Origin of the sequence: Duganella sp. CF517 (genome assembly GCF_900110275.1) — a bacterium.
Taxonomy (GTDB): domain Bacteria; phylum Pseudomonadota; class Gammaproteobacteria; order Burkholderiales; family Burkholderiaceae_D; genus Rugamonas.
In genome coordinates this window covers 517,700-573,821 of record NZ_FODC01000003.1, presented here as the reverse complement: position 1 = coordinate 573,821, position 56,122 = coordinate 517,700, and the positions used below count along the sequence as shown (strand labels likewise).

Annotated in this window: 52 protein-coding genes (1 of these 52 only partly in view); 28 read left to right on the top strand and 24 right to left on the bottom strand. The window is 67.2% G+C overall.

The window, feature by feature from the left end; translation table 11 throughout:
• Positions 1–113: 113 nt before the first annotated feature.
• Positions 114–353 carry a hypothetical protein gene (locus BMX85_RS14175; protein WP_090320057.1) on the top strand — a complete coding sequence of 80 codons (240 nt, stop codon included), beginning with the start codon at positions 114–116 and terminating at the stop codon, positions 351–353.
• A 44-nt stretch (positions 354–397) separates the two neighbouring features.
• Here the strand turns inward: BMX85_RS14175 and BMX85_RS14170 are convergent, their stop codons facing one another.
• Together BMX85_RS14170 and BMX85_RS30495 are read right to left on the bottom strand one after the other, a co-directional pair.
• Positions 398–1,492 carry a S41 family peptidase gene (locus BMX85_RS14170; protein WP_090319011.1) on the bottom strand — a complete coding sequence of 365 codons (1,095 nt, stop codon included), beginning with the start codon at positions 1,490–1,492 and terminating at the stop codon, positions 398–400.
• On the bottom strand, positions 1,486–1,899 hold the full coding sequence (locus BMX85_RS30495) for a LytTR family DNA-binding domain-containing protein (protein WP_177196724.1): 414 nt from the start codon (positions 1,897–1,899) through the stop codon (positions 1,486–1,488). The genes BMX85_RS14170 and BMX85_RS30495 overlap by 7 nt, the downstream gene beginning before the upstream one ends.
• Positions 1,900–2,187: 288 nt before the next feature.
• On the opposite strand from BMX85_RS30495, the gene BMX85_RS14160 reads away from it, so the two are divergent.
• The gene (locus tag BMX85_RS14160; RefSeq protein WP_143067979.1) at positions 2,188–2,688 is read left to right on the top strand and encodes a hypothetical protein; all 501 of its coding nucleotides are present in this window, start codon (positions 2,188–2,190) and stop codon (positions 2,686–2,688) included.
• 93 nt (positions 2,689–2,781) lie between these two features.
• Here the strand turns inward: BMX85_RS14160 and BMX85_RS14155 are convergent, their stop codons facing one another.
• The 5 genes from BMX85_RS14155 to BMX85_RS14135 all read right to left on the bottom strand — a co-directional run bounded on the left by BMX85_RS14155 (position 2,782) and on the right by BMX85_RS14135 (position 8,190).
• Positions 2,782–3,477, bottom strand: coding sequence for a DUF4197 domain-containing protein (locus tag BMX85_RS14155; protein WP_090319004.1), 696 nt, complete (start codon positions 3,475–3,477; stop codon positions 2,782–2,784).
• A gap of 65 nt (positions 3,478–3,542) precedes the next feature.
• Entirely contained in the window at positions 3,543–5,087 is a 1,545-nt protein-coding gene (locus BMX85_RS14150; protein WP_229210450.1) for a chemotaxis protein CheW, read from the bottom strand.
• On the bottom strand, positions 5,074–5,649 hold the full coding sequence (locus tag BMX85_RS14145; protein ID WP_090318998.1) for a chemotaxis protein CheD: 576 nt from the start codon (positions 5,647–5,649) through the stop codon (positions 5,074–5,076). The genes BMX85_RS14150 and BMX85_RS14145 overlap by 14 nt, the downstream gene beginning before the upstream one ends.
• Positions 5,646–6,473, bottom strand: a complete 828-nt coding sequence (locus tag BMX85_RS14140; protein WP_090320054.1) for a CheR family methyltransferase — start codon at positions 6,471–6,473, stop codon at positions 5,646–5,648. Before BMX85_RS14140 ends, BMX85_RS14145 begins: the two co-directional genes overlap by 4 nt.
• Before the next feature lie 19 nt (positions 6,474–6,492).
• Positions 6,493–8,190, bottom strand: a complete 1,698-nt coding sequence (locus tag BMX85_RS14135) for a methyl-accepting chemotaxis protein (protein ID WP_090318995.1) — start codon at positions 8,188–8,190, stop codon at positions 6,493–6,495.
• Between the two features lie 291 nt (positions 8,191–8,481).
• Between BMX85_RS14135 and BMX85_RS14130 the strand changes: the two genes are divergently transcribed.
• Together BMX85_RS14130 and BMX85_RS14125 are read left to right on the top strand one after the other, a co-directional pair.
• Positions 8,482–10,569, top strand: coding sequence for a 3-hydroxyacyl-CoA dehydrogenase NAD-binding domain-containing protein (locus BMX85_RS14130; RefSeq protein WP_090318992.1), 2,088 nt, complete (start codon positions 8,482–8,484; stop codon positions 10,567–10,569).
• A 195-nt stretch (positions 10,570–10,764) separates the two neighbouring features.
• Complete coding sequence (locus BMX85_RS14125) at positions 10,765–11,400, top strand: PEPxxWA-CTERM sorting domain-containing protein (protein WP_090318989.1); 636 nt, start codon at positions 10,765–10,767, stop codon at positions 11,398–11,400.
• A 67-nt stretch (positions 11,401–11,467) separates the two neighbouring features.
• On the opposite strand, the gene BMX85_RS14120 is transcribed toward BMX85_RS14125, so the two are convergent.
• A complete protein-coding gene (locus BMX85_RS14120; protein WP_090318986.1) occupies positions 11,468–12,700 on the bottom strand; it encodes a lipase family protein in 1,233 nt (410 codons plus the stop codon).
• A 124-nt stretch (positions 12,701–12,824) separates the two neighbouring features.
• Between BMX85_RS14120 and BMX85_RS14115 the strand changes: the two genes are divergently transcribed.
• A complete protein-coding gene (locus BMX85_RS14115) occupies positions 12,825–13,853 on the top strand; it encodes a helix-turn-helix transcriptional regulator (protein WP_229210449.1) in 1,029 nt (342 codons plus the stop codon).
• Positions 13,854–13,954: 101 nt separating this feature from the next.
• On the opposite strand, the gene BMX85_RS14110 is transcribed toward BMX85_RS14115, so the two are convergent.
• Positions 13,955–15,652, bottom strand: a complete 1,698-nt coding sequence (locus BMX85_RS14110; protein WP_090318980.1) for an MFS transporter — start codon at positions 15,650–15,652, stop codon at positions 13,955–13,957.
• Positions 15,653–15,843: 191 nt separating this feature from the next.
• Between BMX85_RS14110 and BMX85_RS14105 the strand changes: the two genes are divergently transcribed.
• The 5 genes from BMX85_RS14105 (at position 15,844) to BMX85_RS14085 (ending at position 20,926) form a co-directional block, all read left to right on the top strand.
• On the top strand, positions 15,844–17,022 hold the full coding sequence (locus BMX85_RS14105) for an acetyl-CoA C-acyltransferase (RefSeq protein ID WP_090318977.1): 1,179 nt from the start codon (positions 15,844–15,846) through the stop codon (positions 17,020–17,022).
• 4 nt (positions 17,023–17,026) lie between these two features.
• Positions 17,027–18,952 carry an acyl-CoA dehydrogenase gene (locus tag BMX85_RS14100; RefSeq protein ID WP_090318974.1) on the top strand — a complete coding sequence of 642 codons (1,926 nt, stop codon included), beginning with the start codon at positions 17,027–17,029 and terminating at the stop codon, positions 18,950–18,952.
• Between the two features lie 12 nt (positions 18,953–18,964).
• Positions 18,965–19,267, top strand: coding sequence for a Dabb family protein (locus tag BMX85_RS14095; protein ID WP_090318971.1), 303 nt, complete (start codon positions 18,965–18,967; stop codon positions 19,265–19,267).
• Positions 19,268–20,272 (top strand): NADP-dependent oxidoreductase, encoded by a 1,005-nt coding sequence (locus BMX85_RS14090; protein ID WP_373923642.1) that lies wholly within the window; start codon positions 19,268–19,270, stop codon positions 20,270–20,272.
• A 126-nt stretch (positions 20,273–20,398) separates the two neighbouring features.
• On the top strand, positions 20,399–20,926 hold the full coding sequence (locus BMX85_RS14085; protein WP_090318969.1) for a superoxide dismutase family protein: 528 nt from the start codon (positions 20,399–20,401) through the stop codon (positions 20,924–20,926).
• A gap of 59 nt (positions 20,927–20,985) precedes the next feature.
• Here the strand turns inward: BMX85_RS14085 and BMX85_RS14080 are convergent, their stop codons facing one another.
• Positions 20,986–22,065: a tartrate dehydrogenase gene (locus tag BMX85_RS14080; protein ID WP_090318966.1), complete on the bottom strand. Its 1,080-nt coding sequence runs from the start codon at positions 22,063–22,065 to the stop codon at positions 20,986–20,988.
• Between the two features lie 102 nt (positions 22,066–22,167).
• On the opposite strand from BMX85_RS14080, the gene BMX85_RS14075 reads away from it, so the two are divergent.
• A complete protein-coding gene (locus tag BMX85_RS14075) occupies positions 22,168–23,097 on the top strand; it encodes a LysR substrate-binding domain-containing protein (RefSeq protein ID WP_373923639.1) in 930 nt (309 codons plus the stop codon).
• Positions 23,094–23,531, top strand: a complete 438-nt coding sequence (locus tag BMX85_RS14070) for a GNAT family N-acetyltransferase (protein ID WP_090318960.1) — start codon at positions 23,094–23,096, stop codon at positions 23,529–23,531. Before BMX85_RS14075 ends, BMX85_RS14070 begins: the two co-directional genes overlap by 4 nt.
• Before the next feature lie 16 nt (positions 23,532–23,547).
• Here BMX85_RS14070 and BMX85_RS14065 read toward each other — a convergent pair whose 3' ends face one another.
• Genes BMX85_RS14065 through BMX85_RS14030 form a run of 8 tightly spaced genes read right to left on the bottom strand, consistent with a single transcriptional unit; the run spans position 23,548 to position 32,357 of the window.
• On the bottom strand, positions 23,548–26,082 hold the full coding sequence (locus tag BMX85_RS14065; RefSeq protein WP_090318957.1) for a hypothetical protein: 2,535 nt from the start codon (positions 26,080–26,082) through the stop codon (positions 23,548–23,550).
• On the bottom strand, positions 26,079–26,732 hold the full coding sequence (locus BMX85_RS14060) for a tetratricopeptide repeat protein (RefSeq protein ID WP_090318954.1): 654 nt from the start codon (positions 26,730–26,732) through the stop codon (positions 26,079–26,081). Before BMX85_RS14060 ends, BMX85_RS14065 begins: the two co-directional genes overlap by 4 nt.
• Positions 26,729–28,036, bottom strand: a complete 1,308-nt coding sequence (locus BMX85_RS14055; RefSeq protein WP_229210448.1) for a glycosyltransferase — start codon at positions 28,034–28,036, stop codon at positions 26,729–26,731. Before BMX85_RS14055 ends, BMX85_RS14060 begins: the two co-directional genes overlap by 4 nt.
• Positions 28,030–28,875, bottom strand: coding sequence for a hydrolase 1, exosortase A system-associated (locus tag BMX85_RS14050; protein ID WP_090318947.1), 846 nt, complete (start codon positions 28,873–28,875; stop codon positions 28,030–28,032). The genes BMX85_RS14055 and BMX85_RS14050 overlap by 7 nt, the downstream gene beginning before the upstream one ends.
• Positions 28,865–29,728: a hydrolase 2, exosortase A system-associated gene (locus BMX85_RS14045; protein WP_090318943.1), complete on the bottom strand. Its 864-nt coding sequence runs from the start codon at positions 29,726–29,728 to the stop codon at positions 28,865–28,867. The genes BMX85_RS14050 and BMX85_RS14045 overlap by 11 nt, the downstream gene beginning before the upstream one ends.
• A complete protein-coding gene (locus BMX85_RS14040) occupies positions 29,725–29,973 on the bottom strand; it encodes an acyl carrier protein (protein ID WP_090318940.1) in 249 nt (82 codons plus the stop codon). Before BMX85_RS14040 ends, BMX85_RS14045 begins: the two co-directional genes overlap by 4 nt.
• 6 nt (positions 29,974–29,979) lie before the next feature.
• Positions 29,980–31,110, bottom strand: coding sequence for a GNAT family N-acetyltransferase (locus tag BMX85_RS14035; RefSeq protein ID WP_090318936.1), 1,131 nt, complete (start codon positions 31,108–31,110; stop codon positions 29,980–29,982).
• Positions 31,107–32,357: an aminotransferase class I/II-fold pyridoxal phosphate-dependent enzyme gene (locus tag BMX85_RS14030; RefSeq protein WP_090318934.1), complete on the bottom strand. Its 1,251-nt coding sequence runs from the start codon at positions 32,355–32,357 to the stop codon at positions 31,107–31,109. The genes BMX85_RS14035 and BMX85_RS14030 overlap by 4 nt, the downstream gene beginning before the upstream one ends.
• 257 nt (positions 32,358–32,614) lie before the next feature.
• Between BMX85_RS14030 and BMX85_RS14025 the strand changes: the two genes are divergently transcribed.
• The 9 genes from BMX85_RS14025 (at position 32,615) to BMX85_RS13985 (ending at position 43,382) form a co-directional block, all read left to right on the top strand.
• Positions 32,615–34,261, top strand: coding sequence for an acyl-CoA ligase (AMP-forming), exosortase A system-associated (locus BMX85_RS14025; RefSeq protein ID WP_090318931.1), 1,647 nt, complete (start codon positions 32,615–32,617; stop codon positions 34,259–34,261).
• Entirely contained in the window at positions 34,258–35,544 is a 1,287-nt protein-coding gene (locus tag BMX85_RS14020) for a pyridoxal-dependent decarboxylase, exosortase A system-associated (RefSeq protein ID WP_090318928.1), read from the top strand. The genes BMX85_RS14025 and BMX85_RS14020 overlap by 4 nt, the downstream gene beginning before the upstream one ends.
• Positions 35,541–37,367 (top strand): asparagine synthetase B family protein, encoded by a 1,827-nt coding sequence (locus BMX85_RS14015; protein ID WP_090318926.1) that lies wholly within the window; start codon positions 35,541–35,543, stop codon positions 37,365–37,367. Before BMX85_RS14020 ends, BMX85_RS14015 begins: the two co-directional genes overlap by 4 nt.
• Positions 37,368–37,371: 4 nt before the next feature.
• A complete protein-coding gene (locus tag BMX85_RS14010; protein ID WP_090318923.1) occupies positions 37,372–38,397 on the top strand; it encodes a polysaccharide deacetylase family protein in 1,026 nt (341 codons plus the stop codon).
• Positions 38,394–39,035 carry an arsenate reductase/protein-tyrosine-phosphatase family protein gene (locus BMX85_RS14005; RefSeq protein WP_090318919.1) on the top strand — a complete coding sequence of 214 codons (642 nt, stop codon included), beginning with the start codon at positions 38,394–38,396 and terminating at the stop codon, positions 39,033–39,035. Before BMX85_RS14010 ends, BMX85_RS14005 begins: the two co-directional genes overlap by 4 nt.
• On the top strand, positions 39,032–40,156 hold the full coding sequence (locus tag BMX85_RS14000; RefSeq protein WP_090318916.1) for an acyltransferase family protein: 1,125 nt from the start codon (positions 39,032–39,034) through the stop codon (positions 40,154–40,156). The genes BMX85_RS14005 and BMX85_RS14000 overlap by 4 nt, the downstream gene beginning before the upstream one ends.
• Positions 40,149–41,390: a carboxylate--amine ligase gene (locus BMX85_RS13995; protein WP_177196759.1), complete on the top strand. Its 1,242-nt coding sequence runs from the start codon at positions 40,149–40,151 to the stop codon at positions 41,388–41,390. Before BMX85_RS14000 ends, BMX85_RS13995 begins: the two co-directional genes overlap by 8 nt.
• On the top strand, positions 41,387–42,385 hold the full coding sequence (locus BMX85_RS13990) for a glycosyltransferase family 2 protein (protein WP_090318910.1): 999 nt from the start codon (positions 41,387–41,389) through the stop codon (positions 42,383–42,385). Before BMX85_RS13995 ends, BMX85_RS13990 begins: the two co-directional genes overlap by 4 nt.
• 112 nt (positions 42,386–42,497) lie before the next feature.
• Positions 42,498–43,382, top strand: a complete 885-nt coding sequence (locus BMX85_RS13985) for a ThiF family adenylyltransferase (protein ID WP_090318907.1) — start codon at positions 42,498–42,500, stop codon at positions 43,380–43,382.
• A gap of 19 nt (positions 43,383–43,401) precedes the next feature.
• Here the strand turns inward: BMX85_RS13985 and BMX85_RS13980 are convergent, their stop codons facing one another.
• From BMX85_RS13980 to BMX85_RS13955, 6 genes are all read right to left on the bottom strand, one after another.
• Entirely contained in the window at positions 43,402–44,508 is a 1,107-nt protein-coding gene (locus BMX85_RS13980; RefSeq protein WP_177196758.1) for a nucleotidyltransferase domain-containing protein, read from the bottom strand.
• Positions 44,505–45,419, bottom strand: coding sequence for an HprK-related kinase A (locus tag BMX85_RS13975; protein ID WP_090318904.1), 915 nt, complete (start codon positions 45,417–45,419; stop codon positions 44,505–44,507). The genes BMX85_RS13980 and BMX85_RS13975 overlap by 4 nt, the downstream gene beginning before the upstream one ends.
• Positions 45,413–45,739, bottom strand: coding sequence for an HPr-rel-A system PqqD family peptide chaperone (locus BMX85_RS13970; protein WP_177196757.1), 327 nt, complete (start codon positions 45,737–45,739; stop codon positions 45,413–45,415). The genes BMX85_RS13975 and BMX85_RS13970 overlap by 7 nt, the downstream gene beginning before the upstream one ends.
• A gap of 2 nt (positions 45,740–45,741) precedes the next feature.
• Complete coding sequence (locus tag BMX85_RS13965) at positions 45,742–46,338, bottom strand: hypothetical protein (protein ID WP_143067977.1); 597 nt, start codon at positions 46,336–46,338, stop codon at positions 45,742–45,744.
• 172 nt (positions 46,339–46,510) lie between these two features.
• Positions 46,511–47,116 carry an XrtA/PEP-CTERM system exopolysaccharide export protein gene (locus tag BMX85_RS13960; protein WP_177196780.1) on the bottom strand — a complete coding sequence of 202 codons (606 nt, stop codon included), beginning with the start codon at positions 47,114–47,116 and terminating at the stop codon, positions 46,511–46,513.
• Positions 47,117–47,263: 147 nt separating this feature from the next.
• Complete coding sequence (locus BMX85_RS13955; protein WP_229210447.1) at positions 47,264–48,061, bottom strand: S1C family serine protease; 798 nt, start codon at positions 48,059–48,061, stop codon at positions 47,264–47,266.
• A 212-nt stretch (positions 48,062–48,273) separates the two neighbouring features.
• Here BMX85_RS13955 and BMX85_RS13950 point away from each other — a divergent pair, with 212 nt between their 5' ends.
• The 7 genes from BMX85_RS13950 to BMX85_RS13920 form a co-directional block, all read left to right on the top strand.
• Positions 48,274–49,800: an XrtA system polysaccharide chain length determinant gene (locus tag BMX85_RS13950; RefSeq protein ID WP_090318892.1), complete on the top strand. Its 1,527-nt coding sequence runs from the start codon at positions 48,274–48,276 to the stop codon at positions 49,798–49,800.
• Between the two features lie 87 nt (positions 49,801–49,887).
• Positions 49,888–50,838, top strand: coding sequence for an XrtA-associated tyrosine autokinase (locus BMX85_RS13945; RefSeq protein ID WP_229210446.1), 951 nt, complete (start codon positions 49,888–49,890; stop codon positions 50,836–50,838).
• Positions 50,825–52,414: a TIGR03016 family PEP-CTERM system-associated outer membrane protein gene (locus BMX85_RS13940; protein WP_177196756.1), complete on the top strand. Its 1,590-nt coding sequence runs from the start codon at positions 50,825–50,827 to the stop codon at positions 52,412–52,414. The genes BMX85_RS13945 and BMX85_RS13940 overlap by 14 nt, the downstream gene beginning before the upstream one ends.
• Positions 52,415–52,429: 15 nt before the next feature.
• Positions 52,430–53,437 (top strand): XrtA/PEP-CTERM system-associated ATPase, encoded by a 1,008-nt coding sequence (locus BMX85_RS13935; RefSeq protein ID WP_090318883.1) that lies wholly within the window; start codon positions 52,430–52,432, stop codon positions 53,435–53,437.
• Positions 53,434–54,615, top strand: coding sequence for a non-hydrolyzing UDP-N-acetylglucosamine 2-epimerase (gene wecB / locus BMX85_RS13930; protein WP_090318880.1), 1,182 nt, complete (start codon positions 53,434–53,436; stop codon positions 54,613–54,615). Before BMX85_RS13935 ends, wecB begins: the two co-directional genes overlap by 4 nt.
• A complete protein-coding gene (locus tag BMX85_RS13925) occupies positions 54,612–55,475 on the top strand; it encodes an XrtA system polysaccharide deacetylase (protein WP_090318877.1) in 864 nt (287 codons plus the stop codon). The genes wecB and BMX85_RS13925 overlap by 4 nt, the downstream gene beginning before the upstream one ends.
• Positions 55,472–56,122, top strand: the 5' portion of a protein-coding gene (locus BMX85_RS13920) for a FemAB family XrtA/PEP-CTERM system-associated protein (RefSeq protein WP_090318874.1). Its footprint extends 441 nt past the window's final position; the window shows 651 of its 1,092 coding nt (coding positions 1–651); it begins with the start codon at positions 55,472–55,474; the stop codon falls past the right edge of the window. The genes BMX85_RS13925 and BMX85_RS13920 overlap by 4 nt, the downstream gene beginning before the upstream one ends.

Below are 56,122 nucleotides of genomic sequence, written 5' to 3'. Positions count from 1 at the left end.
AACTGGGACACTTTGTCTCGATGTATGGAAATTGTTTTAAAGTAGTATGCATCATAACGTGCGGCAACGCGCACTTCCACTTAGTGTCAAGTAACAGCCAGGAAATACTCAAAATGACGGATTGGATCCCGATAGTCTTCGTTATCTTCAAGGTTTTCGTGCTCGGCACGGGAATGTTCTACGCCATCAAATGGCATTACGATCAGGGCAAGAAGGGAAGGAAGAAAGAGACGCGCGCGGTGCTGCGCGCCGGCGGCACGGTGGCCGCAGTGTTCGTGGCGTCGCTGCTCGGGCTGGGACTGGTCACGTTCATCGTCGTCAGGATGCTCGGCATGGATTTGACCTTCCCTTAGAAGCCGTCGGTCTTGACGGCTTCGAGGATGTCAAGGCCGGTCAATCAACGCTCGCGTTTGCGGGTATAGTCGGGCTTTTCCGTTTCTCCCTTCTCCGCCATGGTGAGAAGGCGTCGCAGTTCCGTGCGCTCGTTATCGGTCTTAACGGCGGACACCAAATCGCGCAGGATCGCGACATGTGCCCACTGCAGCGCCTGCGCCGCGGGCACGGCGACGTCCGGTTTCACGCCGACATTTTCCCAGTTGGTTTTAGTGATGAAATTGGTCACGCGCGCCGTCGGGATCGAGACCGCGATGTCGTGTCCCACGCTGAACCAATTATTGGGATTGGAAGCGCCGAGGGTGGTTTCGCCAACCAGGGTGCCACGCTTCAGCGCCTGAAAATTATAGGCGCAGTCCTCCGCGGCGGAACCTGTTCGAGCCGAGATCAGCACATATACCGGCTTCTCGTAACGCTGCGCAAACGTCGGCACGGTCCAGATCTGGCGCGTCGTGTCGGTCTGGCGATCATAAATATCGTTCAGGTGCCGCAGGTCGCCCGCCGGGAGGAAATGACTCATCAGGTAAGCCACGCTGGCCGGATCGCCGCCGCCGTTGCGGCGCAGGTCGAGGATCAGCGCATCCGTTCCCGACAGCAGCGATAGCGCCGCCGCATACGCCGCGCCGACGTATTCCACGCCGGCGAAGCGGCGCAACTCGATGTAGCCGATATTGCCGGGAAGGCGTTCGATTTTCTCGATCTCGTAGCCGCGCCGCGCGGCCGCGTTACGCCGTTCGTCTATCACGGCGCGGCTTGGCGCCTCCTCGGGACCGCTGGACTCGTTGAAGCCCTCATAACGCCCGGCGCCAAAATGCATGTCGCCGCTGAATTCGCGTAAGTCCTGCTTCAACGCGGCACTGAATGCCGTCGCGCCGACGGCGGACGTATAGCCTCCCTCCGAATTTTTCCGGATGATCGCAGTGCCGATGGAACCGGCCTTCGTCGGATCGATGTAATTCGCGTTGATTTTCGCGGCCAATGTCTGCACGATCGCAGCGCGATCAGCCGCGTTCAACGGGGTGTCTTCCGCCGCGAAGACGGGAAAAGATAACAGCGCACCCAGCACACCAGACACAACCAGCTTCTTGCTACTTAACATACATGCCTCCAGGTCGGACTACGAATCGATTTTTTTGCGTTGAGGTGCCGCAGCGCTTCCGTCAGCGCCGGCATGTAGCAGCGGCTGGCACGCAGTTCGCTGCCATCGCGCAAGCGCAGCATGGCGTCGCGGTTGGTCAGCGTACGCAGTTCGGCAATCATGTCATCCATGGCGTAAGTGGTTGCCAGCAGTATCGAGCCCATGCGCAGCCAGGACCAATCGCGGCGCCACATGGCCCGCTGAAGCAAGGTCAGCGGAACCAGCCATAGCAGGCAAGCGACCAGAAACAGCGTACGAAAGGCGACGATATAGTGATCGCTGGCGGCCGGCAGGCCCAGAATGACCATGCAGGCCGAGACCGGCAATGCGGCCAGCACGGGAACGAGAAGAGGGGTTTCGACTTTCACGCTGGGTTTCCAGAAATGCAATTCTGCAATTGTAGCGTATCAGTCATCCAGCGGATGGAAAGCAATACGGTCATGGAAGGTCCAGAAGCAGGAAAGCGTTCACTCTAGATGATGGCATGGCGGCGGTCGAGTCGTTTGCGGCGACCCGTGCATGAATTGCGGCAAGCGGGTTTAGGGGTAGGGAACGAGTGGGAAGATGAGCGGAATAACAACAAAATGGCAATGCTTGATTGTCATTTTTATAATGAAGTCTTATGATTGGGAATTCCCCCTCCCGAAAGATTCCCGATGAATACATTGCTCCTGCGCGCCGCTGCCGGCGCCCTTTGGCTCGCTATTTCCAACGCGTCGATGGCTGATTCCTTCGTTACTATGCCAATGGAAATCAGCGGCGTACTGACGGAGACCCCTGGCCCGTCGCTGCGCTGTCCGTCCAAGTTCGGCGGCGTGATCATCGGGCGTGGCGAAGGCGCCCTGACCGGTCCGGTGGCCTTCATCTCCAGCGATTGCATCACTCAAAACGGTCCGTTGTTTACGTTCAGCGCCGGCAAGCTGATTGTCCTCACAGTCGCCGGCGACCAGATCTTCGCCGACTACAGCGGCCAGTTCGTGCCGACCGGCGTAGGGTCGAATTTCGTATTTAGCGGCGCTACGTTCCAAGTGACTGGCGGCACGGGAAAATTCAGCAGGGCCAGCGGCGGCGGCAACATGACCGGCTCGGAAGACATCAGCACCGGCCAAGGCACGATGAAACTAAGCGGCCGCATCAACTTTAAAAACAGAAACTGATGTCATCAAGCGCGCCCGCGGATGATCCGCCGGGCGGAACTCAGGCGCGATGTACGCTGCACGATGTACGAGAGCGGGGCGGCGCATGCCGCCCTACTTGATCGCGCCAAACACCTTGCCAATCAGCTTGCTGCCGGCCCCCAGCGGATCGGCACGGATGGCTTTCTCTTCCTCGCCGATCATCGTGTACAGCCCGTCGAGCGCGCGCTTGGTCACATAACCTTCGACCGTTCGCTGATCTTCCGACACCAGGCCCATGGTCGGCGCCATCGCCATCGTGGAATTGTATTGGGTCGACAGTTTGGAGCGGTCCGTGACCTTTTTCACGATCGGCAGGAATTGCACCGCCAACCTGGCCGATGTCTTCTCGCGGAAGAAATCGGTGACCGACGTCTGGCCGCCCGTCAGGATGTTCTTGGCGTCGGTCACGCTCATCGACTTGACCGCATCGATCAACAACGGCTTGGCCATCGGCACGGCCGCTTCGGCGGCATGGTTCATCTGTACCACCAGTTCGTCGAGTTTCCGGCCCTTGCCGGTCATTTGCAGCAGCGGACGCGCCTGCTCGAGGATTTTCGGCAGCTGGATGCGGACCTTTTCATTGTTCAGGAAGCCGTTCTCGGCGCCCAGCTTGGCGACGGCCAGGCTCGAGCCTTGCTCCAGCGCCGCCTTCAGGCCGCCGGTGGCGTCCTTGTTGCTGAGATCGGACAGGGAGATGGCGAAGGCGCTGGCGGCGATCAGTCCCAGCGGGAGCAGGGCGATGGCGCGAAGGGACGTGGCGGCGGACATGAAGAACCTCGATAAAAGACGGAACCGGCGGTCGCCGGCACCCCGCCACTTTACCCGACGCCGTATCAAGCCGCCAGTGCCGGCATCTCGCGCGCCAGACGCTGCAGCAGGCGGTCGCATTCGAACACGCTGAGCGTCTTGTGGCTGTCGCCTTCGCCTTCGATGTCGATCACTTCTTCCATCTCGCCGCGCGGGCCGTCGTTGACGCTGGTGTTGCGCATCATCTTGGGCGCGGTGAAGCGGCGGTTGTCGTGGACGGTCATGATGTTCTCGACGGCGTCGACCAGCAAGCCGTAGCGGTCCTGGCCGCGCTCGATGACGAGGATCTTGGCCTGGCCGGTCGGCGCCGCCGGCGCCATCTGGTACAGCTGGCGCAGGTCGATCACGCTGATCATCTGCTGGCGCAGGTTGAGCATGCCGCGCATGAACGGCGGCATGCCCGGCGCGTGGGTGACGGCGTCGGAATAGTCGATGATCTCGCGCACCTGCTTGATCTCGACCGCGTACGTGTTCTCCAGCGCGAAGGTGATGTAGACCTGGCGCTGGTTGCGGCGCGCGTGGCCGCCGTCCGGGCCGGCGGCGCCCGCCTCGTCCTTCGGATACAGGTTGGCGTGGCCGACGCGCATCGCCACGATCTCGGCGCTCGACAGGATCTGGCGCGGCTCCAGCAGGATGATGTCGCCCAGGTCCGGCTTGGAGATGCAGCCGCCGAACATGCCGGCGCGCGTTTTGCCCAGCATCGGGATCGGCATGATTTCTTCGTTGAAGAAGTTGACGATGTTGTCGACCGAATCGACCAGGAAACCGATGGTGGCGTCGTCGATGCGGGCGATCACCACGCGCTGGTCGGGCAGGACGGCGCGCGCGCCCGGCGGCGCGGCGCTGGCGGCGCCCGGCGTGAGCAAGGTGTGGAAGCACACCACCGCCACCGGGCTGCCACGGAAGTTGATGCGGCCCAGGCACAATGCGCTGTTGAGCACCGAGGCCTGGATCTCCGGCACGCGGATGATTTCCTGGATCGCGCCCATCTCCAGCGCGAACGACGAGCTGCCGACGCGGAAGCTGACGCACTGGCGCCGCTCGCCCTGGTGCCGGCGGGCCGCCTGGCGGCCCGCGCCTTGCAGCGCCAGCACCTGCGGCACGTTTTCGATGCGCGCCAGCGCGGCCGGATCGAGGACCTGCAACAGCCGCGCGCCGTCCTCGAGCAAAATGGTGCCGGCCACCACGCCGTGGCTTGCGCCGGACGCGTAGCTCAGGGTGCTGCGCTGCTCGGCGCGCACGCGCAGGATCTCGCCGGTGGCGTGGAACAGGATGCCGACCAGCACGCCGTCGTAATCGAGGATGGCGATCTTGTGCGTCGGCTCGGCGGGCGGCGCGTCCGGGTTGAACACGCGCCCCAGGTTGACCACCGGGATCACGCTGCCGCGCAAGGTGAACATGCCTTCCAAAAACGGCGGCGACAGCGGCAGCGCGGTCATCTTCTCGGGAAAATTGACCACTTCGCGGATGCACAGCGCGGGCAGCGCGAATTCGTCGGGGCCCAGCACGAAGGAGCCGAACAGTTCGGTCGGGCCGGCGGCGGCCGGCGTTTGTTGTTCAAGCATGTGCATGGTGGCGTTCCCGGGGCTGGGCGGTGATGTCTTCGATCTGGTAGCTGCAGGTGGCGCAATCGACGGCCAGGGTGCGGCCGGTCTTGCCGCCGACGCGGCAGTCCAGCACGTTCAGGCCGTACAGCTTGAGGTATTTGCGGGCGGCGTCGGCGTTTTGCTGGCCGATCTGGAAGCGCGACGAACAGGCGTCGAGCATCATGCCGCCGCCGGCCAGCACCACCACGATGTCGGCGTAGTCGGCGGTGGTCGCGCCCATCAGGCGCAGCAGCGATGGCACGGCATGGCTGACGTAGCGGGCGCCCGGTTCGGCTTGCGGCACGGCCGCCTCGGGCAGCAGGCAATGGGCCAGGCCGCAGCGCCCGCGCTTTTTCCACAGCAGCGCGATGCCGACGCAGGAGCCCAACAGGACTTTCAATTGTTCGGTGCGGCCGCCGATTTTCAGTTCGCCGATGCCGACGTGGCGGAACGGGCCGGCCAGGCGGCCGGCCATGTCCTCGGGGCCGTCCCAGTCCAGGGTGGGCAGGACGACGGTGTCGCCGATGGCGGGATGCAGTGCGATCATGATGGTGGCTTATCGAGCGTGTAGATCAACGGCCGCTCGAACTGCCAGGCGGTATCGAGGCCTGTGATCGATTCGGATTCTCCCAGGATCAACCTGGCTTGGGGCGCCATACTGTGGCGGACTTGCTGGAGCACGGCCTGTTGGTGTTCCTGGTCGAAATAGAACAGGACGTTACGCAGGAACACGAGGTCGAATTGTTGATGCGTGAACGGCGACGGCGGCCGCAGCGGCTTGAGCAGGTTATGCTGGGCCAGCGTGACATGCCGTTTGAGCGCGTCGACCACCCGCAGGCTGTCGCCGCGCGCCGTGAAATATTTCGCCACCCAATCCGGGTGCGAGGCCAGCAGGCGCTCCACCGAGCGCCCGGCGTAGTCGCCGGCGCCGGCCTGCGCCAGGATCTGGCGCGAGATGTCGGTGCCCAGTATCCGGTAGCGGAACCCGGGCGCATGCGCCGCGAACTGGTCGCACAGCATGGCCAGCGAGTACAGCTCCTCGCCGCTGGAGGCCGCCGCCGACCACACCGTCAGCGTGCGGTCCGGATGTGCGCGCCACCAGCGCGGCAGGAACTCGCGCTCCACGTAGTCCCACACGTGCTGGGTGCGGAAAAACAGCGTGTCGTTGGTGGTGACCAGGTCGATGAAATGCGCCACCTCGGCGTCGTCGTCGCGCACCCGCTGCACATAGCCCTGGTAGCTGGCGATGTCGAGCGCCAGCATCCGCGGCCGCAGGCGCCGCTCGAGCAACACGCTTTTGCGGTCGCTCATGGCGATGCCGGTGTGCTCGCGCACCAGCGCGATCAGCGCCGACAGCGTCGCCGGTTGCATGCGCGCGCAGTTGTCCACGTTAGACCACGAAGCCGGCGACGGTTTTGTTCAGGTCGCCGGCACGGTCGTTCAGCCCCTCGGTCGAGCGGGCGATGCTGTCGCAGGCGGCGGCGGTTTTTTCCGCCTCCTCGGCGATGTATTGCACCGCCGTGCTCACTTCGCGCGCCGTCAGCAGCTGCTCGTTGGTGGCCTTGGAGATGTCGGAGATCGCCATCGTGGTCTTGGCCACGCCGGCGACGATCTTGTCGAAGGCGTCGCTGGCCTGGCGCGAGATTTCGCTGCCGGCCGAGACGCGCTTGACCGATTCGTTGATCAGCTTGGAGATTTCCTTGGTCGCCTGCGAGGAGCGCTCGGCCAGCTTGCGCACCTCGTCGGCCACCACCGAGAAGCCCAGGCCGTGCTCGCCGGCGCGCGCGGCCTCGATGGCGGCGTTGAAGGCCAGCATATTGGTCTGGTTGGCGATCTCGCTGATGACCTTGACGATCTCGCCGATGTCCTCCGACGAGCGGTTGATCAGGTCCATCGCCTCGATCGACTTGGCCACCGCCTTGGCGCCGGCCTCGGCCTCGCGCTGGGTGTCCTTGGCCAGGGTGTCGGCGTTGGAGGTGTTGCCGGCGATGATGTCGATCGAGTTGGTCAGGCCGTCGATCGAGGCGTTCATCTCCTCGACCGTGGCGCCCAGCGCCTGGGTGCCCATCGCCACGCTGCCGGAACGGTCGGCGATGGTGGTGGAGGCGTCGGCGAAGCCGTTGGCCGAGGCCACCACGTCGCCGATGACCTTGCGCAGGTCGGCGATCATCTTGCTGATGCCCTCGGCCAGGTGGTCGAGCGGTTCGTCGCCGTCGATGGCGATGGTGCTGGTCAGGTCGCCGGAGGCGGCGCGCTCGACCGAGTCGAGCAGGCGCTTGATCTTGACGCCGTCCGAGGCGGCCTGGGCGGCGACCGACGCTTCCAGATTGACCTGCGCGGTAATATCGCTGGCGAATTTCACCACCTTATACGGTTTGCCATTTAAATCGAGGATGGGATTATAAGTGGCCTGTATCCATATTGTTTTGCCATTATTACCGATGCGTTTATATCGGCCGGAATCGAATTCGCCGCGATTGAGTTTTTGCCAGAAACGTTTATAGTCGGAGCCGGTCGCGTATTCCGGTTCGCAGAACATCCGGTGGTGCTCGCCGCGAATGTCGTCGATGGTGTAGCCCATGACGTCGAGGAAGTTGTCGTTGGCGCACAGCACGTGGCCGGTCATGTCGAACTCGATCACCGCCTGCGCCTTGGACATGGCCGCGACCTTGCTCTCGTACTCGGCGTTCTTGATCTTGGTATCGGTGATGACGGTGGCGAACTTGATGATCTTGTAGGCGTTGCCGGCGGCGTCGATGATCGGGTTGTAGGACGCATTGATCCACACTTCGCGGCCGCCTTTGCCCACGCGCTTGTAGTCGCCGCGGTCGTATTCGCCGCGGCCGAGGCGCGCCCAGAATTCCTTGTACTCGGCCGTTTTGACGTACTCGGGGTCGCAGAACATGGCGTGGTGGCGGCCCTGCACTTCGGCCAGGGTGTAGCCGACGGTGGCCAGGAAATTCTCGTTCGCATGCAGGATGATGCCTTCGAGATCGAATTCGATCAGCGCCTGCACGCGGTTCAGCGCCGCATTGATCGCTTGTAAGTCCTGCTCGCCTGATTGAATCGCCTGGGTATGCGCGTCCATAGAAATCCTATATATAAGATAATAATAATGGGTAGATAATGTTGTGCGCTGGATGCATCGGCGGCGCGGCTTTTATATTATTTCCCTTTATTAAGCTGGAAGACAAGCTGAGCGATTCAATTTAGTTTCGTCGTGTCACTTATTTTCCACTGGCGGCCGGCGTTTCTCCGCATTTAAAAGCGCTGCCGCCGCATTCAAAAGCCGGCGCGCGCGGCCGCGATTTTCCGGTACGATCGTTCTTTTTTACGGTATAGTTGCTTCGTTCCGTTCACACAACAATAAGGAAGAGACATGACCGCTGAATATCAAGTCCACGGCGTCGTCGCCGTTGTCACCCTCAACAATCCGCCGGTCAACGGCCTGGGCCTGGCGACCCGCACCGCCGCCGTCAAGGCCATCCAGCAGGCGCTGGCCGACGACGCGGTCAAGGCGATCGTCATCACCGGCGCCGGCAAGGCGTTCTCGGGCGGCGCCGACATCAAGGAATTCAATTCGCCCAAGGCGCTCGCCGAACCCAGCCTGCACACCTTGATCGCCACCGCCGAAGGCTCGACCAAGCCGGTGGTGGCGGCGATCCACACGGTCTGCATGGGCGGCGGCCTGGAGCTCTCGCTCGGCTGCCACTACCGGGTCGCCATGCCGGGCGCGCAGATCGCGCTGCCCGAGGTCAAGCTGGGCCTGCTGCCGGGCGCCGGCGGCACGCAGCGCCTGCCGCGCGTGCTGGGGCTGGAGATGGCGCTCAACATGATCGTCTCCGGCACGCCGGTCGCCTCCGAGAAGCTGGCCGGCACCGCGCTGTTCGACGAGGTGTTCGCGGCCGACGCCGACCTGCTGGCCTCGGCCATCGCCTTCGCCGAAAAAATCGCCGACGTGCGCCCGCTGCCGAAGGTGCGCGAGCGCAAGGTCGACTATCCGAACCACGAAGCCTTCCTGCAATTTTCGCGCAACACGGTCAAGGCCATGGCCGGCCCGTTCCCGGCCCCGCTCGAGTGCGTGGAGACGGTCGCCGCCTCGGTGACGATGAAGTTCGACGACGGCATGAAGTTCGAGCGCGAGCGTTTCATGCATTTGATCGGGACCACCGAATCGAAGGCGCTGCGCCATGCGTTCTTCGCCGAACGCGTCGCCAGCAAGGTGCCGGACGTGCCGGCCGATACCCCGACGCGCGCCATCAAACAGGCTGCCGTGGTCGGCGCCGGCATGATGGGCGGCGGCATCGCCATGAATTTCGTCAACGCCGGCATCCCGGTCAAGCTGCTGGAGACCAGGCAGGAGGCGCTCGACAAGGGCCTGGCGACGATCCGCAAGAATTACGAGAACACCATGAAGAAGGGCAAGCTGACGCAGGAGAAGTTCGACCAGCGCATGGCCCTGGTCAGCGGCACCTTGGCCTATGAGGACATCGCCGGCGCCGATATCGTGGTCGAAGCCGTGTTCGAGGAGATGGGCGTCAAGGAGGCGGTGTTCCGTCGCCTCGACGAGGTGATGAAGCCGGGCGCGATCCTGGCCACCAACACCTCGACCTTGGACGTCGACCGGATCGCCGGCTTCACGACGCGGCCGCAGGACGTCGTCGGCACGCACTTCTTCAGCCCGGCCAACGTGATGAAGCTGCTCGAGATCGTGCGCGGCGCGCAGACCGGCAAGGACGTGCTGGCGACGGCGCTGGCCCTGTCGAAAAAGCTCAAGAAGACCGGTGTCGTCTCCGGCGTGTGCGACGGCTTCATCGGCAACCGCATGATCGAACAGTACAGCCGCCAGGCCGGTTTCCTGCTGGAGGAGGGCGCCTTGCCCGAACAGGTCGACAAGGCCGCCGAGAAGTTCGGCTGGGCGATGGGCCCGTTCCGCATGGCCGACCTGGCCGGCAACGATATCGGCTGGGCGATCCGCAAGCGCCGTTATGTCGAGAGGCCGGAGATCAGCTACTCGAAGACCGCCGACCTGCTGTGCGAGATGGGCCGCTACGGCCAGAAAACCGGCGCCGGCTGGTACGACTACAAGCCGGGCGACCGCAAGGCCTACCCGAACGCCGAGGTCGACGCGATGATCGTCGCCCATTCGGCCGCGCTGGGCATCACGCGGCGCAAGATCGGCGACCAGGAGATCGTCGAGCGGCTGGTGTACGCGCTGGTGAACGAGGCGGCCAACATCCTCGACGAGGGCATCGCCCTGCGCGCGTCCGACATCGACATGGTGTATTTGACCGGCTACGGCTTCCCGCTGTTCCGTGGCGGGCCGATGTTCTACGCCGATACCGTCGGACTGCCGAACGTGCTGGCGGCCATCAACAAGTATGCCCGAGGCCACCACGGCGAGGCATGGAAACCAGCGCCGCTGCTGGTGCGGCTGGCTGACGAGGGCAAGGCGTTCAACGGCTGATGTTGTCGGATGCTCACATGCTATAAAGAAAATTTAATAGCCTGTGAGCATTTTCTTTAAAAGCTGGGTATAATTCTCGAAAGCACAATTTTCATCGAAGCCCTAAAAAACGGTTCGAGTCGCAGCGTGAGCACTCCGGCATCCCCATCGATGTCCCACGTTACCACCCAACCATCCAAATTTTTAGAGGCATACATGAAACGCACCATCATCGCAGCAGCACTGGCCATCGGCGCACTCTCGACCGCCCACGCCGCCACCATCAACGGCCTGGTCAACACCGGCGTCGGCGCCAGCGGCACGGCCGACACCCATTACGCCCTCAGCTCGGCCAGCACGACCAGCACCGTGCCCGTCATTACCTACAACAACCAGTGGCCGATCAGCCCGTGGATCGGTAACGACGCCAGCTCCAAGTGGATCACGCCGACCGCCGACCAGGCGCAGAGTTTCGACGCCTGGAGCACCGGCACGTACACGTACTCGCTTTCGTTCGACCTGAGCGGCTACAACGCCGGCACCGCCGCCTTCAACGCCCGCGTGGCGGCCGACAATTCGGTGGTGGTCCTGCTGAATAACCAGACCATCTCCAGCGCCAGCGGCTTCACCGGCTGGAACGACTTCGCCGCGCACGGCGGCTTCGTCGCCGGCGTCAACAAACTGGACTTCGTGGTCACCAACTGGGCGCAAAACGGCGGCAACCCGACCGGCCTGCGCGTCGAATTCACCGACAGCACCGTCGCGCCGGTGCCGGAGCCGGAAACCTACGCCATGATGTTGGGCGGCCTGGCACTGGTGGGCGCGATCGCGCGTCGCCGCAAGTCAAAATAATAACAAGTGGGTTCAGCCTTGGGGCCGCCAGCGATGGCGGCCCTTTTTTCGTTCGGCGGCGCGTTGCTTACGGCGCGCCGCAGTTGCTGGCGGCGGCGCGGCCGGCGAAACGCTCGTCGAACCAGGCCGGCAGCACCTTGGCCGCTTCGCCCACCACCGCGCCGTGGTCCAGTCCCGGGAATTCCTGGTAATCGACGGCCGCTCCGGCGCTGCACAGGGCGGCGCGCTCGCGCTTGGTCAACGGCGGCGGCGTGGTGGTGTCGGCCGACCCCTGGTAGATCTTGAACGGCATCGAACCGCGCGGCGTGAAGTTGTCGACCGCCGTCATCGCCGTCCACCAGGCGCTGCCGGGGGACAGGGCGCCCGGCACGTAGGCGTCCTTGACGCCGGCGGCGGCGTCCCAGACGTCGAAACAGCCGCTGGCCAGCACCGGCAACTGTTCCATCGCCGCCGGCGTCAGGAAGTCGCGGTACTTCAGGGCCGGGAAGTAGGCCTGGATGCCGGGCAAGGTCGAGATCACGTAACCGGCGTTTTCGGCGCTGGTCATCGAATTGAGCGTCAGGTCCTTGATGCGCACCGCCGGCGCCAGCAGCGCCGCGCCCAGGCCGGTGAACTCCGGCGCGTAGCTGGCGGCGATATTTTCCGCCCACATCGTGGTCTGGCCGCCTTGCGACCAGCCGTACATCACGTAGCGGCGCGAGGCGTTGGCCTCGCTGAACTTCTGCGCTACCCGCAGCATGTCGAGCGAGGCGCGGGCGTTCGGCTGGCCCGCCATGTAGTAGGCGGGGCCGGGCAGGCCCAGTCCCGGGTAATCGCTCATGACCACCACGTGGCCCTTGGCCAGCAGCGCCTCCAGCGCCGGCACGCGCTCGCGGCCGGCTTCGATCCGGCTGCGGCGCGAGGGTGCGCAGGCGTCGGCCAGGCCGGCCGTCTCGTGGTTCCACAGCACCACGTCGCGCGGGCCGCCCGCCGACCCGGCGGGGATGTAGATCTCGCCCGAGACGTACGCCAGTTTGCCGGGCTGGATTTCCGAGACGTAGACCACGTCCCAGGCCTTGACGCCCGGCGGGGCGTCGGTGCGCGACTGCGCCTGCAGGATGTCGCCGGCGGCGGCACCGGCCGGCGGCGCCGCCGTGATGTCCCAGAAGGACGTGCCGAGCGACACTTCCTTGAAGCCCGCGATGTTGGCCGCGTGGGCGGTGTTGTCGCCGCAGCCGCCGAGCATAGCGGTCGACAGCGCCGCGCCGCAGGCGAGCGCCAGCGCGCCGGCCCGCGCAACCGTTGTGTGAATGATTGCCATGAAGAGTCTCCTTTTATCGTTATGGATGAAATTTATCAGGTGGCCTGATATCATCCATGGTACCGGCCGGCATGCCGGGGCGGCCCTCCGCAGATGCGGGGGGGGCGACTATCCGGGAGGCCGCGTGCGGGACCAACATCCATCGATCAAGACCGGCTGCGGGGCCGGGGCCGCCGTGCCGCCGCCGGTATACCTGGCGTTCAGCGGCGCGTTGCTGGCGCTGGGCGAGCTGGCGCGGGAGGCGGGACCGCAGCAGTTCCTGCATGAGTCCTTATTGATACTGCGGCGTTTCATCGGCTTCGATTCCGCCTGGTGGGGCGAGGTGAGTCCGGCCACGGGCACGCGGGCGCCGCGCAACCTGATGCACTCGAGCATCGGCCTGAGCCCGGACTTCGCGCAGGAATGGAACCAGACGGTGGCCGCGTCCGACGGCTTCGCGCGCGCGTCGATGGACCGCCTGGGCGTGGTGGTGCGCGAAGGCGGCGGCGCGCCGCCGGATGTTCGGCAGGAAATGGTCGCCTTCGTCGAGCGGCACGGGTTGCGCACGGTCATGGCGATCACGGATGAGCTGCCCGGCAGCGGCTTGTTGTTTTTTGTTTGCCTGTACCGCAACTGCGCGGGCACGCGGTCGCGCTTCAGCGACCTGGAGAGCATGCTGTTCCACGCGTTCAGCCGGCATTTGCTGCAACACTGGGCGTACCGCCTGGCCGACATGCGGGCGGCGAGCAAGGCGACCTCGCTGGCGTCGCTGGCGGTCTCGGACATGCAGGGACGGTTGTCGTTCCTGGGCGGCGGCGTCGGGCGGCTGCTGGGCAGCGCTTGCGACAATTGGCAGGGTACGATCCTGCCGGCGAAAGTGGTGGACGGGCTGGCGCGGGCGCCGTGCAGCATCGCGCTGGCGGGGAGCCGGTTGCTGCTGGACCGCAGCGGACCGCTGGCGGTGCTGACGCTGGTGGACGACGCCACGCGCGCGTCGCGGGTCTCGCCGCGCGAGCTCAGCGCCGCGATGTTGTACGCGCGCGGCCACTCGTACAAGGAGATCGCGCGGCTGATGGGGCTGACGCCGGCGACGGTGCGCAGCTACCTGAAGAGCGCCTACGGCAGCCTGGGCGTGTCCAACAAGATCGAATTATTGGCGGCATTAGCGCCGTGACAGCCGCGCCCGTGTCCGAATGCCAGACTTGACCCCGGACGAAAAAAAAGGCCGGGTCCGCTTTGCGGAACCCGGCCTTTGTGCGCCGTGGCGCGCCAGCGTTAGTCGTTGGCGTAGATGTTGTTGTCCTTGGTCTCGCGGACGAACAGCGCGCCGATCACGGCGGTGATCAGGGCGATGACGATCGGATACCACAGGCCGTAGTAGATGTCGCCCTTGAACGCGACCAGCGCGAACGAGATCGTCGGCAGCAGGCCGCCGAACCAGCCGTTACCGATGTGGTATGGCAGCGACATCGAGGTGTAGCGGATGCGGGTCGGGAACATTTCAACCAGCATCGCGGCGATCGGGCCGTACACCATCGTCACATACAGCACCAGGATGAACAGGATGCCGACGATCATCGGCTTGTTCATTTGCGATTCGTCGGCCTTGGCCGGATAGCCGGCGACCTTGACCGCCGCCGCCACCTCTTTCTTCAGCGCGGCTTCGGCCTTCTTGCTGTCGGCGTCGAAGTTCAGGCCGTCGGCGGTCATGACGGCGTTGAACGCCGGCACTTCCTTGTCGCCGATCTTGATCTTGGCGACGCTGCCGGCCGGTGCCGCTTCCTTGGTGTAGGCGACCGACGCGTTCGACAGAATGCCGGTGGCGATGTCGCACGACGACGGGAACTTGGTGGTGCCGGTCGGATTGAACTGGAAGTGGCACGATGCCGGATCGGCGACCACCACCACTGGCGAGTTCTTCAGTGCCGTTTCCAGCGCCGGATTGCCGTAGTGGGTCAGCGCGCCGAACAGCGGGAAGTAGGTCGCCGCGGCGATCACGCAACCGCCCAGGATGATCCATTTGCGACCGATCTTGTCCGACAGCATGCCGAAGAAGATGAAGAACGGCGTGGCAAGGGCCAGCGAGATGGCGGTCATGATGTTGGCGCTGGCGCCGTCGATCTTGAGCGTTTGCGTCATGAAGAACAGCGCGTAGAACTGGCCGGTGTACCACACCACCGCCTGGCCCATGGTCAGGCCGACCAGCGCCAGGATCACCACTTTCAGGTTTTTCCATTGGCCGAACGCTTCGCTCAGCGGCGCTTTCGAGGTCTTGCCCTCGGCTTTCATTTTGGCGAAGGCCGGCGATTCGTTCATCGACAGGCGGATCCACACCGAAACGCCCAGCAGCAGCACCGACACCAGGAACGGCACGCGCCAGCCCCAGGCGTTGAATGCTTCCTCGCCGACGGCGGTGCGGGTGCCCAGGATCACCAGCAGCGACAGGAACAGGCCCAGCGTCGCGGTGGTTTGAATCCAGGCGGTGAAGGAGCCGCGCTTGCCGTTCGGCGCGTGCTCGGCGACGTAGGTCGCCGCGCCGCCGTACTCGCCGCCCAGCGCCAGGCCCTGCAGGATGCGCAGGACCACCAGGATGATCGGCGCGGCGATGCCGATCGCCGCGTAGCCGGGCAACAGGCCGACGATGAAGGTCGACGCGCCCATGATCAGGATGGTGATCAGGAAGGTGTACTTACGGCCGATCATGTCGCCCAGGCGGCCGAACACGAGCGCGCCGAACGGACGCACGATGAAGCCGGCGGCAAACGCCAGCAGCGCGAAAATGAAGGTGGTGGTGGGGTCGCCGATGAAGAATTGCTTGGCGATGATAGACGCCAGCGCACCGTACAAATAGAAATCGTACCATTCAAAGACCGTGCCCAGCGACGAGGCGAAAATCACCTTGCGTTCTTCCGGCGTGATCACCGTCGATTTGGGCGGATTGCGCAGGTCTGCAGTGCCTGTTGGGGTTGCCATATATGTCTCCTGTAATTATTTGAACTTCACTAGCCGCGATAGTTATTACTCCGTCAGCTTGAATGCAGTGTGGCCGCCGAACCTTACGTCATGCTTGCTTCAAACTTACGCGAAACTGACAAATTGAATTAAGAACGGTCGTACTAAATATGCTATTCTGGCCCGACTAAAATAATCCACAGGAGATTGCCATGATAGATGCCGTCATCGTTTCGACCGCCCGCACCGGGCTTGCCAAATCCTGGAAGGGCGCGTTCAACATGACGCACGGCGCCACCCTGGGCGGCCACGTGTTGCAGGCCGCGATCGCCCGCGCCGGCATCGAGCCGGGCGAGGTCGAGGACGTGCTGGTCGGCTGCGCCAATCCGGAAGGCGCCACCGGCGGCAACATCGCGCGCCAGATCGCGCTGCGCGGCGGCTGCCCGGTGACCACCGCCGGCATGACCATCAACCGCTTCTGCTCGTCGGGCTTGCAAACCATCGCCACCGCCGCGCAACGCATCATCGCCGGCGAGGGCGACATCTATGCCGCCGGCGGGGTCGAGTCGATCTCCTGCGTGCAGCAGGAAATGAACACCCATATGTACAAGGAAGTGTGGCTGTCCGAGCACAAGCCGGAACTGTACTGGCCGATGCTGCAGACGGCCGAGACGGTCGCCAAGCGCTACAACATCAGCCGCGAGCGCCAGGACCATTACGGCGTGCAAAGCCAGCAGCGCGCCGCCGCCGCCCAGGCCGCCGGGCTGTTCGACGCCGAGATCGTGCCGATGACCACGGTGATGGGCGTGGCCGACAAGGAGTCGGGCATGCTGCTGAGTCGCGAAGTGACGATCTCGGCCGACGAAGGCATCCGCGCCGACACCACCTACGAGGGCGTGGCCAAGATCCGCAGCGCCGTGCCGGGCGGCGTCATCAGCGCCGGCAACGCCAGCCAGTTCTCCGATGGCGGCTCGATGGCGATCGTCATGAGCGCGCGGAGCGCCGCCGCCAAGGGGCTGGCGCCGCTGGGCATTTTCCGTGGCTTCGCCGTGGCCGGCTGCGAACCGGACGAGATGGGCATCGGCCCGGTGTTCGCGATCCCCAAGCTGCTGAAAAAAGCCGGGCTCAAGGTCGAGGACATCGGCCTGTGGGAATTGAACGAGGCCTTCGCCGTGCAGGTGCTGTATTGCGCGGACAAGCTGGGCATTCCGATGGACCGGCTCAACGTCAACGGCGGCGCCATCGCCGTCGGCCATCCTTACGGCGTCTCGGGCGCGCGCCTGACCGGCCACGCGCTGTTGGAAGGCAAGCGGCGCGGCGTCAAATACGTGGTGGTGACGATGTGCATCGGCGGCGGCCAGGGCGCGGCAGGCCTGTTCGAAGTGGTCTGAGCCCATGCAATCGAAACTGCTGTCGCGTCGCGACATCGACTTCATGCTGTACGAATGGCTGGACGTGGAATCGCTGACCAAACGAGGGCGATTCCAGGACCACAACCGCGAAACCTTCGACGCCGCGATCGACACGGCCGCGCAGTTGGCGGCCGATCTGTTCGCGCCGCACAATAAAAAGAGCGACAGCCAAGAGCCGCACGCGGTGCCCGGCGCGCACTGCCTGAACGTGCACATGATTTCCGACGTGAAGGTGGCGCTCGACGCCTACTCCGCGGCCGGCCTGATGGCGTCCGGACAGGACTACGAGCGCGGCGGCATGCAGCTGCCGTGCGTGGTGGAGAAAACGCTGGCGTGCTACTTCACCGCCGCCAATGTCAGCACCACGGCCTACACCTTCCTGACCACCAGCAATGCCGGCACCTTGCTCAAGTGCGGCACGCCGGAGCAGGTGCGGCGCTTCGCCGATCCGATGTTCGCCGGCCGCTATTTCGGCACCATGTGCCTGTCCGAGCCGCAGGCCGGCTCCAGCCTGTCGGACATCACCACCCGCGCCGAGCCCGATCCGGTCGACGGCGTCGACGGCGGGCGCCAGTACCGGCTCAGCGGCAACAAGATGTGGATCACGGGCGGCGAGCACGAACTGTCGGACAACATCGTGCACCTGGTGCTGGCCAAGATCCCGGGACCGGACGGCAAGCTGATCCCTGGTGTCAAAGGCATCTCGCTGTTCATCGTGCCCAAGTTCCTGGTCAACGATGATGGCAGCCCGGGCGAGCGCAACGACGTCGTGCTGGCCGGCCTGAACCACAAGATGGGCAATCGCGGCGCCACCAATTGCCTGCTCAACTTCGGCGAGGGCAAGTTCAAGCCGATGGGCAAGGGCGGCGCGGTCGGCTATCTGGTCGGCACCGCCCACCAGGGCCTGGCCAACATGTTCCACATGATGAACGACGCGCGTATCTGCGTCGGCCTCGGCGCTGCCGTGCTCGGCTACACCGGCTACCTGCACGCGCTGGACTACGCCCGCAACCGTCCGCAAGGCCGCCATCCGGCGCAGAAGGATCCCGCCCAGCCGCAGTTGACCATCATCGAACACACCGACGTGCGCCGCATGCTGCTGGCGCAGAAGGCGTATGTCGAAGGCGCGCTGGGACTGGTGTTGTATTGCTCGCGGCTGGTCGACGAGCAGCGCACCGCCGACACGCCGGAAGCGCGCGAACACGCCGGACGCTTGCTCGATTTCCTGACGCCGGTCACCAAGTCGTGGCCATCGCAGTGGTGCGTCGAGGCCAACAGCCTGGCGATCCAGGTGCACGGCGGCTACGGCTACACGCGCGAGTACAACGTCGAACAGTTCTACCGCGACAACCGCCTCAACGCCATCCACGAAGGCACGCACGGCATCCACGGCCTGGACCTGCTGGGCCGCAAAGTGGCGACGCAGGACGGCGCGTTGTTCAAGGCTTTCGGCGCCGAGCTGCGGCGCACGGTGCGCAAGGTGCGCGGCGGCGTCGGCGCGCCGGGAGCGGTCGATGCCGCCAGCGCGCAGCTGTCGGCCGCGGCGGCCAGCGACATCGCCGCCGAACTGCTGGCCCACGCCGCCGCGCTCGATACGGCATGGCAGAGGGTGGAACAAGTCACGCAGAGCCTGTATGCTGTCGGCGACATGAACAAGACGCTGGCCAACGCCAGCGCCTATCTGGAGGCGGTCGGCCACGTGGTGCTGGCGTGGATTTGGCTCCAGCAAGCGTTGCTGGCGGCGCGCGCGCTGCCCGGGGCGGGCGCGCCGGATGCCGATTTTTATCGCGGCAAGCTGCAGGCTTGCCGCTTCTTCTACCGCTGGGAGCTGCCGAAGGTGGCGCAGCAGCTGGAGCTGCTGGCCAGCGTGGACACCACCACGCTCGATATGCGGGACGCGTGGTTTTAACTAGGATTAAATATGCTCAAACACATCGTGATGTGGAAACTGAAAGAACACGCCGAAGGCGGCGACCGCGCCACCAATGCCGCCAAGATGAAGGCGATGCTCGACGGCTGCGCCGGTCTGGTGCCTGGCATCCTGAAATTCGAGGCGGCGCTGGCCCAGCCGGGCCTGGAGGCGACCTACGATGTGATTTTGTATTCCGAGTTCACCGACAAGGCGGCGCTGGACGCGTACCAGGAACACCCGGACCACGTGGCGATCAAGCCGTTCTTCGGCGCCGTGCGCGACCAGCGCCAATGCATGGACTACGAGGTGTAAATGACTATTGCTTCGACCTACCAACGCATCGTCCTCGCCTCGCGTCCGCGCGGTGCGGTGTTGCCGGAGAACTTCCGCCTGGAGACCGTGCCGGTGCCGCAGCTGGCCGACGGCCAGGTGTTGATCCGCAACCACTATCTGTCGCTGGACCCGTACATGCGCGGGCGCATGAGCGCGTCCAAGAGCTACGCCGATTGCCAGGCGCTCGATGACACCATGATCGGCGGCACCGTCGGCGAAGTGCTGGCGTCGCGCAACGCGCGTTATCAGGCCGGCGACTTCGTCGGCGGCGTGCTCGGCTGGAGCGAGATGGGCGTGTCCGACGGCGCCATGCTGCGCAAGCTCGACACGTCCAATATTCCGTTGTCGGCGTATCTGGGCGCGGTCGGCATGCCCGGCATGGCGGCGTGGTACGGCTTCAACCAGATCATGGCGTCCAAGCCGGGCGAGACGATCGTGGTGTCGGCCGCCAGCGGCGCCGTCGGCAGCGTGGTCGGGCAGTTGGCCAAGCTGCGCGGCTGCCGCGCGGTCGGCATTGCCGGCGGGGCGGAGAAGTGCGCCTACGTGGTCGACGAGCTGGGCTTCGACGCCTGCATCGACTACAAGGCCGGCAATCTGGAGCAGGATCTGGAAGCGGCCACGCCCGATGGCGTCGACGGCATTTTCGAGAACGTCGGCGGCGCGGTGCTCGACGCGTCGCTGGCGCGCACCAACGCCTTCGCGCGCATCGCGCTGTGCGGCATCATCGCCGGTTTCGCCGGCGCCGACCTGTCGATCAAGAACTCGCGCCTGCTGCTGATCAACCGCCTGACCTTGCGCGGCTTCATCGTCACCGAGCACATGGAGTTTTGGGCGCAGGGCTTGCAGGAGCTGGGCGCGCTGGTCGCGGACGGCAAACTCAAGTACCGCGAATCGGTGGCGCAGGGGCTGGCGTCGGCCCCGGACGCGTTCATCGGCCTGATGGAGGGGCGGAACTTCGGCAAGCAGCTGGTCAAGCTGGTGTGACCGGTGAATCGCTGGTGGGTGAATTGTTTCACACACTCTACACTACGACTGTTGTCGAAGCGACCAAAGCGGCGTAGCCTAACCGTGCTTGACGTACCCGAACACTCTTTTGAAGATAGGAAATATATGAACAAGATCGCCGTAGTGCGCTGCATGATGAGTTTGTCCCTGATGGCGGCATCGACCGCCTTCGCCGCCACCACCAGCGCCGAGGCGCCGTTGAAGGCGACCGCCGGCAACAAGGTCACCGGCACGGTCAGTTTCGACCAATCGGCGGACAGCCTGCGCGTCAAGGCGCGCATCGAGGGATTGACGCCAGGCCTGCACGGCTTCCACATCCATGAAAAGGGTGACTGCTCGGCGCCGGACGGCACCAGCGCCGGCGGCCACTTCAACCCGTCGGCGACGGCGCATGGCGATCCGGCCAAGGCGGCGCACCACGGCGGCGACTTCGGCAACCTGAACGCCAACGACAAGGGCGTGGCCGAACTGGATGTGAAGGTGCCGCTGACCCAGGTTAACCTGACCGACGGCAACGCCGCCAATGCGGTCGGCCGCGCCGTGATCGTCCACGCCGCGCCGGACGACATGGTCACCCAGCCGACCGGCAATTCCGGCGCCCGTCTGGCCTGCGGCGTGATTGCCGCCAAATAAACGAGATGTAGACACCTGGAGCGGATCGGCGGTGTGCGCGCCGATCCGGTCGGTCGATGTCAGCCCAACGCCGCCGCGATCGCCTTGCCCGCCTCGGTCGTGTCGGCCGTGCCGCCCAAATCCGGCGTCCGCGTCCCGTCCTGAACGCAGGCCTCGATGGCCGCCACGATCGCGTCGTGCGCCGCCCGGTACTTGCCCTCGCCACCGCCCAGGAAGTCCAGCATCATCGCCCCCGACCAGATCATGGCCACGGGGTTGGCGATATTCTGCCCATAAATATCCGGCGCCGATCCGTGCACCGGCTCGAACAACGACGGCCAGGTCCGCTCCGGATTCAAATTGGCCGACGGCGCGATACCGATCGTCCCGGTGCAGGCCGGCCCCAGATCCGACAGGATATCCCCGAACAGATTGGACGCCACCACCACGTCGAAGCGCTCCGGCGACAATACGAAGCGCGCGCACAAAATATCGATGTGGTACTGGTCGCGCCTTACCTCCGGATAACTTTCGCCCATGGCCGCGAAGCGCTCGTCCCAGTACGGCATGCTGATCGAAATGCCGTTCGACTTGGTGGCCGACGTCAGGTGCCGTTTCGGCCGGCTGCGCGCCAGCTCGAACGCGTACTTCAGCACGCGATCGACGCCGGTGCGCGTGAACACCGACTCCTGCAAGACGAATTCGCGCTCGGTGCCTTCGAACATCTTGCCGCCGACGGATGAATACTCGCCTTCGGTATTCTCGCGGACGATATAGAAGTCGATGTCGCCCGGCTTCTTGTTGGCCAGCGGACAAGGCACGCCGGGCATCAGGCGCACCGGCCGCAGGTTGACATACTGGTCGAACTGGCGCCGGAACTTCAGCAGCGAGCCCCACAGCGATACATGATCCGGCACGGTTTCCGGCCAGCCGACCGCGCCGAAGAAGATCGCGTCGTAACCCTTGAGCTGCTCGAACCAGTCGTCCGGCATCATCTTGCCGTGCTTGACGTAGTAATCGCAGCTGGCCCACTCGAAGGTGGTCCATTCGATGCCGATGTCGAACCGCTTGGCGGCGGCCTCCACCACCCTGATACCCTCGGGCATGACTTCCTTGCCGATGCCGTCGCCGGCGATGACTGCGATCTTGTGCTGTTTCATGGAATCTCCTCGGTTAGCGTATGGGTGCAGCATAGCGTGCGCGGTCTGGTTTAGAATGTGTCTAATTGTGATCTCATAAAACACGTATCGTGAACAATGGCCGTGAATAAAAATATTGAAAACAACGACCTGCGGGTGTTCGCCACCGTCGTGCGCAAGGCCAGTTTCGTCGCCGCCGCCGAGGAGCTGGGCATGTCGCCGGCTTATGTCAGCAAGCGGATCGGCATGCTGGAAGAGGCGCTGGGCGTGCGGCTGTTCCACCGCACCACGCGGCGGGTGGTGGTCAGCGACGATGGCGAGCAGGTCTACACCCGCGCGCTGACGATACTGGCTAGCCTGGATAGCCTGTTCGACGAGGTGGCCGAGCGGCAGGGCGTGCCGCGCGGCCAGCTGCGCGTCAGCAGCAGCTTCGGTTTCGGACGCAACGTGGTCGCCCCGGCGATCGCCCGGCTGGCGGCCGGGCATCCGGCGCTGCAGGTGCGGCTGGAGGTGTTCGACCGCCTGGTCGACATCGTCAGCGAGGGCTTCGACATCGACGTGCGCATCGGCGACGAGATCGCGCCGCAACTGATCGCGCGGCGGCTGATGACCAACCACCGCATCCTGTGCGCGTCGCCCGCCTATCTGGCGCGGCGCGGCACGCCGGCAACCCTGCGCGAGCTCGAAGCCCACGATTGCCTGCCGATCAAGGAGCGCGATTTGCCGTTCGGCGTCTGGCGCCTGCGCAGCGCCGGGGAGGAGGGCGTGGTCAAGGTGACCGGTCCGCTGTCGACCAACCACGGCGAGATCGCGCTGCAATGGGCGGTGGCCGGCGCCGGCATCGTGCTGCGGTCGCGCTGGGATGCGCAGGCGTACCTCGACCGCGGCCAGCTGGTGCAGATATTGCCGGCCTACACGCAGGAAGCCAACGTCTGGGCGGTCTATCCGCAACGCTTGGCCAGTTCGGCCAAAGTGCGCGTGTTCGTGGACTTCCTCGAACGGCATCTCGCGTGCGACAATCCAGGCTCGACCAACCAGACGCCACGCGAATGACCGACCACGCCCCCTACGATATCCGCTTCGGAGACTGGAGCGCCCTCAGCGAGGACGCCAAGACCATCCGTTTCGAAGTCTTCGTCGAAGAACAACAGGTTCCAGCCGAGCTGGAGATGGACAACATGGACGCCGTCTGCCTGCACGCGGTCGCCTACGACGCCGCCGGCGTGCCGGTCGGCACCGGCAGGCTGCTGCCGGACGGCCACATCGGCCGCATGGCGGTGCGCAAGGGTGCGCGCGGCACGGGTGTCGGCGGCGCCTTGCTGCAAGCGCTGATGGCGCAAGCCAGGGCGCGCGGCGACCGCCAGGTGGTGCTCAGTTCGCAGTCGCACGCCGCCCCGTTCTACCAGCGGCACGGCTTTACGATCGACGGCGGGGAGTTCTTCGAAGCGGGCATCGCCCACATCAACATGCAATATACCTTCGCATGATCCGTTGAGCGCCGGATCACGGGGTTCCCGGGCGGCCCGCAAGGCGCCGGCGCGGCCGCAGCAACCCCGCCGCCAGCACCAGGAAGAACAATAACTGCACCTTCGGCACATCGAACAGGCTATCGAACATCCCCACCACCAGCGCGCCGGTCAGCGCGGCCAGGAATACCGCCGCATCGACCCGGCCATGCCACGCGCTGCCCGCCATCCGGCCGGCGCCGTACACCAGCAGCAAGCCCAACGCCACCGCGCCCAGCCAGCCCTGCTCGAAGTAGGTATGGATGTAGAAATTCTTGATATGCCAGGGCAAGTGATCACGGTCGCTGGTGAAGAACCAGCCAGCCTGTCCGGCCGTGAAGTCGCCATTGCGCAGCAGCTCCGGCCCGCCATTGCGCGCCCGCACGCTCACGTTGTCGATGTCGACCACGCCGGCCTGGTCGCCGCTGGCCAGCTCCAGTTGCACCGGCGCCCGCGCGCCCGCCAGTTGCGCAAGCAAATCCTGCCGCTGGCCCATGCCGGCGCTGTAGAAATCCAGATCGAAGTGCTGCCAGCGGTCGTCGGCCCCCGCCAGTTTGATTACGGGCGAGACGCAGGTCTGCGGATAGAGCAGCCAGCGCTCGCACACCGCCATCCACACCACGGCCTTGGGATCGCTGCGTTTGACGTCCAGCGCAATCCGATAGTTGGTGTTCGGTTCCAGGCGCACATGCTGGATATGCCGCACCACGTCGCTATAGCCGCGCGGGTGGACCGGGGCGGCGAGACGCAGGAAGTTGTTGCCGACAAGGTCGGTCTCGTAGCGGAAGCTGCCGGGGCGGATGCCCAGCATGTTGCCCCAATAATAGGTGCGCGGATAGCTCCCGAGCCCGGCGCCGAGCAGGGTCGTCGGCAAGTCGTCCGGCATCATGTGCACGGCCTCGTCCCAGTGGCGGGTGCGCAGCTCCCAGTCCTGCGCGACAGTGCTCATGCGCTCGCCCATGTACGAGCTGCCCAGCACCGGAATCGCCATCGCCAGCAGCGCCGCCGCGCCCGCGCCGAAGGTGACGCTGGCGCGGCCGATGCGCCACAGCGGCTGGTGGAACAGCAGGCTGGTGATGCAGATCAGGCCGCTCAGCGCGACCACCCAGGACGCGTCCTGCGCGGCCGGCATGCCGCCCCAATGGCGCGCCACCAGCAGGCAGGCGATCGCCAGGGCCGGGTAGGCGCCCAGCGCCAGCGCGGTGGCGGGCTGGCGCCAGGCGCGCGGGCCGCACAGCGCCGCGGCGCCCGCCAGTCCGGCGCCGAAGGCGGCCGCCGCCAGCGACAGATAGGGCGCCTTTGCCCAGCCCGGCACCGGTAGATTGCGCAGCAAAACGAACAGGGCCAGGTCCAGCAACAGCAGGGCGGCGGTGGCCGCGCCGGCCCACGACAGGTGGCGCGGCTGCAGCACGCGGCCGGCGGCGCGCGGCAGCCCGCCCGTCATCAGGGTCGCGCCCAGCAATAGGAGCAGGCCGCCGAGCGTGCGGTAGCCGCCGGTGGCGAAGGAGCGCATCAGCAGCACGCTGATCACGGCGAGCAACGCCGCCACCGCCACCAGCACGCCGGGCCGCAGCTTGCCGGCGGCCAGTTGCGGACCGCAGACCAGGCAGCCGATCACGACGCCGGAGCCGGCGTAGGCCAGCCAGACGTCGCGCGAGAACGTGGTAAAGCCTGTGAACAGCCCCATCATGAGCAGCGCCAGCGCGGCGCCCAGTTGCCAAGGCCTGCTTTTACCCAGCAGCCAGCACGCCACGAACGGGAAGCTCAGCGCCAGGAAGGCGTCCAGCGCGGCGCCGCCGGTGTGCATGGCCGAGAACGAGGCGGTCGGCCGGTAGTCGGTGGAGAAGTTGAGCAGGCCGGGAAATAACCAGCGCTCCCAACCCTGGACCAGCGCCGTGCAGAACAAGCCGAGCAGCATGCCCGGCACCAGCAAGGTGCGCAACCCGCGCAGTTCCGGCCCCACGCTGCGGGTCAGCAGCGGCAGCAGTACCAAGGCCCACGCCAGCCCCTTGGCCACGCGCAGGCTGTTGTAGTGGCTGCTGTAGCTGGCGAAGGCGTTCAAGTCCAGCGGCGGCAGCGGAAGCAGCCCGCGCACGGCGGCGACGGCGGTGCTGGCGGCCACGGCGGCCAGCAACAGCTTGGCGACCGTGGGCAGCTTGCCGGTGCGGTGGCAGGGCGCCAGCCGCCAGTAACCCACGGCGGCCGTCGCCAGCAGCATCAGATCGAACTCATCGAGGTAGAACCAGCCGGTCCGGGTGCCAAGGTCCAGCCATGGCAGCGCGGCCGGCACCAGCAGCAGCCACAGCGCGGGGCGCCACCAGAGCAGCGCCGCGTAGGCGGCGAGCGCCAGCGTGGCCTCCAGCGGCCAGAACGGATAGTGCGGCAGCAGCGCCGCCAGCAGCGCCAGCGGTATCAACGTCAGCAAGCGCCATAGCACGATGCGGGCGGCGCCGACCGAGGGCTGGCGCGCCGCACCGCCGCCCGTGTCGGCGGCCGTTCCGCCGACAACCAGGCCGGCGGCGGACTCGTTCATGGCGCCGGTTCCTGCCATATTCCGGCCGTTACCAATAGCTGCTTGAGGCCTGGCAGCGGGAAGCCGAGCGCATAGGCCTTGTGCGCGTACTCATTGGCTTCCTTGAATTGCTTGGTTTTGTAGTACGCCAGGCCGAGGTTGTAATTATAGGTCGGGTCTTCCGGCGCCAGCGCCACCGCCTCGCGCAACTGGTCGCGCGCCATCTCGAGTTTGCCCAGCGCCATCAGGTAGGTGGCGTAGGTGGCGCGCACGGCCGGGTCGGCCGGCTGGAATTCCATCGCCCGCACGAAATAGCATTCGACGGGGAACTGGGCGCCGGGCAGCTGCGTGACCTTGTCGCGCACGCCGACGCGCGCCATCGTCGCCAGCGCGCGCGGATGGTTGGGAATGGCGCGCAAGGTGTAATCGATGTCGCTGCCGAGCGGACCGGTGGCGCCGCGTATGCCCAGCTCCACCTCCTCGGGAAAATGGTGCGGCTCGACCATGGCGATGTTCTGGACATTGCCCGGATCGTTGTAGTCGAACGGGCCGAAGGAGTTGGCGATGTGTCCGCACAGCTTCTTGGGCGCGGCCTGCGCTGGCGCCGCCGCGCCGGCCAGCAGCAGGGCCGCCAGCAGCAGGGCCGGCGGCGCGGAAGGTGGGCGCCTCATGCCGCCGCCGCGCCGGCCTTGAACGCCACCGGGGCGCCGGCCACGTCGTCCAGCAACTGGGCCAGCACGGCGCTGCGCGCGTGGCGCGAATGGGCGGCCACCACGGCGGCCGGTGGCAACGGCGCCTTGCCGTCGCGCACCAGCGACAGGAAACGCGGCAGTATTCGCATGATGTCCTCCTCGGAGTCGAGCGCGGCGATCGTGTCGATGCCGGACGCGCGCAGGGTGGCGGCGGTGTCGCCGGCGGCGTCGGTCAGCGCCAGGATCGGGCGGCTGGCGCGCAGATATTCGTACAGTTTGGCGGGAATCTGGTGGTTGCAGTTGGACGCCTGCAAGATCAGCAGCGCGTCGACGCTGAGCATTTCGGTCAGCGCGGCGCGGTAGGGCTGGTGCGGGGCGATGCTGACCATGTCGTCCAGTCCGTGGGTTGCCAGCAAGCCGGCCAGGAAGGCGTCGTGACCGGTGGCGCGCAGCACCAGCCTCAGCGTGTCCGGGCCGATCAGCCCCTGGCGCCGCAGCGCGGCCATCGCGGCGAACAACGGCGCCGGGTCGCGCTCGGAGGGATAGATGACGCCGCTGTGCAGCAGCACCAGCGGCGTGCCGGCGGCCGGTGGCGGCACGCCGCCGGTGGCGCCGTCGCGCTGGGCATCGAGGAAGTTTTCTTCGTCGTAACCGTTCTCGACCAGACGGAAGCGTTCGGCCGGCAGGTGCGGAAAGCGCTGCCGGTAGGTTTGGATCGCGCCCGGCGTGGTGCAGACGGCCACCGTGCAGCGTTCGACCGTGCGGCGTTCTATCCACAGGTAGACTTTGCGCGTGAGCGGATTTTCCGGGTAGCCGACATCGGTCATCGGGTCGCGCAGGTCGGCCACCCACGGCAGCCCCGTCAGGCGTTGCAGCACGTAGGCGATCAGGTGGGCGGTGGCGATCGGATAGGTCGACCACAGCACTTGCGGACGATGCCGGCGGATCAGCCGCAGTCCGGCCGGCACCGCGCCCAGCAGCCACGAGACCCAGCGGTCGGGCAGCGCCATCAGGCCGGCGTAGCGCCCGCGCAGCGACAGGTGGCGCGCGGTGTCGAGCGCGAAGGCGCGGCACACCGGCACGTCGGCCGGGATCTCGCCCATCTGGTCGTTGCCGGGATTGCTGTAGGCGCGCGGATGCGCCGACAACAGCACCGGCTTCCAGCCCCATTCCGGCAGGTATTGCGAGAACTTCAGCGTGCGTTGAATGCCGCTGCTGCCGCGCATCGGCGGATAGTGGAAGGCGATCATCAGCACTTTTTTGGACGTTGCCGTCTCTACCATGTGTGCACCCAGTTTGCAGTCCAGTCGGCGACCTGGTCGCGCCACACGCGGCGGGAAAAAGTGTGGTCGGCTTCGTCGAGTTCGTGTCGCGTGGTGCCGGCGCGCGCCAGCAACTGCTGCCATGCGGGCGAGGCGCCGGCCAGGTCGGTGAATTCCTTGGCGGTCAGGTCGGCGCCGCTGAGGATCAGCAGCACCGGGCCCTTGAAGCGCGACCAGCTCGCCAGCATGCGCGCGGGCAGGTCTTCCGGCGCAGCCTCGGTGTCCGCCCGCGGCCGGCCGCCGCTGGCGGCCAGCAGTTGGCGCAGCGAGCGCCAGGCGGCGCCGGCGTCGAACTGCCCGCTGAACAGCTTGCGCCACAGATCGCCCTGCAACAGGCGGCCACGGTAATAATGCTTGAGCGTGGCGCGCGCGGCGCCGGCCTCGGTGCGCACCCACGGGTTGAGCAGCACCAGGCCGCGCACGCGGGCGTCCTGGCTGGCGTAAAACAGCGCCGCCGAGGCGCCGTCGCACAGGCCCCACAGCACCACGTCGCGCATGCCGGGCACCGCCGCCATAAAGTGGTCGACGGCCGCCCGCACGTCCAGTTCGACTTCGCCGAAGTCGCGCTGCGCGCCTTCGCTGTCGCCCATGCCGCGGTAGTCGAAGCGCTGCACCGGAATGCCGCGCGCCGCCAGCGTGCGCGCCAGCAGGGTGAACTGGCGGTGGCTGCCGGCGCGGTATTGCGGGCCGCCGACGATGATCAGCACGCCGCGCGGCGACGGCTGCTCGGGCAGGCTCAGCACGCCGTACAACTGGTCGCCGCCGCAGCCGAAGGCCACGGCTTGATCGTCATAGCGCATCGGCGCTCTCCATCGCGAAGCACGGGGCCAGCGCGGCGCTCGCCTCCAGCAGCGGCTGGCAGGTGGCGATTTCCTGGCTGCCCCAGAAGGCCGGACCGTCGATCGCGGTCATGTCGACCTCGACGCCGCGCTCGCGCAGCGACGCCAGCGCCTTCGCCGTGGCCGGCGACAGCGCGCGCCCGGGCTGGCCGACGTCGAACCAGTGCAGCGCGCAACCGGCGCGGCCGAGCGGCGCCAGCTTCAGGCCATCGATGGCCAGCGTCAGTTGCGGCGAAAGTTCGTAGCCGGCGACTTCCAGCGGGCGGCCCGCCGCCAGCATCGTGCGCAGGGCGGCGGTGGAATTGTCGGCCGCGCCCGCCGCGCTCATCATCGCGCCGGCCGTGCGCAGGCGCAGGAATTGGGTAAGGAAGGTGGCGCCGTCCAGCACCGGTTGCCACAGGATCAATCGACGCGGCGCGTCGGCTTCCGGCGCGTTGGCGGCGTAGTCCATCGCCAGCAGCGCGCCCAGGCGCAGTCCAAGCAGCGCGGGGCGGTGGCCGCTGCGCCGCTCCAGCCATGCGCTGGCAAGGCCGACATCGTCGCGCCAGCTTTCCCAGCGGGCGTCGGCAAAATCGCCGCTGCTGTCGCCGCAGCCGTGCAGGTCGATGCGCACGGTGGCGATGCCTTGCCGCGCCAGCTCCAGCGCCAGCAGGGCGGCCATGCGCCGCGATTTGTTCATTTCCTCCGCGAACGGCGGTACGTAGAGCAGGGCGCCACGGCACACGCCGGCGGCCGGCTGGTACAGGCAATAGCGCTGCCCGCCGGCCGCGCTGTGCGCCGGCAGAAAGAACGCTTCGGGCGCCACGTGGTTCATGCGGCCATCTTCTCGGTGACGAAGTCGGTCAGGCTGCCGACGGTGGCGAAGGTCTGCGCGCTGATATCGTCATCGTCGATGGTGAAGCCGTAATGCTCCTCCAGCGCGGTCAGCAGTTGGACCACCGCCATCGAGTCGAGTTCGGGGATGCTGCCCAACAGGGCCGAGTCGCGCGTGAGCGCCTGTGCGGACGGTCCCAGGCTCAATACGTCGCCGAGGATGGTTTTGACGGATTCCAGTTGCATTTAACGCTACTCCATTGGTTGATCTGCTGTCGCTGCTGTTGCTGCTGTTGCTGCTGTTGCTGCTGTTGCCGCTGTTGCGGCGGGGGCGGCGGCCGCCAGGTTGCGGTGCTCGGCACGCTTTTGCCACGCGTGATGCAGGCGGCGCAGTCCGGACCAGCGGTAACTGTTGACGTGATACAAAGTGCGCACTTCGTCGCTCCAGCGGCGGTGCCACTCCATCACCTTGCCATAGAATTCCAGTCCCTTGAAACGACGTAGCGCAAACAAATGCTGACAAAGTTCTTCCAGCAGCAGAAAAGCCGGGCTGTACTGGCTGCCGAGCGACTCGTCGTAGGTGGTTTTCAGAATGATTACGCTGTCGCCGCCCTCGACGCACAGGTTAACCGCGACCAGCCGGTCGTCGAACCAGTAGCGGTAGACGGCGGCGTTGCCGCGCCGGGCCATGCTTTCGAGCATGGCCCGGTAGAAACGGCCTTGCGCGTTGTCGAGGTGCACCGAGGTGCCTTCCTTGGATTTCCAGCCGGCGCTTTCGAGCCGGCCGAAGTCGGCGACCGCCGCCGCCATGCCGTCGGCCTCGCGCGTCACTTCCATGCGCGTGGCGACGCCTTCCTTGAGCAGCTTGGCGCGCTGCTTCTTCATGTTGGCGCGCAGGTTCTTGCCGCGCCCGTTCCAGTAATCGGCGAACTCGCCTTGCAGCGCCACGCGGGCGGTGTCCAGGTACGGCAGCACGGTGATGCGGTCGCTGTCTTCCGGCTGGCGGGTGACGGCGGGATCGCATTGGGTCATGCCGAGCAGCAGCGCGCCGCCGGGCAGCGTGCGGATCAGCGCGTCGAGCAGGCGCGGCAAATCCTGGGGCGCCAGCGCGCCCGGCCGCTCCAGCCACAAGGTGACGGGCGCCTGCGACGGTTGAAAGGTTTCCCAGACCCCGGCGCGGCGCGGGCACACGATGGTCATGACGACCACCTCGTTGTCCTGGCGCCACATGGCCAGCCATTCGTTGCCGCTGCCGAACTCCTTCAGCAGCGGTTGCACGAACTCGGGCGACAGCAGCGGCGCGGCCGGGCCGGCGGTGTTCAGGCCGGCCCAGGTGGCGGCATGGTCGGCGAAACGGGCGGCCGGCACCAGCGACCAGCTCATGCCTGCGCTCCCGACGTCAGCGCGGCGCGGATCTGCGCGATCATCCATTCCAGCTCATCGTCGCGCAACTCCTGGTGACAGGGAAACTGCATCACGTGGCGCGACAACTCGACGCTGGCGTCGCACACGGCCGCGCCCGCGTCCGGCCACAGGAATTCGCCGAAGCGCAACACCGGCACCGCGCCGCGCTTGAGCGCCGCGAACACCTGCCGGGGCTGCTCCACCCACAACGGAAACACCCACGGATAGACGTTGTCCGGCAGGGCCGGGAACAACGGCCGGCAACCCTGCAGGTCGGCCAGTGCCGCGTGCAATCTTAAATAGTGGCGCCGGCGCAGCGCGCCCATGCGGCGCCGCGACACCAGCCGCAGCATCAGGCGCGAATACACCGACGAGCGCTTGTCCAGCCAGGCCGGATCGAAGCTGAAGCCGCCTTCGGACGAGCCCGGCGACAGCGGTTGCGCGCGCGCCGGATTGCGCGCCTTCATGCGTTCCCACAGCGCGTTCTTGAGCGCCATTGGCAGCGCCAGCAGGTGGCGCAGCAGGCCCAGGCGGCGGTATTGGCAGCCTTCCTCCAGCGCGTTGATGGCCACCTTGGCTTCGAAACCGGCGCCGGCCGAGCGCAGCCGCACGCCGTCGAGCGCATGGCGCGCCGACACCAGGCAGCCGCCTTCATAGATAGGTAGAAACTTCATGCTGCTGGCGATGGCGTAATCGCCGAACGAGCCGAGCGGCTTTCCCTGGTATTCGCCCAGGAACGAATGCGCGCAGTCTTCCAGCAGCATGATGCCGTGGCCGTCGCAAAACGCCCGCAGCTTGTCCAGCGGTTGGGGAAAGCCGAAGTAATTGGTGGCCATCAGCACCTTGGTGCGTGGCGTGACCCGACGCGCAAGGTCCTCGAGGTCGATCTCGGTGTTGGGCAGGATGCGATAGAACACCGGCAGCGCGCCCGACCAGATCACCGGCTCGATCATCGACGCGCAATGGTAGGCGGGCACCAGCACCTCGTCGCCGGCGCCGACCGCCATTTCGCGCAGCGCCAGCGCGATGGCGACCCGGCCGCTGGTGACCAGCCGCGCCGGTCCGGCGTCGACGATGGAGCGCACGGCGGGATGCCCCCGATGCAAAAACGACGCGGCCGACAGCACGGGCGCGAGCGGAATCGGCGAGGCCGGCGGTGGTGCGGACGCGGCTTGCGCGCCGCCAACGGCCGGCTGGAAACCGACATCCTGATTGACATTCAACATGCTCAACTACTCCCCGGCCGGTAAGATTGGAGGCGACTCTGCGTTCGCCTCTCCGTTACCATTTAGACATTTTTCGAGTATAGCGCTCCTGATTAAGCGATGCACTATTAATAATGAATGATGTCAGATTGTGTTGTTTTCGTTGTAATTGAATATTAAAACGCTAATTTGCGTGCCATTCTGATATCATCATTCGACCTGTCGGCCGGGGCCGGCCAATCGGCAAAAATCCGCTAAAAACCTGCAAAGAGGGTGATATGGGCTGTGCGACGAGCTATCTGGTGCACGATTTTATTTTCTCCTCGGCCGAGCGCACACCGGCCGCCGAAGCGCTGGTCGACGGCGCCCGCCGCCTGACCTACGCGCAACTTGCCAGCCTGACCCAGCGCACCTGCGCGGCGCTGCGGGCGCGCGGCGCGCGGCGCGGCGAGCGTGTCGCCGTCTATATGGAAAAGAACATCGAGCACGTCGCCGCGCTGTTCGGCGCGGCCGCCGCCGGCATGGTGTTCGTCCCGGTCAATCCCTTGTTGAAGCCCGAGCAGGTCGCCTACATCCTGCGCGACTGCGACGTCCGCGTGCTCGTCACCAGCGCTGACCGGCTGCGCCAGCTGGCGCCCAGCCTGGGCGGCTGCGACAGCCTGCACACGGTGCTGGCGCTGGGCGCGGCGCGCGCCGCGGCGGCCAGCGGCGCCGGCGTCGCCGACATCGGCCAGATCAAGGTGCTCGATTGGGAAGCCGCGCTAGCCCAAGCCGACGCCGCCGAGGCCAATGCCGGCGGCGCCGGCGCGCGCGCGCGCCGCATCACCGATTCGGACGTCGCCGCCATCCTGTACACCTCCGGCAGCACGGGCCAGCCCAAGGGCGTGGTGCTGTCGCACCGCAACCTGGTGGCCGGCGCGGCCAGCGTCGCCAGCTATCTGGGCAATACCGCCGAGGACCGCATCCTGGCCGTGCTGCCGCTCAGCTTCGACTACGGCTTGAGCCAGCTCACCACCGCCTTCCTCAGCGGCGCCTGCGCCGTGCTGATCAACCACCTGCTGCCGCGCGACGTGCTCACGGCGGTGATCGCCGAGCGCATCACCGGCCTGGCCGGCGTGCCGCCGCTGTGGATACAGCTGGCCGCGCTGGACTGGCCGACGGTGTGCACCTTGCGCTATCTCACCAATTCCGGCGGCGCCATGCCGCGCGCCACGCTCGACCAGTTGCGCGCCAGGCTGCCGGCGGCCAAGCCCTATTTGATGTACGGGCTGACCGAGGCGTTCCGCTCGACCTTCCTGCCGCCGTCGGAGCTGGACCGGCGCCCCGACTCGATGGGCAAGGCCATTCCGAACGCCGAGGTGCTGGTGCTGCGGCCCGACGGCAGCGAATGCGCGCCGGGCGAACCGGGCGAACTGGTGCACCGGGGACCGCTGGTCTCGCTCGGCTACTGGAACGACGCCGCGCGCACCGCCGAGCGCTTCAAACCCTACCGCTCGCCGCTGACGGGCCTGATGCTGCCGGAGATGGCGGTGTGGTCGGGCGACACCGTGCGCCGCGACGAGGACGGCTTCCTGTATTTCATCAGCCGCGCCGACGAGATGATCAAGACCTCCGGCTACCGGGTCAGCCCGGGCGAGGTCGAGGCGGTGCTGTACGCGCAGGGCGAAGTGGCCGAGGCCGCGGCGTTGGGCGTGCCGCATCCGGTGCTGGGCCAGGCGATCGTGGTGGTGGTGTCGGTGCGCGACGGACGCGTGCTCGACGAGGCGCGCCTGCTGGCCGCGCTCAAGCCGCACCTGCCCAATTACATGCTGCCGCATAAGATCATCCTGGCCGACAGCAGCCTGCCGCGCAACGCCAACGGCAAGATCGACCGCAAGCTGCTCAGCACGCAATATCTGGCCAGCTTCACGGCAGCGGCGGCATGAGCGCTGTCTTGAGCCAAGCGCCGCGCCAGGCGCCGATGCACGCGCCGCTGGAACAATTCCCCGTGCGTGACGATTGCCTGCAAGTCGGCGGCGTCCCGCTGACCCGGCTGGCCGCGCAACTGGGCCAGACGCCGTTCTACGCCTACGACCGCCACGCCATCACGCGCCGCGTGGCCGAGCTGCGCGCGGCGCTGCCGCCCGGCGTGCATCTGCACTATGCAATGAAAGCCAATCCGATGCCGGCCGTGGTGCAGCACCTGGCCGGCCTGGTCGACGGCATCGACGTCGCCTCCGGCAACGAGCTGCGCGTGGCGCTCGACACCGGCGTGGCGCGCGCCGACATCAGCTTCGCCGGTCCCGGCAAGGGCGACCGCGAGCTGTCGTGCGCGGTGGCCGCCGGCGTGATCATCAACGTCGAATCGGAAGCCGAGCTCGATCGCATCGCCGCCATCGGCGTGCAACTCGCCATCCGCCCGCAGGTGGCGCTGCGCGTCAATCCCGATTTCGAACTGAAGTCGTCGGGCATGCGCATGGGCGGCGGCTCGCGCCAGTTCGGCATCGACGCCGAGCTGGTGCCGGCGCTGCTGCAACGGCTGGCGTCGATGCCGGTGGACTGGCACGGCCTGCATATCTTCAGCGGCTCGCAGAATCTGAAGGCGGCGGCCTTGCAGGAAGCCCACCAGCAAACCTTGGCGCTGGCGATGCGGCTGGCCGAGTTCGCGCCGCGTCCGATGCGGCTGCTTAATATTGGCGGCGGCTTCGGCATCCCGTATTTTCCCGGCGAGCAGCGGCTCGACGTGGCGGCGGTCGGCGCCAACCTGGCGCGCTTGCTGCCGGACGCGCGGCGCGCGTTGCCGGAAGCGCGGATCGTCATCGAGCTGGGCCGCTATCTGGTCGGCGAGGCCGGCGTCTATGTCAGCCGCGTGATCGAGCGCAAGCTCTCGCGCGGCCAAGTGTTCCTGGTCACCGATGGCGGCCTGCACCATCATTTGTCGGCCTCGGGCAACTTCGGCCAGGTGATCCGCAAGAATTATCCGGTGGTGATCGGCAACCGCGTGCAGGGTGGCGCGCGCGAGACGGTGTCGGTGGTCGGCCCGCTGTGCACGCCGCTGGACCTGTTGGCCGACCGCATGGAACTGGCCGCCGCCGGTCCGGGCGACCTGGTGGCGGTGCTGCAATCGGGCGCCTATGGATTGAGCGCGAGTCCCGGCGGCTTCCTCAGCCACCCGGCCGCGCTGGAAGTACTGGTGGGGCAACACGATCGCGATGGAGCGGCTTCATGAGTGGAATTTGTGGGTGGATAGGGCAGGGCCGCGACGTTGGCGCCAACCGTGAACTGGCCCAGGCGATGGCCGCGCCGCTGGCGGGTGTCGACGGGCAAGCGCCGCACATCATGGCGGGCGCGGCCAGCGCCATCGCCGGCGCCGGCGTGCAATGCTACGAGGCCGACGGCGTGCGCTTCATGCTGTGGGGCGAGGCCCGGCTGCGCGGCGGCGCCGACACCATACCCGGCCCGGCTTGGACCGAATTGTGGCGCGGGCAGGGCGCGCTGGCCTTGTGCGAAGCGCTGACCGGCGCCTTCGCGCTGGCCGTCATCGACGAGCGCGCCGGCGAGGCCCTGCTGGCCACCGATCACATGGGCAGTTTCCCGCTGCTGTATCAACTGCAGGGCGAGACCCTGGTGTTCGCCAGCTCCGCGCAGGCGCTGCGGCGCCACCCGCTGACACCGGCCGAGATCGATCCGCAGGGTTTGTACAACTATGTTTTCTTCCACATGATTCCGGCCCCGGGCGGCATCTACCGGCACCAGCGGCGCTTGCTTCCGGGCAGCTGCCTGCACTACCGCCAGGGACGCGTCGAGTCGCACACCTACTGGCGCATGCGCTTCGACGAGCGGGCCGACACGCCGTTCCCGCAATTGAAAGAGGAATTCCGCCAAGTCCTGCGCGACAGCGTGCGCGAGAGCGTGGGTGGTGGCAAGGTCGGCGCCTTCCTCAGCGGCGGCACCGACAGCTCGACCCTGGCCGGCATCCTGTGCGAGACCGGCGGCGCGCCGGCGCAAACCTATTCGATCGGCTTCTCGGCCGACGGCTACGACGAGATGTCGTACGCCCGGCTGGCCTCGCGCCACTTCGGCACCGACCACCACGAATACTATGTGACGGCCGACGACGTCGTCGACATCATCCCGCGCATGGCCAAGGCCTTCGACCAGCCGTTCGGCAACGCCTCGGCCGTGCCGGCGTATTACTGCGCCCGCATGGCGGCCGCCGACGGCGTCACGCGCATGATCGGCGGCGACGGCGGCGACGAACTATTCGGCGGCAACGAGCGCTACGCCCGCCAGCAAGTGTTCGCGCTGTACCAGAAGGTGCCGGCGCTGCTGCGCGAAGGGCTGCTGGAACCGGCGCTCAACCATTTCCCCGGCGCCGACCGGGTCGCGCTGCTGCGCAAGGCGCGCAGCTACGTGGCGCAGGCGTCGGTGCCGATGCCGGCGCGCCTGGAAACCTACAACCTGCTCAACCGCTATGGCGCGGCCGAAGTGTTCGAGCCGGGGCTGCTGGCCGGCGCCAACACCGGCCGTCCGCTGGACGAACTGGCGGCGTCCTACGGCCAGAGCGAGGCCGGCAGCCTGATCAACCGCATGCTGGCGCTGGACCTGAAAATCACCCTGGCCGACAACGACTTGCCGAAGGTGCGCGGCGCCTGCGCGCTGGCCGGCGTCGAGGCCGCGTTCCCGTTCCTGAGCGAGTCGATGGTGGCGTTCTCGTCGCGCTTGACGCCGCGCCAAAAGCTCAACGGCAGCCAGTTGCGCTACTTCTTCAAGCAGGCGCTGGGCGACTTCCTGCCGCCGGAAATCATCCACAAGGAAAAGCACGGCTTCGGCCTGCCGTTCGGCGTCTGGATGCAGCAATACCCGCGGTTGAACGAATTGGCCGGCGACAGCCTGCAATCGTTGCGCCGGCGCGGCGTGGTGCGCGGCGAGTTCATCGACAAATTGCTCGGCCATCACGTGCGCGAGCACGCCGGCTACCATGGCACGATGGTGTGGGTGCTGCTGATGCTGGAGCAGTGGTACCAGCAACATCAAGACCCGCGGAACTGACGTCATGCGCGTCTGCCTGACCATCGATACCGAATTCAGCATCGCCGGCGCCTTCGCCGACCCCGCGCTGCGCCCGGTGGGCGCGCAGATGGTCCGCTGCGACGTCGACGGCCGCTCGCAGGGACTCGACTTCATGCTCGATTGCTTCGCCCGCAACGACATCACCGCGACATTTTTCATCGAGACCTTGCACCGCCACTACTTCCGCGACGATCCGATGCGGCCGCTGGCGCAGCGCATGGCCGACGCCGGCCATGAACTGCAGCTGCACGCCCATCCCTGCTGGGCGGTGTTCCAGCACGACGACTGGGCCGAACGGGTGCGGCGCGAGCCGCGCCAGGACGATTTCGCCGGCCGCGACGAAGCCTCGACCCTGGAGCTGCTGCGCCAGGGGCAGGCGACTTTCCGCGAATGGGGCTTGGCGCCGCCGCAGGTGTTTCGCAGCGCCAGCCTGCAGCACGACGCCGGCCTGTACAGCGCGATCGCCGCCGCCGGCATTCCCTACAGTTCCAACATCGGGCTGGCGATCTACGACAGCGGCGATCCGCGCTACCGCCTGTATGGCGGCCGCCACCTGCGGCACGGCGTGCTGGAATGCCCGGTGCTGACCTTCAGCGATTGGCGCCTGCGCCGTCCGCATCTGAAAACGCTGTCGATCTCGGGCACCAGCTTCGCCGAAACGCGCACCTTGCTGGAACGGGCGCGCCGGGCCGGCATGGAACTGGTGGTGATCCTGACCCATCCCTTCGAATACGTGCAGAGCCGGGGCGCCGATTACCGCACCCTGCGCCGCCACGGCGTCAACCAGCAGCGGCTGGAACGCCTGTGCGCCTACCTGGCGGCCAACGGCGACCGCTACCAGGCCAGCGGCCTGGCCGCCGCCGCCGGCATGCCGCTGGCGCCGCGGCAAGCGGAAAACCACTTGCTCAGCGGCGCGCCGTGGCAAAGCGTATGCCGCATGGCGACCCAGGTGTTGTACGACCGCTACGGCCATTGGGCCTTGGCGCGCCAGAACGCGGGTGCGGCATGAACTGGCGCCGTCCATTGGCGCCGCTGGCCGCGTCCATCGACCGCCGGCATGGCACCTGGCGCGGCCTGGTGCGCGCCTGGCTGGCCCGCATCGAGCTGGCCAGCGGCCGCCTGTCGGGCTTCCGGCTGCGCCACCCGCACAAGGTGCGCCGCGCCGTCTTCATCTGCCTGGGCAACATCTGCCGCAGCGCCTTCGCCGAACAGGTGGCGGCGCGGCTGGACATGACGGTGGCCTCGGCCGGCCTGTCGACCCATACCGGCGCCGCATCGCCCGACAGCGCGCTGCGCGCCGCGCGCCGCCACGGCTACGACATGAGCGCCCACCGCGCCACCGACCTGACCGACTTCGAGGTCCAACCGGGCGACCTGTTCCTGGTGATGGAAGTGCGCCAGGCGCGCGAGCTGCGGCGCCGGCTGGGGCCGCGCACCGATGTCGAGGTGGTGTTGCTGGGCCTGTGGTGCACCGGACCGATGCCGCACCTGCACGACCCGTTCACGTTAAGCGACGCCTATTTCGACCAGTGCTTCGCCAGGGTGCGGCAAGCGGTGCGCGGCCTCCAGCGCGCGTTGCCGCAATTGACGCGGCGCGAAGCGGCCGACGTGGCGGCCGCCTCCGGCCGCGGCGGGAGGGTCGCATGAAGCGTGGTTTTTCCATCTATCTGGACCTGGTGCGGGTGCTGGCCGCGCTGGCGGTGATCATCTACCATTCCAATTTTCGCCTGCTGACCACGCAGAAGCTGCCGTTCAGTCACCACGGCCACGCGGCGGTGATCGTGTTTTTCGTGCTGTCGGGCTACGTCATCGCCTACATCACCGCCGAGCGCGAGAACACGCCGCTGTCGTACTGGTCCAGCCGGCTGTCGCGCTTTTACTCGCTGGCGCTGCCGGTCGTGCTGCTGACGCCGCTGCTGGACTTGGCCGGCGAGGCGATGGCGCCGCAGTTCTACACCGGCGGCACCACGACCTACGGGCTGGCCTGGCTGCGCATCCTCACCAGCCTGACCTTCCTCAACGAGGTGTGGCTGGTGTCGATCATGTCGTTCTCCAACGTGCCTTACTGGTCGCTGTGCTACGAGTTCTGGTATTACGTGCTGTTCGCCATCGTCACCTTCACCGCCGGCCGCGCGCGGGTGCTGCTGGCCGGCGCCGTCATGCTGCTGCTCGGCCCCAAAATCCTTCTGCTGGCGCCGGTGTGGGTGGCCGGCGTCGTGCTGTTCCGCTGGCGGTGGCTGCGCACGCTCAAGCCGCTGCCGGGCGCGCTGCTGTTCGCCGCCTCGTGGCCGGCGTACTGGCTGTTCCATCACTACGGCATGACCGAGGCCGGCTCGAACCTGCTGTTGCGTGTGGTGGGCGCCGACTTGCATCACCAAATGGCGTTTTCCAAGTTCTTCATCACCGACTATCTGCTGGCGCTGATCGTGCTGGCCAACTTCGCCGGCATGCGCGCGCTGGCCGATGTCGCCGCGCGGCCGCTGGAGCTGATCGAGCCGGCGATCCGCCCGCTGGCCGCCTACACCTTCAGCGCCTACATCCTGCACCAGCCGCTGATGCAGTTCTATGCCGCGCTGATCGACGGCGATCCCGGCCGGCCATGGTTCTATGCCGCGACCATGCTGGCCACCTTCGCCACCATCGGCGTGCTGGGCAGCCTGACCGAACAGCAACGCCATCACTGGCGGCACGCGGTCCGCAAGCGGTTGGCGCTGATCTTCGAGCGACCGGGACGGCATGCGCCGGCGGCGGGAGTGCCGCATGGCTGAGACCTTGATACCGGCGGTGGTGCTCGGCATCGACACCCCGATCGGGCTGGCCATCATCCGCGACCTGGGGCGGCGCGGCGTGCCGGTGATCGGCATCGCCCACAGCGCGTCGGGCCTGGGCCTGCGCTCGCGCTACCTGGCGCGGGGCCTGATCCGTCCCGGTGGCGGCGTCGCCGGCCTGGTGCGGCAACTGCGCCAGCTGTCGGCGGAAATCGGCCCCGCCTGCCTGTTCGCGATTTCCGAAACCGACATCAGCGCGCTCAACCTGGAGCGCGCGCAGCTGGACGGCTACCGCCTGATGTTCGCCGACACCGCGCGCATGCAACGCGTGCTGCACAAGGACCAGACGTACGCGGCCGCCGCCGCGGTGGGCATCCACGTGCCGCGCACGCTGCATCCGGCCTCGCTGGAGCAGGCCGCCGCGGCGGCGCCGGGGCTGCGCTATCCGGTCATCCTGAAGTGGGCCGACCCGAACGGCGCGATGCAGCCGCTACGGCGCGCCGGGTTGTCGCTCGACAAGCTGCGCTACTGCGCCGACGCCGACGAACTGATGGCCGGCCTGCGCCGCTACGAGGCGGTCGGCCTGTATCCGATGGTGCAGGAATTTTGCGCCGGGTATGGCCTCGGCCAGTTCGTGCTGATGCGCGACGGCCAGGCCCACTGCCTGTTCCAGCACCGCCGCGTGCACGAGTGGCCGCCCGAGGGCGGCATCTCCACGCTGTGCGTGTCGCTGCCGCCGGACCAGCACGCCGCGCTGATGGAGCAATCGGTGGCGCTGTTGCGCGCGCTCGACTGGGAGGGCGTGGCGATGGTCGAATACCGCTACGATCCGGCCACCGGACGCGCCGCGCTGATGGAGATCAACGGCCGCTTCTGGGGCAGCCTGCCGCTGGCCTGCCAGGCCGGCGCGTCGTTCCCGTGGTATGCCTACCAGTTGCTGGGGCTCGACCGGCCGCTGCCGCAGGCGCCGTACGTCGCCGGCCTGCGCGCCCGCTTCATGGTGCCCGAGACCAAGCGGCTGTGGCGGGTGCTGACCCGCAAGCCCAGCGACGGCTACGTGCCGCCGGCCGGCCCGCTGGCCGAGGTGGCCGGCTACCTGCTCGACTTCGTGTGGCCCGGCACCCGTTATTTCGTCCACAGCTGGCGCGACCCGATGCCCCTGCTCAGCGACCTGTGGCTGACGGCGCGGCGCTTGCTGCCGGCGCTACGCATGCCGCAACGGAGAAAGACATGAACCACGGGACCACACACGCCGTGCCCACGGTGGCGGTGATCATTCCGTACTACCAGCGCCAGGCGGGCATCCTGCGCAAGGCGGTGGCGTCGGCGCTGGCCCAGCGCGGCGAACACCGGCTGACCATCATCATCGTCGACGACGCCTCGCCGGTGTCCGCGCGCAGCGAGCTGGACGGATTGCCGGCTGACCAGCGGGAGCGCATCGTCGTCATCGAGCGTCCCAACGCCGGCCCGGCCGCCGCCCGCAACACCGGCTTGCGGGCGCTGCCGGCCGGCACCGACTTCGTCGCCTTCCTCGATTCCGACGACGAATGGATACCGGAGCACCTGCAGCGCGCGCTGACGGCGCTGGGGCAGGGCCACGATTTCTATTTTTCCGACCACTACCAGTTGAACCAGACGGTCAGCGCCTTCCGCCGCGCCGGCCGCATCGACCCGGCGCGCCACCCGGCGCTGGCCGGCGCCGACGCGCTGTACGCCTACCAGGGCGACATGTTCGACCAGATCCTGAGCGGCAACATCATCGGCACCTCGACCGTCGTGTACCGCCACGCGCCGCTGTCGACGTTGCGCTTTCGCGAGGAATTCGTCTACGCCGGCGAGGACTACCTGTTCTGGCTCGAGCTGAGCCAGCGCACCAGCCGCATCGCCTTTTCGGCGCGCTGCGAGTGCGTCTACGGCGCCGGCGTGAACATTTTTTCCGGTTCGGGCTGGGGCAGCAAGACGTCGTTGTTGCGGCTACACCACGAAATGAAGTTCCAGCGCGCGCTGTCGCGCCTGTTCGACTTGTCGGCGCCGCAGCGGCAGGCCAATCTAGCCAGTGTGCGCCGCCTGCGCCGCAGTTTCGTCGCCGACCTGCTGCACCGCGTGCTGCACCGGCAGGAGGTGTCGCCGGCGCTGCTCGGGCGCCATTGCAAGGTCGATCCGCAGACCTTCCTCTACGCTTTGCCGCTGGCGGTCGGGATCGCGTTGCGCCGCGAGCGCGGTAAGTAGTACGCTTGGTAACACCTCGTCGTTAAGACTCACCGAATATCCCGGAGTGGGACGTCGGCATTGGGGAATGCCGCGATTCCGCCGATCCGGGATCACTTGAAAGGTAGCTGTCATGGATCAGGCATTCAATTACGAGAAGGCGTTCTCGCGCAATATCGGCTGGGTCACCGAGGCCGAGCAGGCCGTTCTGCGGGGCAAGCGGGTGGCCATCGGCGGCGCCGGCGCGGTCGGCTCGTTCTACGCCAACACCTTCGCCCGGCTCGGCTTCGGCAAGTTCGTCATCGCCGATTTCGACACCTACGACATCGTCAACTTCAACCGCCAGCTGGGCGCGACGATGAGCACGCTCGGCCAGCCCAAGTCCGAGGTCATCCGCCGCATGATCCTCGACATCAACCCCGAGGCAGACGTGCGCGTGTTCCCCGAGGGTGTGACCGGCGCCAACCTGCCCGATTTCCTGCGCGACGTCGATTTCTATGTCGACGGCCTGGACTTCTTCGCCTTCGACGCGCGCCAGCAAACCTTCGCCAAATGCGCCGAGCTGGGCATTCCGTCGACGACCTGCGCGCCGCTGGGCATGGGCGCGGCCAGCCTGACTTTCCTGCCCGGCAAAACCACGTTCGAGGAGTACTTCCAGTGGGGCGACCTGCCCGAGCTGGACAAGGCGATCCGCTTCATCGTCGGGCTGGCGCCGGCCGGCTTGCACCGCCCGTACCTGGTGGTGCCGTCCGCCATGAACCTCAAGGAGCGGCGCGGGCCGTCGACCATCATGGCCTGCAACCTGTGCGCGGGGATCTCGGCCACGGTCGCGCTGAAGGTGATGCTGGGACGGGGCGAAGTGCTGGCCGCGCCGCACGGCATGCATTTCGACGCTTTCCGCAACAAGATGGTCCACACCTACCGGCCGGGCGGCAGCAGCCATCCGCTGCAGCGGCTGGCGATCGCGCTCGGCACGCGGTATTACCGCAAGGCGCTGGCGGCGGCCGAGGCCGGTTGATCGGACGGCGCGCCGGCGCTCAGACGTCGCGCGTGCGCGCCGCCTGAAGCGGCGTCAGCAGCGCTTTGTGGAACAGGTGGCGCGCCAGCAGCCACGGCGGCATGCGCAGCCAGTTGCCGCGCAGGTAGAGTATCTGCCGCGCCAGCTTGCTCAGCGGGCCGTCGCAGCTGGCGTGTTGCGGCAGCAATGCCCGCTCCAGCAACGCATCCATCAGCGCCAGCACCGCCGGTCCCGGCCGCGCCGCCGCGTTGGCTTCCAATACGGCCGCCGGCACCGGCGTGTGCAGCAGGCGCGCGGCATGGCGCAGCGCGTAAAACAGCGGCCGTTGCAGTTGCAGCATCGCGGCCCGGTCCGTCAGCCGCAACCAGAATCCCGGCAGCGACGAAAACTCGTGCAACAGCCGGTCGATGTCGACCAGGTTGCGCAAGCCGTGGTCGAACTCGCTTTCGTACAGCAGGTGTGTCGCGCTGTGCAGGATCATGTCCACCGCGCCCAGCGTGTACAGCGGCGGCAGGCTGCCGCTGGCGGGGTAGCCGGGCAACGGCTCGGCCGCCGCGCGCAGCAGCATGGCGTCCGGATGCGCGGCGGCCGTACTCGGCAGTATCGCGTGGTGGACGTCGATCACCGTCCCGCGCCGCACGTGTCGCAGCGGCGGCAACTCGTGCATCCAGCGCCGGTAGTAATGCTGGTCGTAGTCGTCGTGGCCGGCACCGGCCCAGCCGTGCAGCATCAGCGCCGATTCGACGTCGGCCAGCGCCGCGCGCGGCACCAGGATGTCGATGTCGGAAAAGATCCGCCCCTCGGCGGCGGCCAGCCCGGCCATCGCGTAGGCGCCGCCCTTGAGCAAAATCAGCGGCACGCCGAGGCCCGCCAGCGCCTGCCGGATTTGCCGCACCTCCCAGCGCACCGCCTGCAGGTGGCGTTCGCCCTCCTGGCGCGCCCATTCCAGTTGCCGCCGCGCCGGCGCCGGCAGGCGCCCCAGCACGCCGGCGTCGCGCGCCCGCGCGTGCAGGCTCGCCAGCAATTGCGCGCGCTCGGCCTGGCGCAGCACCAGGTCGCACTGGGCGGGCGTGAAGGCGGCCAGCGCCGCCGGCGTGCGCAGCGCCTCGATCAACAGCGGCGTCATGGCGGCGCCACCAGGCGCTCGAAAGTGGCGATGCCGTCGGCCAGGCTGCTGTAGCAAAAGTCGTAGCAGTCCGACTGGTCGACCAGCGCGGCCATGGCGTCGAAGCCGCGCGCGCCCAGCACGCTGTAATTGAATGCGTTCTCGGCCGTGCGCAGGTGGCCGCGCGCCTTGGCGACCGGCCGCAGCGCGGCGGCCGCGCCGGCCTCGTAGCGGGGAAAGACGATCCAGGCCGGCCGCGCCGGCTCGGCCAGGCGTGCGACGCTGGCGGCTGGCGCCCGCAGGTGGGCCACCGTGCCCTTGTTGGTGTCGTGCACCGGCGGCGAGAACAGCGCGCCCGGCAGCGCGGCGCGCACCAGGTCGATCGAGCCGTTCTTCAGGCTGATCGGACGCGGCATCGGCACGATCAGGCCGTCCTCGAGCCGTATCATGGTCAGCTCGTCGGACAGCAGGCGCCAGCCATGGTGGACCAAGGCCGCGCACAAGGTGCTTTTGCCGGAGCCGGGCGGCGCCGGCAGGATGGCCGCGCGGCCGTGCTTTTCCACCACCGCCGCGTGCAGGATCAGATAGCTGTGGGCGCGGCTGGAGATGCACCAGTTCAAGCCCCATTCGAACATCGGATAGGCCTGCGCCAGCGGCAGCGGCTTGAACGGCGCCAGCCCGTCCGCCAGCAATTGCACCTGCGGGCGCAGCCACCGCCGCCAGTTCAGCGGGCGCACCATGCGCAGATGGAAATCGGCGTAGCCGTCGTCGGGGCCGAGCGGGTAGTCGGCGTACATCAGGCCGACGCCGTGCACCACGCCCGGGATGGTGCTCTGCAGGCGGGTCACGAAAGCACCGGTTTGCAGGTACAGGCCGGCGCCGGCGAGGCGCGCGGCCAGTTGGCCGGCCGGCAGTTGCGCCACCGTCAGCATACCGCCTCGACCAGCGCCAGGGCTTCCAGATCCTCGAGCAGCGTGTCTACCCAGGCGGCGCCGCCATCGCCCTGGCCATCGCCCTGGCCATCGTCCGCGCCGTTGGTTTGCTCCGGCTCCGGCTCCAGCCCGGCCGCCTGCAGCGCGCGCGCCAGGGCGTCGCTGGAGGCCGGTCCGGCGCGCAGCGCCAGCAGCAGCGCCAGCGCGTCGGCGCCGAGCAGGTGGGTGTCGCCGGAGAGGTCGTTGTACAGCACGCATTCCCCGTCCCACTGCCGGCGCCGCAGTTGCTGGCCCGCAGTCAGGCGCCAGGAAATGGCCATGGTCATTCCATCGTGCTGGCGAGGTAGGCGACGATCTCGCGCGAGCCCCACTTGCGGCCGCCGGCGATCGGCGTGTAGGTGCCGCCGAGGTTGGCGCCGGACCCTTGCCATTCGTTCCAGATGGCGATCACGGCCGGCACCTTCAGGAACGAGGTCTTGCCGGTATAGGCGTTGAAGTAGGCCGCCATCAGGTACATGCCGACCCGGTCGCGGTCGTAGGTCTGGCCCTTGAGGACTTTCATGATCGGCTGGCTGGCGTAGGGCAGGGTGCGCGCGCCGCACGTGAAGACGTGGCTGAACGCGGTGCAGTTTTTTGGCATCGGGCACGTTTGCGCTGCCCACCACTCCGGCGTACGGCCGGCGCAGGTCGGCGCCACGGTCGGCTTCTGGCTGCTCAGCCCGCCGGACATCGCCCCGGACGGCGCCCGGCACACCCTGGTCGCCATCGCGGACGGACTCTTCAGCGTGAGGATGACCCCGCTGGCGATGCTGGCGCCCGCCAGCCGGCGGCGGGACGGCCGCGACGGGGCGTTGGCGTCGACGACCTGCGCCGGCACCGGCGCATCGCCCGGACTATCTTGATGCGTTTGCTTATCCACGTCTGCCATCCCCTGTTTTTTCTTGTCCACGCAAATCTAATGCAAGTTTCATTCCCGACACCGGCTCCCGCGTTGGGTTCGATTAAAATCAAGGACTTAGCGCCGGTTTCATGCTACCGGCGGCGGCCAGGCGCGTGCCGCGCCGGCAACTGTAAAGAATCCCGACACTAGCTCAAAAGAAACTTTCGGGAATGATCAGGATGTCGCCCGGCCACATGCGCATGTTGGCCGAGATATCGCCGTCCTTGATCAAGTCGCTCAAGCGCACCGGCAGCTTTTCCTGTTTGCCGTCGATCTTGCGCACGATGCTGGCGCGGTTGCCGGCCGCGAACTCGGTGACGCCGCCGACGGCGATCAGCACGTCCATCAGCGACATGTCGCGCCGGTACGGCATCGATTGCGGCTTGGCGGCCTGGCCGATCACCCGGATCTGCTGGTCGTAGGTGCCGACGAAACCGTTGACGACAACGCTCACGGCCGGTTGCTGGATGTAGCGCGCCAGCGCCTTTTCGATGTCGCGCGCCAGCTGGCTCGGGGTCTTGCCGCTGGCCGGCAGGTCTTCCACCAGCGGCGCCGTGATCTTGCCGTCGGGGCGCACCGGCACCGTCTGCGACACCTCGGGATTGCGCCAGACGCTGATGCTGATGCTGTCGCCCGGACCGATCAGGTAATCGATCTCCGGCGAGGTTTCGACGGAGGCGGTCAGCGGCCGCTGCGTGGCGCAACCGGACAGCGCCGCGAAGGCCAGGCCGCAGGTCAACGCCAGGACGCCGCGCAGCGCGCGCCGGTAAGGATGGGGGGAGGAATGCGCGTTCACGGTCGTCCTTTAATGGGCTGCGGTGGGGAAAACTGGCACGGCGCAAGCGACGCCGATATTTTCATTTTGACATGCCTTTTTGATCATGGCAAGAAAGTTATTGTGGCGTTATTGTGACGCCGCGCGCAGCAGGTCGCGCACGTGGTTCGACGGCACGGCGTAGCCGATCCCGCTCGGCGTGCTGATCGCGTTCTCCTTGCTGCCCTTGACGTAGACCATGTTCAAGACCCCGTACACCGCCCCGGTCGCCGGGTCGTACAGCGGGCTGCCGCTGTTGCCGGGATAGGCGATGGCATCGAGCTGGAACACGGTCACAGGCGGGCGGCCGAGCTGTTTGACGGCGCGCGCGTCGAGCAGGCGCGAGGTGGCCGCCGGCCGCGTCATCGGCGTGATCGCCGCCAGCACCGCGCGGTGCGTGGCCGGGTGCAAACCGAGCACCATGCCCAGCGGGTAGCCGGTGAAGGCCAGGTCCTGGCCCTCGGCGGCGGTGTCGGAATCGGCCAGCTTGAGCGCCGGCAGCGGCGTGCCGGTCAGGCGCAGGTGCAATAAATCGTGCTCGGTGTCGCGTCCGGCCAACGTTGCCGGACGGAAGCGGACATTTTCGCCGTCGGCCAGCACCACGCCCCAGTTCTCCTGGCGCGCCAGGTCGGGCGCCTCCGGCACCACGTGGGCGTTGGTGATCACGCTCAGGCCGTCGCCGGCCACCCAGCCGGTGCCGCTGTAGACGATCGGCGGCGAACGGGTCGGCTGATAGCTGCCGATCGCCACCACCGAGCGCTTGACGGCGGCCACGGTGTCCTTCAGTTCGGCCGCGCGCGCGGCCGGGCAGGCGGCCAGCGCGGCCCCGCCGAGCCATGCCGACAGCATCGCCGCGCGGCGCGCGGTGCGTAAAAATGTGGCGATCATGATCATGCCCGCAATCTACACCATCTGATAATTTTTGCAACAAATCTTCGCCGGCGGGCCGCTTGTCGACTTCTTGCAACGTTGTAGTCAAGTGTGTAAAAAATAATAACAACGAACCGATCCGTTGTACTATGATTCATAGAAATGTTGTTTTGATAATCGACGCGCCGGCCTTCCAGATAGGACTTGGCGCGCACTTGGCGAGGCAAGAGATGGCGGAATTGAGTGCATTGCTGCTGACGTTCCTGAAGGCGCTCGGCAAGTATCGCTGGTATGCGGTGGCGGTGGCGTGGGTCGTCGGACTGATCGGGTGGGCGGTGGTGTACCGCATGCCGGACGAGTACCAATCGACGGCGCGCGTCTACGTCGACACCCAAAGCATCCTCAAGCCCCTGATGGCCGGCATGACCACCATGCCCAACATCGAGGAGCAGGTGATGTTCATGCGCCGCACCCTGATCAGCCGGCCGAACGTCGAGCGCGTCATCCGCATGGTCGACCTCGACATCAAGACGCGCAGCGTCAACGACAAGGAACGCCTGATCGACGAGCTGACCCCGCAGATCAGCATCAGCGGCACCGGCAACGACGACATCTATACGATCGCCTACACCAATCCCGATCCCAAGCTGGGCAAGGACGTGGTGCAATCGCTGCTGACGATCTTCGTCGAGGGCAGCGTCGGCGGCAAGAAGCAGGATTCCGACAAGGCCATTTCCTTCATCGCCGAGCAGATCAAGAGCTACGAGGAAAAGCTCGCCGCCGGCGAGAACGCGCTCAAGGACTTCAAGATCCGCAACATGGGGCTGATGTCGCGCCAGGGCGGCGACTACGCCAGCAAGCTGGCCGAGACCACCGAGCTGCTCAACCAGGCGCGCCTGGAAGCGGCAGAGGTGGAACAGTCGCGCAACGCCATCAAGCGCCAGATCGTCGGCGAGGAACCGGCCCCGGTGCTGGGCGCGACGCCCAGCGAGGACGCCAATCCGGAACTGGACGGCCGTATCCAGGCGCTCGAGAAAAACCTCGACCAGTTGCGCATGCAATACACCGACGAGCATCCCGACATCGCCGGCACCAAGCGCCTGATCGACCAGCTGAAAGCGCGCAAGCGCGAAGAGGCCTCGAAGAAGGTGCGCAGCGCCGGCGCCAATTTCAGCCCGATGGTGCAGCAGATGAACGTCGCGCTGTCGGTCGAGGAGGCGCGCCTGGCCGCGCTGCAGACCCGCGTGCGCGAATACAGCAGCCGGGTGGCGGCGCTGCGCGCCATGAGCACGGCCGCGCCCGAAGTCGAGGCCGAGCTGTCGCAGCTGAACCGCGACTACGCGATCAACAAGGAAAACTACGCCAAGCTGGTCGAGCGGCGCGAGTCGGCCCGGCTGTCGGGCGACCTGAGCTCGGCGTCGGACATGATGACCATCCGCGTCATCGACCCGCCGAGCGCGCCGGTGATGCCGGTCGGGCCCAACCGCGCCCGCCTGTGCTCGATCGTGTTCGCCGGCGCGTTGCTGGCGGGCCTGGGCTCGGCGCTGTTGCTGAGCCAGATCCGGCCGACCTTCATCAGCCAGCGCGCGCTGCGCGAGACCACCGGCATTCCCATCCTGGGAAGCATTTCGATGAACTGGACCGACACCCAGCGCCTGAAGCGGCGGCGCCGCCTGTACGCGTTCGGGCTGGCGGTGTCGCTGTTCTTCGGCGGCTATGGCGGCGTCATGGCATCGGTGTTGTGGATGCAGCGCTAGTCACATTACAACCAACGGCCTGACGGGCGTCCAAACGGCCACACCAGCCCAGTCAGCCAGCTTCATCAGCGAAACCAGGAGTTCTCCGTGAGCATAATCGAACGAGCCACCAGCCGCATGCACCAGGACGCGGCCGCGCGGCAGGGCCACGCACAGCAGCACGCCGACGACGCCGTCGCCGCCGCGCTCGCCCCCAACGTGGTGGCGCCAGCGCCATCGCCGTCGGACTCGCCGAGCCGCGGGCTGCCGCCGTCGGCGTCGCCGGCCGCCGTGCTGCGCAGCCGCGGCAACGGCAAGAACATCGAACTGGACGCGGTGCGCATGCAGGCCATGGGCTTCATCACCGCCGGCACGCGCACGCCGCTGATGGAGGAGGTCCGGGTCATCAAGCGCCCGCTGATCACGCGCGCGTTCTCCGCCAAGCATCGCAGCGACAAGCCGGCCAACCTGATCATGATCACCAGCTCGCTGCCGGGCGAGGGCAAGACCTTCTGCGCCATCAACCTGGCGATGAGCATCGCCATGGAGCTGGACCACACGGTGCTGCTGGTCGACGCCGACGTCGCCCGGCCGTCGGTGCTGCGCACCCTGGGCCTGCCCGGCCAGCGCGGCCTGATGGAGCTGCTGCTGGACGAGCACGCCGACATGTCCGAGCTGCTGCTGCACACCAATATCGACGGCCTGACGCTGCTGCCGGCCGGCGCCGCCAACGCCCGCGCCACCGAGCTGCTGGCCAGCCAGGCCATGGCCAACCTGCTGCAGGAGATGGCCGGCCGCTACCCCGACCGCATCATCATCTTCGATTCGCCACCGCTGCTGCTGACCACCGAGGCGCACGTGCTGGCCGCCCACATGGGCCAGATCGTCGTGGTGGTCGAGGCCGAGAAGACCAGCCAGCACGCGGTGCAGGAATCGCTGCGCCAGCTCGAGGGCCTGCACAACGTCAACCTGGTGTACAACAAGACCCGCGAGTTCCCCGGGACGGCCGCGTATGACTACCAATACAACTATAGTTATCATAATAATGGCCAGTCCTAAGCGCCGCCGCGGACTGGGCGCGGTTGCCGGACTGGCCGGCATGGCGCCGGTGCCGACGGTGACGGCGGCGGCGGTGGCCTTGCTGTTTTCGCCCGCGTGCCGGGCCGAGCTGCGGGTCGAGCCGTCGGCGCAGTTCCAGCAAACCTACACCGACAACGTCAGCCTGGCGCCGCCCGACCAGGCGCGCAGCCTGTGGATCAGCGAACTGACGCCGGGCCTGACGGTGCGCGACGACAGTCCGCGCCTGCAACTGCTGGCCGCCTACGAGGCGCGCCTGTACGCCTATTCGCGCGACGACCCGGCCGCCAACCAGAGCCTGTCGCACAACTTCAACGGCAGGCTGCACGCCGAAGCCGTCGCCGGCCTGCTGTTTCTGGACGCCGCCGGCGCCTACCGCCAGCAGGCGGTATCGGCGTTCGGCGCGCCGGTGGCCGCGGACGGCGACGACGGCTACCTGAGCGAGAACCGCACCAACGTCAAAAGCTACAGCATCAGCCCGTACCTGACGCACAGCTTCGGCCGCCTGATGACGGGCGACCTGCGCTACACGCACGACGTGGTCAGCGCCGACAGCGCCGGCTTCAACCACAGCACCGCCGACCGCGTGCAGGCGTCGCTGGGCGGCGCCGTCGGCCCGCGCATCGGCTGGGGCGTGCAGTACTACCGCCAGCGGCTCGAGGACGGCGTCGGCCCGACCACCATCAGCGGCAACACCGGCGTCAACGGCTCCTACCTGGTCGCCGCGCCGCTGCGCCTGACCGCCAGCGTCGGCCGCGACCAGTACAAATATGAATCCCAGGTGGGCGATGCGCCGACCGGCAAATCGTGGTCGGTCGGCTTCGGCTGGACGCCGTCGAGCCGCACCAGCGTCAGCGCCAGCGTGGGCAAGCGCTACTTCGGCGACAGCTACCACCTCGACGCCGTGCACCGCACCCGCGCCACCGCCTGGAGCGTGCGCTATTCGACCGACGTGACCACCTCGCGCGACCAGTTCCTGCTGCCGGCGGCGGTGTCGACCGCGGCGCTGCTCGAACGCATGTACGCCGGCGCGATTCCGGACCCGGTGCTGCGGCGCCAGGCGGTCGACGCCTTCATCCGCGCCAACGGCCTGCCGCGCAGCTTGACCGACAGCGTCAATTACCTGAGCAACCGCTACATCCTGCAAAAGCAGTTCAATCTGTCGCTGGCCTGGACGCTGGCGCACAGCGTGCTGGTGCTGAGCCTGACGGACGAGCGGCGCAACGCGCTGTCGTCGCTGCAGTCGGACAGCGCCCTGCTGGGCAGCAGCTTCGGCAGCCTCAACGACAACAGCCACCAGCAGGGCGGCAGCGCCACCTTCAATTACCGGCTCTCGCCGCGCAGCTCGCTGAACCTGTCGGCCGGCTTCAACAAGGCCGACTCGCTGGTGCGCGACGCCAGCAGCATCAACCGCGCCTTGCGTCTGGCGCTGACCCGCCAGCTCGGCCGCCAGCTGACCGGCGACCTCGAACTGCGCCGCCAGACCGGCAGCGTGGCCGGCGCCCGTGGTGGCTACCGCGAGAACGCCATCGTGTTTCATCTCAACCAACGCTTCTGAGGAGCCAGGCCCGCGATGTATGAGAATTATTATGGGCTCAGCGCCAAGCCGTTCCAGCTGCGCCCCGATCCCCACTTCTTCTTCGGCAGCCAGGGCCACAAGCGCGCCATGGCCTATCTCGAATACGGCCTGTCGCAGCGCGAGGGCTTCATCGTCATCACGGGCGAGGTCGGCGCCGGCAAGACCACGTTGATGCGCAATATGTTCAACGGCCTGCCGGCCAATGAAATCGTCGCCGCGCAAATCACCAACACTTACCTGAACACCGAGGACACCTTGCGCATGGTGCTGGCCGCGTTCGGCCTGCCGGCCGAGGAGGGCAGCAAGAGCATGCTGCTGGTGCGGCTGGAACAGTTCCTGCGCAACTGCGACAAGCAGGGCAAGCGCGCGCTGCTGGTGGTCGACGAGGCGCAAAACCTCACCGCCCGCACCGTCGAGGAATTGCGCATGCTGTCGAATTTCCAGTCCGACGAGCGCTCGCTGCTGCAAACCTTCCTGCTCGGGCAACCGGAGTTCCGCACCACGCTCAACAGCCCGGAGTTGCGCCAATTGCGCCAGCGCGTCATCGCCACCTACCACCTGGGACCGATGAACGGCGACGAAACGCGCGCCTACATCGTGCACCGGCTGCAAACGGTCGGCTGGCGCGGCAACCCGTGCTTCACCGACGGCGCCCACGCGGCGATCCACGCCCACAGCGGCGGCATTCCGCGCACCACCAACCACGTCTGCGACCGGCTGTTGCTGATGGGCTTCCTGGAGGAGCTCGACACGTTCACCGAGGCCGAGGTGGCCACGGTGCTGCGCGACATCCGCGACGAGACGGCCGTGCCGGACGGGCCCGATTCGACGCTGGCCCTGGAGCCCCCGGGCGAGTGGCCGCCCAGCGGCGGCATGGTGTCGCAAGGGACCATCGACGAGCGCCTGGTGCGCGTCGAACGCTCGATGGTGTCGCTGTTGCACGTCTTGCGAAAACTCGTCGCCACCCCCGCCAACCAGCCACAGATGGACAACATTGAATGAGCCACACCGTGAGCCATACCGACGCCGACACGCCCGCGCGCAAATTCCGCATCCTGTGCGTGGTCGGGGCACGCCCCAACTTCATGAAAATGGCGCCGATCATGACCGCGCTGGCGGAGCCGGCGGCCGGCTTCGAAGCGCGCCTGCTGCACACCGGCCAGCATTACGACGTCGCCATGAACCACCAGATCTTCTCGGCGCTCGGCATCCCGGACCCGGACATCAACCTGGAGGTCGGCTCCGGCAGCCACGCGCTGCAAACGGCCGAGGTGATGCGCAAGTTCGAGCCGGCCATGGACGAGGTGGCGCCGGACGCCGTGCTGGTGGTGGGCGACGTCAATTCGACGCTGGCCTGCGCGCTGGTGGCCAACAAGCGCGGCGTGCCGGTGTTCCATGTCGAAGCGGGCCTGCGCAGCGGCGACCGCGCCATGCCGGAGGAGATCAACCGCATCCTCACCGACCAGCTGTCGGACCTGTTGTTCACCACCGAGTCCAGCGGCCGCGACAACCTGCTGCGCGAGGGAGTCGACGAGCAGCGCATCCATTTCGCCGGCAACGTCATGATCGACACCTTGCTGTCGAACCTGCCGCGCGCGGTGCCGGCCGCCAGCATCGCCGCGCTGGCCGGGCGCCCCGGCTTCGCCGACGGCGAGGACGGCTACGCGGTGCTGACCCTGCACCGGCCGTCGAATGTCGACCGGCCCGAAGTGCTGCGCAGCCTGCTGGAGACGGCGCTGATCGTCTCGCGCCGCACGCCGGTGATGTTCCCGCTGCATCCGCGCACGCGCGCCATGATCGAGCGCGCCGGGCTGGCCCATCTGCTCGACCAGCCGGGCATGCTGCCGCTGCCGCCGATGGGCTACCTCGAAATGCTGGGCCTGATGCGCGGCGCGCGCGTGGTGCTGACCGATTCCGGCGGCATGCAGGAGGAAACCACCGCGCTGGGCGTGCCGTGCCTGACCCTGCGCAACAACACCGAGCGGCCGATCACGGTCGAGCAGGGCACCAACACCATCGTCGGGCAAGATCCGGGCCGCATCCTGGCCGAGTACAACAAGGTGCTCAGCGGCGGCGGCAAGACCGGCCGCGTGCCGCGCTACTGGGACGGCCAGGCCGCGCGCCGCATCGTCCAGATCATGCAGCGCTGGCTGGGCGAACGCGCAGGGATCGCGCCATGAGCGCCGCCGCCACACCCATGCAGCCGGTGCGCAACGCCATGACCATCGACGTCGAGGATTACTTCCAGGTGTCGGCGTTCGCGCCGCACATCGCGCGCGACAGCTGGGCCGGGCGCGAATGCCGGGTCGAGGCCAATGTCGACCGCATCCTGGGCATCCTCGACGACGGCGCCGTCGTCGCGACATTCTTCACGCTGGGCTGGATCGCCGAGCGCTATCCGCAACTGGTGCGCCGCATCGTCGACGGCGGCCACGAGCTGGCCAGCCACGGTTACGGGCACCTGCGCGCGTCCGACCAGAGCCACAGCGCTTTCTCGGAAGACATCAGTTCCAGCAAAACCATCCTGGAAGACATCGGCGGGCAGGCCGTGCGCGGCTACCGCGCGCCGAGCTTCTCGATCGGGCCGGCCAACCTGTGGGCGCTCGACGCGCTGCAAGAGGCCGGCTATCGCTACAGCTCCAGCATCTACCCGATCGTGCACGACCATTACGGCATGCCGGACGCGCCGCGCTTCGCCTTCTATCCGAATGGCGACCAGGGCTTGCTGGAAGTGCCGATCACCACCGTGCGTTTGATGAAACGCAACCTGCCGGCGGGCGGCGGCGGCTATTTCCGCCTGATGCCGTACGCGATGTCGCGCTGGATGATGCGCCAAGTGAACCAGGCGGACCGCCAGCCGGCGATTTTCTATTTCCATCCGTGGGAGCTCGATCCCGGCCAGCCGCGCCAGCAGGGGCTGGAATGGAAGACGCGCTTCCGCCACTACGTCAACCTCGACCGCATGGACGGGCGCATCCGCGCCCTGACGCGCGACTTCGCCTGGGACCGCATGGACCGGCTGTTCCTGGGGGCGCCATGAGCGCGCTGGCCGAGCACGTCCACCTGGCCGACAGCCCGGCGCCGGCCGCCGGCGAGCTGCGCCTGCGCCTGCTGGAGCCGCACGACAGCCGGCGCTGGGACGCCTACGTCGACCAGTGTCCGCAGGCAACGTTTTTCCACCGCGCCGGATGGCAGCGGGTGCTGCGCCAGGCGTTCGGCCACCGCACGTGGTTTTATTATGTCGAGCGCGGCGGCGTCATCGAAGGCATCCTGCCGCTGGGCGAGGTGCGCAGCCGCGTGTTCGGCCACTGGCTGGGCGCGTTGCCGTTCTGCGTCTACGGCGGCATCGCCGCCAGCTCGGACGCGGCGCGCGCGATGCTCGACCAGGCCGCCCAGGCGCTGGCGCGCCAATTGGGCGTCGGCCACCTCGAATACCGCCACATCGCGCGCAGCCACCCCGGCGACCCGGAGTGGCTGGTCAAACCGTTATATGTGACGTTCCGCAAGGCCATCGTCGCCGACGACGAGCAAAATATGAACGCCATTCCGCGCAAACAGCGCGCCATGGTCAGGAAGGGCATCAAATTCGGCTTGCAGGGCGAGGTCGACCAGGACGTCGGACGTTTCTACGCCGCCTACGCGCGCAGCGTGCACCGTCTCGGCACGCCGGTGTTCTCGCGCCGCTAT

Excerpts from the sequence above, each read along its gene's own strand:
- BMX85_RS14010 (WP_090318923.1), top strand. The coding sequence starts at position 37,372 with ATGCGCGTCTGCCTGACCATCGATACCGAATTCAGCATCGCCGGCGCC.
- BMX85_RS13985 (WP_090318907.1), top strand. The coding sequence starts at position 42,498 with ATGGATCAGGCATTCAATTACGAGAAGGCGTTCTCGCGCAATATCGGC.
- BMX85_RS13980 (WP_177196758.1), bottom strand. The coding sequence starts at position 44,508 with ATGACGCCGCTGTTGATCGAGGCGCTGCGCACGCCGGCGGCGCTGGCC.
- BMX85_RS14130 (WP_090318992.1), top strand. The coding sequence starts at position 8,482 with ATGACCGCTGAATATCAAGTCCACGGCGTCGTCGCCGTTGTCACCCTC.
- BMX85_RS14045 (WP_090318943.1), bottom strand. The coding sequence starts at position 29,728 with ATGAACCACGTGGCGCCCGAAGCGTTCTTTCTGCCGGCGCACAGCGCG.
- BMX85_RS14065 (WP_090318957.1), bottom strand. The coding sequence starts at position 26,082 with ATGAACGAGTCCGCCGCCGGCCTGGTTGTCGGCGGAACGGCCGCCGAC.
- BMX85_RS13950 (WP_090318892.1), top strand. The coding sequence starts at position 48,274 with ATGGCGGAATTGAGTGCATTGCTGCTGACGTTCCTGAAGGCGCTCGGC.
- BMX85_RS14080 (WP_090318966.1), bottom strand. The coding sequence starts at position 22,065 with ATGAAACAGCACAAGATCGCAGTCATCGCCGGCGACGGCATCGGCAAG.
- BMX85_RS14105 (WP_090318977.1), top strand. The coding sequence starts at position 15,844 with ATGATAGATGCCGTCATCGTTTCGACCGCCCGCACCGGGCTTGCCAAA.
- BMX85_RS13935 (WP_090318883.1), top strand. The coding sequence starts at position 52,430 with ATGTATGAGAATTATTATGGGCTCAGCGCCAAGCCGTTCCAGCTGCGC.
- BMX85_RS14030 (WP_090318934.1), bottom strand. The coding sequence starts at position 32,357 with ATGTTGAATGTCAATCAGGATGTCGGTTTCCAGCCGGCCGTTGGCGGC.
- BMX85_RS13970 (WP_177196757.1), bottom strand. The coding sequence starts at position 45,739 with ATGGCCATTTCCTGGCGCCTGACTGCGGGCCAGCAACTGCGGCGCCGG.
- BMX85_RS14070 (WP_090318960.1), top strand. The coding sequence starts at position 23,094 with ATGACCGACCACGCCCCCTACGATATCCGCTTCGGAGACTGGAGCGCC.
- BMX85_RS13995 (WP_177196759.1), top strand. The coding sequence starts at position 40,149 with ATGGCTGAGACCTTGATACCGGCGGTGGTGCTCGGCATCGACACCCCG.
- BMX85_RS14150 (WP_229210450.1), bottom strand. The coding sequence starts at position 5,087 with ATGCACATGCTTGAACAACAAACGCCGGCCGCCGCCGGCCCGACCGAA.
- BMX85_RS14050 (WP_090318947.1), bottom strand. The coding sequence starts at position 28,875 with ATGCGCTATGACGATCAAGCCGTGGCCTTCGGCTGCGGCGGCGACCAG.
- BMX85_RS14040 (WP_090318940.1), bottom strand. The coding sequence starts at position 29,973 with ATGCAACTGGAATCCGTCAAAACCATCCTCGGCGACGTATTGAGCCTG.
- BMX85_RS14155 (WP_090319004.1), bottom strand. The coding sequence starts at position 3,477 with ATGTCCGCCGCCACGTCCCTTCGCGCCATCGCCCTGCTCCCGCTGGGA.
- BMX85_RS14170 (WP_090319011.1), bottom strand. The coding sequence starts at position 1,492 with ATGTTAAGTAGCAAGAAGCTGGTTGTGTCTGGTGTGCTGGGTGCGCTG.
- BMX85_RS14035 (WP_090318936.1), bottom strand. The coding sequence starts at position 31,110 with ATGAGCTGGTCGCTGGTGCCGGCCGCCCGTTTCGCCGACCATGCCGCC.
- BMX85_RS14090 (WP_373923642.1), top strand. The coding sequence starts at position 19,268 with ATGACTATTGCTTCGACCTACCAACGCATCGTCCTCGCCTCGCGTCCG.
- BMX85_RS14110 (WP_090318980.1), bottom strand. The coding sequence starts at position 15,652 with ATGGCAACCCCAACAGGCACTGCAGACCTGCGCAATCCGCCCAAATCG.
- BMX85_RS14160 (WP_143067979.1), top strand. The coding sequence starts at position 2,188 with ATGAATACATTGCTCCTGCGCGCCGCTGCCGGCGCCCTTTGGCTCGCT.
- BMX85_RS13955 (WP_229210447.1), bottom strand. The coding sequence starts at position 48,061 with ATGATCGCCACATTTTTACGCACCGCGCGCCGCGCGGCGATGCTGTCG.
- BMX85_RS14000 (WP_090318916.1), top strand. The coding sequence starts at position 39,032 with ATGAAGCGTGGTTTTTCCATCTATCTGGACCTGGTGCGGGTGCTGGCC.
- BMX85_RS14140 (WP_090320054.1), bottom strand. The coding sequence starts at position 6,473 with ATGCAACCGGCGACGCTGTCGGCGCTGATCGCGCTGGTGCGCGAGCAC.
- BMX85_RS13925 (WP_090318877.1), top strand. The coding sequence starts at position 54,612 with ATGAGCGCCGCCGCCACACCCATGCAGCCGGTGCGCAACGCCATGACC.
- BMX85_RS14125 (WP_090318989.1), top strand. The coding sequence starts at position 10,765 with ATGAAACGCACCATCATCGCAGCAGCACTGGCCATCGGCGCACTCTCG.
- BMX85_RS14175 (WP_090320057.1), top strand. The coding sequence starts at position 114 with ATGACGGATTGGATCCCGATAGTCTTCGTTATCTTCAAGGTTTTCGTG.
- BMX85_RS13990 (WP_090318910.1), top strand. The coding sequence starts at position 41,387 with ATGAACCACGGGACCACACACGCCGTGCCCACGGTGGCGGTGATCATT.
- BMX85_RS13975 (WP_090318904.1), bottom strand. The coding sequence starts at position 45,419 with ATGCTGACGGTGGCGCAACTGCCGGCCGGCCAACTGGCCGCGCGCCTC.
- BMX85_RS14135 (WP_090318995.1), bottom strand. The coding sequence starts at position 8,190 with ATGGACGCGCATACCCAGGCGATTCAATCAGGCGAGCAGGACTTACAA.
- BMX85_RS14005 (WP_090318919.1), top strand. The coding sequence starts at position 38,394 with ATGAACTGGCGCCGTCCATTGGCGCCGCTGGCCGCGTCCATCGACCGC.
- BMX85_RS14100 (WP_090318974.1), top strand. The coding sequence starts at position 17,027 with ATGCAATCGAAACTGCTGTCGCGTCGCGACATCGACTTCATGCTGTAC.
- BMX85_RS14095 (WP_090318971.1), top strand. The coding sequence starts at position 18,965 with ATGCTCAAACACATCGTGATGTGGAAACTGAAAGAACACGCCGAAGGC.
- wecB (WP_090318880.1), top strand. The coding sequence starts at position 53,434 with ATGAGCCACACCGTGAGCCATACCGACGCCGACACGCCCGCGCGCAAA.
- BMX85_RS14060 (WP_090318954.1), bottom strand. The coding sequence starts at position 26,732 with ATGAGGCGCCCACCTTCCGCGCCGCCGGCCCTGCTGCTGGCGGCCCTG.
- BMX85_RS14020 (WP_090318928.1), top strand. The coding sequence starts at position 34,258 with ATGAGCGCTGTCTTGAGCCAAGCGCCGCGCCAGGCGCCGATGCACGCG.
- BMX85_RS14145 (WP_090318998.1), bottom strand. The coding sequence starts at position 5,649 with ATGATCGCACTGCATCCCGCCATCGGCGACACCGTCGTCCTGCCCACC.
- BMX85_RS14055 (WP_229210448.1), bottom strand. The coding sequence starts at position 28,036 with ATGGTAGAGACGGCAACGTCCAAAAAAGTGCTGATGATCGCCTTCCAC.
- BMX85_RS14015 (WP_090318926.1), top strand. The coding sequence starts at position 35,541 with ATGAGTGGAATTTGTGGGTGGATAGGGCAGGGCCGCGACGTTGGCGCC.
- BMX85_RS14025 (WP_090318931.1), top strand. The coding sequence starts at position 32,615 with ATGGGCTGTGCGACGAGCTATCTGGTGCACGATTTTATTTTCTCCTCG.
- BMX85_RS13940 (WP_177196756.1), top strand. The coding sequence starts at position 50,825 with ATGGCCAGTCCTAAGCGCCGCCGCGGACTGGGCGCGGTTGCCGGACTG.
- BMX85_RS14120 (WP_090318986.1), bottom strand. The coding sequence starts at position 12,700 with ATGGCAATCATTCACACAACGGTTGCGCGGGCCGGCGCGCTGGCGCTC.
- BMX85_RS14085 (WP_090318969.1), top strand. The coding sequence starts at position 20,399 with ATGAACAAGATCGCCGTAGTGCGCTGCATGATGAGTTTGTCCCTGATG.